This is a genomic window from Pseudovibrio exalbescens (assembly GCF_028737195.1).
GTDB lineage: Bacteria > Pseudomonadota > Alphaproteobacteria > Rhizobiales > Stappiaceae > Pseudovibrio > Pseudovibrio zosterae.
This window is the reverse complement of the sequence record NZ_JAQZAJ010000007.1, coordinates 172,229-228,723: the sequence shown is the minus strand read 5'-3', so window position 1 is coordinate 228,723 and position 56,495 is coordinate 172,229. Positions and strand designations below refer to the sequence as shown.

Annotated in this window: 58 protein-coding genes, 1 tRNA gene and 1 other RNA gene (2 of these 60 running past the window's edge); 27 read left to right on the top strand and 33 right to left on the bottom strand. The window is 55.4% G+C overall.

Translation table 11 applies throughout. The features are described from left to right. The 4 genes from PUV47_RS18405 to PUV47_RS18390 all read right to left on the bottom strand — a co-directional run. On the bottom strand, window positions 1-154 hold the 5' end (the start) of the coding sequence (locus PUV47_RS18405; RefSeq protein WP_274220059.1) for a 5-formyltetrahydrofolate cyclo-ligase. The gene continues 455 nt to the left of window position 1, outside the view; only the first 154 of its 609 coding nucleotides appear in the window; it begins with the start codon at window positions 152-154; the stop codon falls past the left edge of the window. A 64-nt stretch (window positions 155-218) separates the two neighbouring features. Further along, window positions 219-379: non-coding RNA, 6S RNA (ssrS, locus tag PUV47_RS18400), on the bottom strand. Window positions 380-426: 47 nt separating this feature from the next. Further along, window positions 427-861 carry a cell division protein ZapA gene (locus tag PUV47_RS18395; protein ID WP_274220058.1) on the bottom strand — a complete coding sequence of 145 codons (435 nt, stop codon included), beginning with the start codon at window positions 859-861 and terminating at the stop codon, window positions 427-429. Window positions 862-864: 3 nt separating this feature from the next. Next, a complete protein-coding gene (locus tag PUV47_RS18390; RefSeq protein WP_274220057.1) occupies window positions 865-1,161 on the bottom strand; it encodes a DUF4164 domain-containing protein in 297 nt (98 codons plus the stop codon). A gap of 551 nt (window positions 1,162-1,712) precedes the next feature. Between PUV47_RS18390 and tkt the strand changes: the two genes are divergently transcribed. The 9 genes from tkt (at window position 1,713) to PUV47_RS18345 (ending at window position 11,911) form a co-directional block, all read left to right on the top strand. Continuing rightward, window positions 1,713-3,713, top strand: coding sequence for a transketolase (gene tkt / locus PUV47_RS18385; RefSeq protein WP_274220056.1), 2,001 nt, complete (start codon window positions 1,713-1,715; stop codon window positions 3,711-3,713). Window positions 3,714-3,820: 107 nt separating this feature from the next. Next, on the top strand, window positions 3,821-4,828 hold the full coding sequence (gap, locus tag PUV47_RS18380) for a type I glyceraldehyde-3-phosphate dehydrogenase (RefSeq protein WP_274220055.1): 1,008 nt from the start codon (window positions 3,821-3,823) through the stop codon (window positions 4,826-4,828). 191 nt (window positions 4,829-5,019) lie between these two features. Continuing rightward, on the top strand, window positions 5,020-6,213 hold the full coding sequence (locus PUV47_RS18375; protein ID WP_274220054.1) for a phosphoglycerate kinase: 1,194 nt from the start codon (window positions 5,020-5,022) through the stop codon (window positions 6,211-6,213). 162 nt (window positions 6,214-6,375) lie between these two features. Then, window positions 6,376-7,017, top strand: a complete 642-nt coding sequence (locus PUV47_RS18370) for a thiamine phosphate synthase (RefSeq protein ID WP_274220053.1) — start codon at window positions 6,376-6,378, stop codon at window positions 7,015-7,017. Window positions 7,018-7,020: 3 nt separating this feature from the next. Further along, entirely contained in the window at window positions 7,021-8,094 is a 1,074-nt protein-coding gene (locus PUV47_RS18365) for a tetratricopeptide repeat protein (RefSeq protein ID WP_274220052.1), read from the top strand. A 186-nt stretch (window positions 8,095-8,280) separates the two neighbouring features. Further along, window positions 8,281-8,844 (top strand): elongation factor P, encoded by a 564-nt coding sequence (gene efp, locus PUV47_RS18360; protein ID WP_274220051.1) that lies wholly within the window; start codon window positions 8,281-8,283, stop codon window positions 8,842-8,844. A gap of 82 nt (window positions 8,845-8,926) precedes the next feature. Then, entirely contained in the window at window positions 8,927-9,721 is a 795-nt protein-coding gene (locus PUV47_RS18355; protein WP_274220050.1) for an inositol monophosphatase family protein, read from the top strand. A gap of 141 nt (window positions 9,722-9,862) precedes the next feature. Then, window positions 9,863-10,873, top strand: coding sequence for a flagellar motor protein MotA (locus PUV47_RS18350; protein WP_274220049.1), 1,011 nt, complete (start codon window positions 9,863-9,865; stop codon window positions 10,871-10,873). A 3-nt stretch (window positions 10,874-10,876) separates the two neighbouring features. Continuing rightward, window positions 10,877-11,911, top strand: coding sequence for a peptidoglycan -binding protein (locus PUV47_RS18345; protein ID WP_274220048.1), 1,035 nt, complete (start codon window positions 10,877-10,879; stop codon window positions 11,909-11,911). A gap of 82 nt (window positions 11,912-11,993) precedes the next feature. On the opposite strand, the gene PUV47_RS18340 is transcribed toward PUV47_RS18345, so the two are convergent. Both PUV47_RS18340 and PUV47_RS18335 read right to left on the bottom strand, forming a co-directional pair. Then, window positions 11,994-12,728, bottom strand: a complete 735-nt coding sequence (locus tag PUV47_RS18340) for a DUF1013 domain-containing protein (protein WP_274220047.1) — start codon at window positions 12,726-12,728, stop codon at window positions 11,994-11,996. A 182-nt stretch (window positions 12,729-12,910) separates the two neighbouring features. Beyond that, window positions 12,911-13,897: an NAD(P)H-quinone oxidoreductase gene (locus PUV47_RS18335; protein ID WP_274220046.1), complete on the bottom strand. Its 987-nt coding sequence runs from the start codon at window positions 13,895-13,897 to the stop codon at window positions 12,911-12,913. A 156-nt stretch (window positions 13,898-14,053) separates the two neighbouring features. Between PUV47_RS18335 and PUV47_RS18330 the strand changes: the two genes are divergently transcribed. From PUV47_RS18330 to PUV47_RS18320, 3 genes are all read left to right on the top strand, one after another. Next, window positions 14,054-14,248 (top strand): DUF1192 domain-containing protein, encoded by a 195-nt coding sequence (locus PUV47_RS18330; RefSeq protein WP_274220045.1) that lies wholly within the window; start codon window positions 14,054-14,056, stop codon window positions 14,246-14,248. A 428-nt stretch (window positions 14,249-14,676) separates the two neighbouring features. Beyond that, window positions 14,677-15,201, top strand: coding sequence for a DUF1465 family protein (locus tag PUV47_RS18325; RefSeq protein WP_274220044.1), 525 nt, complete (start codon window positions 14,677-14,679; stop codon window positions 15,199-15,201). A 137-nt stretch (window positions 15,202-15,338) separates the two neighbouring features. After that, entirely contained in the window at window positions 15,339-16,415 is a 1,077-nt protein-coding gene (locus tag PUV47_RS18320; RefSeq protein ID WP_274220043.1) for a hypothetical protein, read from the top strand. Window positions 16,416-16,431: 16 nt separating this feature from the next. On the opposite strand, the gene PUV47_RS18315 is transcribed toward PUV47_RS18320, so the two are convergent. Further along, a complete protein-coding gene (locus PUV47_RS18315) occupies window positions 16,432-16,977 on the bottom strand; it encodes a hypothetical protein (protein ID WP_274220042.1) in 546 nt (181 codons plus the stop codon). Window positions 16,978-17,190: 213 nt separating this feature from the next. Continuing rightward, window positions 17,191-17,415, bottom strand: a complete 225-nt coding sequence (rpmE, locus tag PUV47_RS18310; RefSeq protein ID WP_274220041.1) for a 50S ribosomal protein L31 — start codon at window positions 17,413-17,415, stop codon at window positions 17,191-17,193. 244 nt (window positions 17,416-17,659) lie between these two features. Here rpmE and PUV47_RS18305 point away from each other — a divergent pair, with 244 nt between their 5' ends. After that, entirely contained in the window at window positions 17,660-19,462 is a 1,803-nt protein-coding gene (locus PUV47_RS18305) for an ABC transporter transmembrane domain-containing protein (protein WP_274220040.1), read from the top strand. A gap of 56 nt (window positions 19,463-19,518) precedes the next feature. Here the strand turns inward: PUV47_RS18305 and PUV47_RS18300 are convergent, their stop codons facing one another. Both PUV47_RS18300 and PUV47_RS18295 read right to left on the bottom strand, forming a co-directional pair. Further along, complete coding sequence (locus PUV47_RS18300) at window positions 19,519-20,304, bottom strand: SDR family NAD(P)-dependent oxidoreductase (protein WP_274220039.1); 786 nt, start codon at window positions 20,302-20,304, stop codon at window positions 19,519-19,521. Between the two features lie 101 nt (window positions 20,305-20,405). Then, on the bottom strand, window positions 20,406-22,319 hold the full coding sequence (locus tag PUV47_RS18295; protein WP_274220038.1) for a propionyl-CoA synthetase: 1,914 nt from the start codon (window positions 22,317-22,319) through the stop codon (window positions 20,406-20,408). A gap of 206 nt (window positions 22,320-22,525) precedes the next feature. Between PUV47_RS18295 and PUV47_RS18290 the strand changes: the two genes are divergently transcribed. Next, window positions 22,526-23,293: a sulfite exporter TauE/SafE family protein gene (locus PUV47_RS18290; RefSeq protein ID WP_274220037.1), complete on the top strand. Its 768-nt coding sequence runs from the start codon at window positions 22,526-22,528 to the stop codon at window positions 23,291-23,293. On the opposite strand, the gene PUV47_RS18285 is transcribed toward PUV47_RS18290, so the two are convergent. Together PUV47_RS18285 and PUV47_RS18280 are read right to left on the bottom strand one after the other, a co-directional pair. Further along, a complete protein-coding gene (locus PUV47_RS18285) occupies window positions 23,270-23,845 on the bottom strand; it encodes a hypothetical protein (protein WP_274220036.1) in 576 nt (191 codons plus the stop codon). The two genes, PUV47_RS18290 and PUV47_RS18285, sit on opposite strands and share 24 nt — an antisense overlap. Before the next feature lie 482 nt (window positions 23,846-24,327). Continuing rightward, window positions 24,328-24,507 carry a YdcH family protein gene (locus PUV47_RS18280; protein WP_274220035.1) on the bottom strand — a complete coding sequence of 60 codons (180 nt, stop codon included), beginning with the start codon at window positions 24,505-24,507 and terminating at the stop codon, window positions 24,328-24,330. A gap of 338 nt (window positions 24,508-24,845) precedes the next feature. On the opposite strand from PUV47_RS18280, the gene PUV47_RS18275 reads away from it, so the two are divergent. The 3 genes from PUV47_RS18275 to PUV47_RS18265 all read left to right on the top strand — a co-directional run bounded on the left by PUV47_RS18275 (window position 24,846) and on the right by PUV47_RS18265 (window position 26,784). Further along, window positions 24,846-25,058 (top strand): YdcH family protein, encoded by a 213-nt coding sequence (locus PUV47_RS18275; RefSeq protein ID WP_274220034.1) that lies wholly within the window; start codon window positions 24,846-24,848, stop codon window positions 25,056-25,058. A 103-nt stretch (window positions 25,059-25,161) separates the two neighbouring features. Next, entirely contained in the window at window positions 25,162-25,668 is a 507-nt protein-coding gene (gene purE / locus PUV47_RS18270) for a 5-(carboxyamino)imidazole ribonucleotide mutase (protein WP_274220033.1), read from the top strand. A gap of 12 nt (window positions 25,669-25,680) precedes the next feature. Beyond that, window positions 25,681-26,784, top strand: coding sequence for a 5-(carboxyamino)imidazole ribonucleotide synthase (locus PUV47_RS18265; protein ID WP_274220032.1), 1,104 nt, complete (start codon window positions 25,681-25,683; stop codon window positions 26,782-26,784). A 65-nt stretch (window positions 26,785-26,849) separates the two neighbouring features. Here PUV47_RS18265 and PUV47_RS18260 read toward each other — a convergent pair whose 3' ends face one another. The 3 genes from PUV47_RS18260 to PUV47_RS18250 all read right to left on the bottom strand — a co-directional run bounded on the left by PUV47_RS18260 (window position 26,850) and on the right by PUV47_RS18250 (window position 29,462). Further along, window positions 26,850-28,244 (bottom strand): MATE family efflux transporter, encoded by a 1,395-nt coding sequence (locus PUV47_RS18260; RefSeq protein WP_274220031.1) that lies wholly within the window; start codon window positions 28,242-28,244, stop codon window positions 26,850-26,852. Window positions 28,245-28,335: 91 nt separating this feature from the next. Further along, complete coding sequence (locus PUV47_RS18255; RefSeq protein ID WP_274220030.1) at window positions 28,336-29,139, bottom strand: class II glutamine amidotransferase; 804 nt, start codon at window positions 29,137-29,139, stop codon at window positions 28,336-28,338. Window positions 29,140-29,234: 95 nt separating this feature from the next. Next, the gene (locus PUV47_RS18250; protein WP_274220029.1) at window positions 29,235-29,462 is read right to left on the bottom strand and encodes a DUF6356 family protein; all 228 of its coding nucleotides are present in this window, start codon (window positions 29,460-29,462) and stop codon (window positions 29,235-29,237) included. Window positions 29,463-30,271: 809 nt separating this feature from the next. Here PUV47_RS18250 and rpsU point away from each other — a divergent pair. Continuing rightward, complete coding sequence (rpsU, locus tag PUV47_RS18245; RefSeq protein ID WP_028481160.1) at window positions 30,272-30,496, top strand: 30S ribosomal protein S21; 225 nt, start codon at window positions 30,272-30,274, stop codon at window positions 30,494-30,496. Between the two features lie 169 nt (window positions 30,497-30,665). Continuing rightward, window positions 30,666-31,520 (top strand): tetratricopeptide repeat protein, encoded by an 855-nt coding sequence (locus tag PUV47_RS18240; protein WP_274220028.1) that lies wholly within the window; start codon window positions 30,666-30,668, stop codon window positions 31,518-31,520. Between the two features lie 63 nt (window positions 31,521-31,583). On the opposite strand, the gene PUV47_RS18235 is transcribed toward PUV47_RS18240, so the two are convergent. The 7 genes from PUV47_RS18235 to purB form a co-directional block, all read right to left on the bottom strand. Then, window positions 31,584-32,465, bottom strand: coding sequence for an alpha/beta hydrolase (locus PUV47_RS18235; RefSeq protein WP_274220027.1), 882 nt, complete (start codon window positions 32,463-32,465; stop codon window positions 31,584-31,586). Window positions 32,466-32,487: 22 nt separating this feature from the next. Then, window positions 32,488-33,720, bottom strand: a complete 1,233-nt coding sequence (locus PUV47_RS18230; protein ID WP_274220026.1) for a hypothetical protein — start codon at window positions 33,718-33,720, stop codon at window positions 32,488-32,490. Window positions 33,721-33,930: 210 nt separating this feature from the next. Then, a complete protein-coding gene (locus PUV47_RS18225; RefSeq protein ID WP_274220025.1) occupies window positions 33,931-34,215 on the bottom strand; it encodes an aa3-type cytochrome c oxidase subunit IV in 285 nt (94 codons plus the stop codon). Window positions 34,216-34,336: 121 nt separating this feature from the next. Further along, on the bottom strand, window positions 34,337-35,695 hold the full coding sequence (locus PUV47_RS18220) for an ABC1 kinase family protein (protein ID WP_274220024.1): 1,359 nt from the start codon (window positions 35,693-35,695) through the stop codon (window positions 34,337-34,339). Window positions 35,696-35,848: 153 nt separating this feature from the next. Next, window positions 35,849-36,397 carry an RBBP9/YdeN family alpha/beta hydrolase gene (locus PUV47_RS18215; RefSeq protein ID WP_274220023.1) on the bottom strand — a complete coding sequence of 183 codons (549 nt, stop codon included), beginning with the start codon at window positions 36,395-36,397 and terminating at the stop codon, window positions 35,849-35,851. Window positions 36,398-36,531: 134 nt separating this feature from the next. Next, on the bottom strand, window positions 36,532-36,915 hold the full coding sequence (locus PUV47_RS18210; RefSeq protein WP_274220022.1) for a VOC family protein: 384 nt from the start codon (window positions 36,913-36,915) through the stop codon (window positions 36,532-36,534). Between the two features lies 1 nt (window position 36,916). Then, on the bottom strand, window positions 36,917-38,245 hold the full coding sequence (gene purB / locus PUV47_RS18205; RefSeq protein WP_274220021.1) for an adenylosuccinate lyase: 1,329 nt from the start codon (window positions 38,243-38,245) through the stop codon (window positions 36,917-36,919). A 257-nt stretch (window positions 38,246-38,502) separates the two neighbouring features. On the opposite strand from purB, the gene PUV47_RS18200 reads away from it, so the two are divergent. Beyond that, a complete protein-coding gene (locus tag PUV47_RS18200) occupies window positions 38,503-38,763 on the top strand; it encodes a hypothetical protein (protein ID WP_274220020.1) in 261 nt (86 codons plus the stop codon). Window positions 38,764-38,766: 3 nt separating this feature from the next. Here the strand turns inward: PUV47_RS18200 and map are convergent, their stop codons facing one another. The 5 genes from map to PUV47_RS18175 form a co-directional block, all read right to left on the bottom strand. Further along, entirely contained in the window at window positions 38,767-39,546 is a 780-nt protein-coding gene (gene map, locus PUV47_RS18195; protein WP_274220019.1) for a type I methionyl aminopeptidase, read from the bottom strand. A gap of 1 nt (window position 39,547) precedes the next feature. Continuing rightward, window positions 39,548-39,754, bottom strand: a complete 207-nt coding sequence (locus tag PUV47_RS18190) for a ParD-like family protein (RefSeq protein ID WP_274220018.1) — start codon at window positions 39,752-39,754, stop codon at window positions 39,548-39,550. Between the two features lie 73 nt (window positions 39,755-39,827). Then, window positions 39,828-40,451 carry a TetR/AcrR family transcriptional regulator gene (locus PUV47_RS18185; RefSeq protein ID WP_274220017.1) on the bottom strand — a complete coding sequence of 208 codons (624 nt, stop codon included), beginning with the start codon at window positions 40,449-40,451 and terminating at the stop codon, window positions 39,828-39,830. Continuing rightward, on the bottom strand, window positions 40,451-40,999 hold the full coding sequence (locus PUV47_RS18180) for a dihydrofolate reductase family protein (protein WP_274220016.1): 549 nt from the start codon (window positions 40,997-40,999) through the stop codon (window positions 40,451-40,453). The genes PUV47_RS18185 and PUV47_RS18180 overlap by 1 nt, the downstream gene beginning before the upstream one ends. Before the next feature lie 124 nt (window positions 41,000-41,123). Continuing rightward, entirely contained in the window at window positions 41,124-42,947 is a 1,824-nt protein-coding gene (locus PUV47_RS18175) for a M3 family oligoendopeptidase (protein ID WP_274220015.1), read from the bottom strand. Window positions 42,948-43,195: 248 nt separating this feature from the next. Between PUV47_RS18175 and PUV47_RS18170 the strand changes: the two genes are divergently transcribed. The 3 genes from PUV47_RS18170 to PUV47_RS18160 all read left to right on the top strand — a co-directional run bounded on the left by PUV47_RS18170 (window position 43,196) and on the right by PUV47_RS18160 (window position 48,300). Beyond that, on the top strand, window positions 43,196-44,722 hold the full coding sequence (locus PUV47_RS18170) for a sigma-54-dependent transcriptional regulator (protein ID WP_274220014.1): 1,527 nt from the start codon (window positions 43,196-43,198) through the stop codon (window positions 44,720-44,722). A 114-nt stretch (window positions 44,723-44,836) separates the two neighbouring features. Then, window positions 44,837-46,489, top strand: coding sequence for a L,D-transpeptidase family protein (locus tag PUV47_RS18165; RefSeq protein WP_274220013.1), 1,653 nt, complete (start codon window positions 44,837-44,839; stop codon window positions 46,487-46,489). Window positions 46,490-46,779: 290 nt separating this feature from the next. Then, window positions 46,780-48,300 (top strand): DUF882 domain-containing protein, encoded by a 1,521-nt coding sequence (locus PUV47_RS18160; protein WP_274220012.1) that lies wholly within the window; start codon window positions 46,780-46,782, stop codon window positions 48,298-48,300. A 73-nt stretch (window positions 48,301-48,373) separates the two neighbouring features. Here the strand turns inward: PUV47_RS18160 and PUV47_RS18155 are convergent, their stop codons facing one another. Next, a complete protein-coding gene (locus tag PUV47_RS18155; RefSeq protein WP_274220011.1) occupies window positions 48,374-48,631 on the bottom strand; it encodes a DUF2312 domain-containing protein in 258 nt (85 codons plus the stop codon). A 1,129-nt stretch (window positions 48,632-49,760) separates the two neighbouring features. Between PUV47_RS18155 and PUV47_RS18150 the strand changes: the two genes are divergently transcribed. Both PUV47_RS18150 and pyk read left to right on the top strand, forming a co-directional pair. Continuing rightward, complete coding sequence (locus tag PUV47_RS18150) at window positions 49,761-50,246, top strand: DUF1036 domain-containing protein (protein ID WP_413697826.1); 486 nt, start codon at window positions 49,761-49,763, stop codon at window positions 50,244-50,246. Further along, complete coding sequence (pyk, locus tag PUV47_RS18145; RefSeq protein ID WP_274220010.1) at window positions 50,243-51,670, top strand: pyruvate kinase; 1,428 nt, start codon at window positions 50,243-50,245, stop codon at window positions 51,668-51,670. The genes PUV47_RS18150 and pyk overlap by 4 nt, the downstream gene beginning before the upstream one ends. 187 nt (window positions 51,671-51,857) lie before the next feature. Here the strand turns inward: pyk and PUV47_RS18140 are convergent, their stop codons facing one another. The 4 genes from PUV47_RS18140 to cpdR form a co-directional block, all read right to left on the bottom strand. After that, window positions 51,858-52,637: a tetratricopeptide repeat protein gene (locus tag PUV47_RS18140; RefSeq protein ID WP_274220009.1), complete on the bottom strand. Its 780-nt coding sequence runs from the start codon at window positions 52,635-52,637 to the stop codon at window positions 51,858-51,860. 72 nt (window positions 52,638-52,709) lie between these two features. Next, entirely contained in the window at window positions 52,710-52,835 is a 126-nt protein-coding gene (ykgO, locus tag PUV47_RS18135; RefSeq protein ID WP_274220008.1) for a type B 50S ribosomal protein L36, read from the bottom strand. A 194-nt stretch (window positions 52,836-53,029) separates the two neighbouring features. Continuing rightward, a tRNA-Val gene (locus tag PUV47_RS18130) sits at window positions 53,030-53,104 on the bottom strand. Window positions 53,105-53,239: 135 nt separating this feature from the next. Further along, entirely contained in the window at window positions 53,240-53,599 is a 360-nt protein-coding gene (cpdR, locus tag PUV47_RS18125) for a cell cycle two-component system response regulator CpdR (protein ID WP_274220007.1), read from the bottom strand. A gap of 215 nt (window positions 53,600-53,814) precedes the next feature. Between cpdR and PUV47_RS18120 the strand changes: the two genes are divergently transcribed. Further along, entirely contained in the window at window positions 53,815-54,726 is a 912-nt protein-coding gene (locus PUV47_RS18120; protein WP_425313791.1) for an N-formylglutamate amidohydrolase, read from the top strand. A gap of 303 nt (window positions 54,727-55,029) precedes the next feature. Next, entirely contained in the window at window positions 55,030-55,833 is an 804-nt protein-coding gene (hisN, locus tag PUV47_RS18115) for a histidinol-phosphatase (protein ID WP_274220006.1), read from the top strand. On the opposite strand, the gene PUV47_RS18110 is transcribed toward hisN, so the two are convergent. Continuing rightward, a protein-coding gene (locus PUV47_RS18110; protein WP_274220005.1) for an alpha/beta fold hydrolase crosses the window boundary here: on the bottom strand, window positions 55,834-56,495 show its 3' portion. It continues 277 nt past the right edge of the window; only the last 662 of its 939 coding nucleotides appear in the window; its start codon lies beyond the right edge, outside the window — the gene reads right to left on this strand; its stop codon occupies window positions 55,834-55,836.

Below are 56,495 nucleotides of genomic sequence, written 5' to 3'. Positions count from 1 at the left end.
TCGGCAATTTGAACTGGGAAGCAAATAGCGCGATTTGCAGCGAACGTTCAATACGCTCAGCCACAGTCAGCGCACGACGTTGCAAAAGTGCCGTCTTTCGGGCGGCTTCTTTCAGCGTTGCCGTTTGGGTCTTTGGGGACTTTTCGTTGGGCACACCTGATTCCGATCACAGTTGTCATGGACTTAAACTGTGCCGTAAAATCACGGAGTAAAAAAGAGGCGTGCCACCTCGGCCGTCGAAATTGATGCAATCCCGGAGAACCTACAAAGTAGGTGGGCGCCGTGTGCCCAAGCCCACGAGCAAGGACAGGTACAGCTCCCGAAGGAATGCGTAAGGCCCCGGGGATAAGTTAATTTCTGACGCACCGCGCAGCGACGCCGATCCATCATATAGTGAAGGAACTCCCAGAATGCCAGCGCAGCATTTCAGTGGGCGTCACTTTCCTCATTATTCTCAACTGATGAGCCCGGCATATTAGCCAGTTTGTCAGCCAGCTTCTCAATTTGGCCAGCAACCTCGCCCACTTTTCCGGCAAGCTCCCGCTCACGGCCAGAACGCGCTTCGGTCATGCCTTCCAGTTTCTGCTGAAGGGCGGCCTTCTCAATTTCCAAGCGTTCTTCCAGCTCTTGCTTTTCACTCGCCAGCTTTTCAGCACGGCGCACCGCCTCAGAAGCCTGATCCGTCGCCATGATGCCTGCCATCACCGTCAGGCGCAGGTCACCAATTTCACCAAAGCTGCCGCGCAGCATGTTGATGTTGTCATCAAACTTCTTGGCCAGGCCGAGCAAACGCTCTTCTTCACCCTCGTCGCACGCCATGCGGAAGCTGCGGCCATTAATGCTGACAGTAATCTGTGGCACCGGCTAGCCTCCGTGCTTTACGAGTACAGTGCGGATGGTTTCCATGGCGGACACCAAACGGCGCGAAACCTCACGGTTTACTGATTCCAAACGCTCTGCACGCGCTTCCGCCTCATCAAGCGTTGCGGCCAGTTGCAAGCGGTCCTCAGCGAGCCGTTGCAGATCGTCTTCAAGCGCCTCAACGGACTTGTCTTGCGCCAGTCTCCGGCCCGCTGCCGCCTCCAGCTTTCCGATGGCGGCAGTCAGGCGTTCAAATGCCTTGTCCAGATCCTGCCCGTTTTCCATCTCCACCTTCGACATGCATATCTTGTTAACCAAGTCATTCAGTACAGCCCCGAGGGAGGGGCACGCAATGCACAATCTGCGCTTTACGCTCAACTATGCCATGGTTTCTCATGGATGCCCTCGTTTCCCACGCTTTATTCACATTATATGTTAGCAAATGCACCGAAGCATAACGCTTGAAACAATTTTCCGGGCTGACCGCCAAGGACATTATTCTCGCCGAAGGTGAATGCAATCGATCAAAAACGCTCAATCACGAAGCGAATTATACACAAACACGCACTTCTCCGTACTACCAAGCCTCTACAATCTGTGGTCCTATTCCGCCGCATAAATTATGTCAGTGCGACAGAACTTACGCAGGATTAAGAAGCATTACTTACGCGCTCAATGCCGAGTTTAATTGACTCAACGGAGCGAGGTGATATGTCTCCTGCTGTTAAACGAATGGCTAAGGCATCTGATTTGAAGACTGCCCCAGGGGCAAGGGCTGCAGATGTAAGGCTGGAACCACTGTTTCATTGACTGAAGCCCGGCTGCCCGCCGGGTCGAGCAACGGGATAAAGATGACCGATCTCGATAAACACAACCGGATGGCCAACGCAATTCGCTTCCTCTCCATGGACGCGGTTGAAAAGGCGAAGTCCGGTCACCCAGGCCTCCCTATGGGTGCCGCCGACATAGCGACCGTACTCTTCACTAAGTTTCTCAAGTTCGATCCGAATGTCCCGAATTGGGCCGACCGCGACCGCTTCGTGCTGTCCGCAGGTCACGGCTCCATGTTGCTCTATTCCGTTCTGCACCTGCTCGGTTACGAAGACTTCTCCATCGATGAGCTGAAGCGTTTCCGTCAGATGGGTTCACGCACCTGTGGCCACCCAGAATACGGTCACGGCGCTGGCATTGAAACCACCACCGGCCCACTCGGCCAGGGGCTTGGCAATGCCGTTGGCATGGCGATCGCAGAAAAGCTGCAGAGCGCCCGCTTTGGTGACGATCTCGTCAACCACTTCACCTACGTGCTTGCTGGCGACGGCTGCCTCATGGAAGGCATCTCTCAGGAAGCGTTGTCCCTTGCAGGTCACCTGAAGCTGAACAAGCTGGTTGTGATCTGGGACAACAACGACATCACCATTGATGGTTCCGTTTCTCTTGCTGACAGCACCAACCAGATTGCACGCTTCCAGGCCTCCGGCTGGAACACCATCGAAATCGATGGACACGATCCAGAGGCAATCGAAGCGGCACTGACTGCGGCCAAGGAAAGCGACAAGCCAACCATGATCGCGGCCAAGACCACGATCGGTTTTGGTGCACCAACCAAGGCTGGCACCAACAAGGTTCACGGCTCCCCGCTCGGCGAAGCTGAAATCGCAGAAGCCCGCAAGGCTCTCGGTTGGGATGCAGAAGCCTTTGACGTACCAAGCGACGTTCGCGACGCATGGCGTATTGCTGCGCTGCGCTCCGCGCAGGCGCGCAAGGACTGGGAAGAGCGCTTCGAAGCTGCTGATACAGAGCTGCGTCTTGAGTTTGAACGCCGTCTGCGCGGCGATCTGCCAATGACCTTCGAACAGGCCGTTCAGGACTACAAGAAGGAACTGGCGGAAACTCAGCCAACCATGGCGACCCGCAAATCTTCTGAGGCTGTTCTCAAGGTTCTCAACGGTATTATTCCGGAAACCATCGGCGGCTCTGCTGACCTGACTGGCTCCAACAATACCAAGACCGAACAGACCGCTTCTGTCACGCCAGACGACTTCTCTGGTCGTTACATCCACTGGGGCATTCGCGAGCACGGCATGGCAGCAGCTATGAACGGCATGGCGCTCCATGGCGGCCTGATCCCTTATTCCGGTGGCTTCCTGATCTTCTCTGATTATTGCCGCCCATCTCTGCGTCTGGCCTCTTTGATGAATCAGCGCGTCATCCACGTGATGACCCACGATTCCATCGGCCTGGGTGAAGACGGCCCAACCCACCAGCCTGTCGAGCATTTCGCAGCGCTGCGTGCGATTCCGGGCATGCGCTTCTTCCGTCCGGCAGACATCACAGAAACACTTGAATGCTGGCAGCTCGCCCTTGAGCACAAGGATGGCCCAAGCATTCTCGCTCTGACCCGTCAGAACCTGCCTTCCGTTCGTAAGGAATACGAAGCAAAGAACCTGTGTGCCAAGGGCGCATACGTGCTAAAAGATAGCGACGATGCGGCTCAGGTCACACTCTTTGCCACTGGCTCCGAAATCGAGATCGCACTGGAAGCAAGCGACAAGCTGGCAGCAAAGGGCATCACGAGCCGCGTAATTTCCGTTCCAAGCTTCGAGCTGTTTGAAGAACAGTCCGACGCGTACAAGGCCGACATCATTGGCGACAGCCCGATCAAGATTGCCGTTGAAGCCGGCATTCGTCAGGGTTGGGATCGCTTCATCGGCCCAGACGGTGGTTTTGTCGGCATGACAGGATTTGGCGCTTCAGCACCTTACAAAGAACTCTACGAGCACTTTGGGATCACTGCAGATGGTGTAGTGGGCGAAGTCGAAAAGCGGCTGCCCGCTGAATCTGCAGAATAAGACTTGGTAAGCCCTGCTCTCCGGCAGGGCTTCCTACGTACGGCCGGCGGTGTTGCCGGCGAAAATAAAAAACGCGCCTCGGCGCAAGACACCGAATGAGGTTTAAAATGGCAGTAAAGGTAGCCATCAACGGCTTCGGCCGCATTGGACGTAACGTTCTTCGTGCAATCATCGAATCTGGTCGCACTGACATCGAAGTTGTCGCCATTAACGACCTCGGCCCAGTTGAAACCAACGCTCACCTGCTGCGTTTCGACTCTGTGCACGGTAAGTTCCCTGCAGAAGTAACTGTAGACGGTGACACCATCAACGTTGGCCGTGGCCCAATCAAGGTAACCGCGATCCGCAATCCTAAGGAACTGCCTTGGGGCGAAATGGGCATCGACATTGCAATGGAATGCACCGGCATCTTCACTGCAAAGGAAAAGGCTGCTCTGCACCTTGAAGCTGGCGCAAAGCGCGTTCTGGTTTCTGCTCCTGCAGCTGGCGCTGACAAGACCATCGTGTACGGCGTAAACCACGACACCCTGACTTCTGAAGACCTCGTTGTCTCCAACGCGTCTTGCACCACCAACTGTCTGTCTCCAGTAGCTTCAGTTCTGGACAAGGCTGTTGGCATTGAAAAGGGTTTCATGACCACCATTCACTCCTACACTGGTGATCAGCCAACCCTCGACACAATGCACAAGGACCTGTACCGCGCACGTGCAGCGGCTCTGTCCATGATCCCAACCTCCACAGGTGCTGCTAAGGCTGTTGGCCTGGTTCTGCCTGAACTGGCTGGCAAGCTGGACGGTGTTGCAATCCGCGTACCTACGCCAAACGTTTCCGTTGTGGACCTGGTGTTTGAAGCGAAGAAGGACACCACCGTTGAAGAAATCAACGCTGCAATCAAGGCAGCTGCTGAAGGTGAACTGAAGGGCGTTCTCGGCTACACCGATCTGCCTAACGTTTCCACCGACTTCAACCACGACCCACATTCCTCCATCTTCCACATGGACCAGACCAAGGTCATGGAAGGCAAGATGGTTCGTATCCTCACCTGGTACGACAACGAGTGGGGCTTCTCCAACCGCATGGCTGACACAGCTATCGCGATGGCAAAGCTCATCTAATTTGATAAAAGGGCCGCGCGAGCGGCCCTTTTTACCCTGTACGCATGAGCGCGCCTCTGGGCTCCCGATTGTCTGCATCCCTGCGTCTTTCCGCCTGATGCGACGAGCCTTTTCAAGAAGAGCGCGCCATCTGACGATTCTGGACACGTGCAGGCCAATATCGCCGCACACAGATGATCCCGGAGACACCGATGTCTTTCAAAACACTCAGCGATGCTGAACTTTCCGGCAAGCGCGTGCTGACACGCGTCGACCTCAACGTTCCAATGAAGGACGGCAAAGTTACCGATACCACCCGTATCGAGCGCGTTCTGCCAACCATCAAGGAAATCTCCGAAGCTGGCGGCAAGGTAATCCTGCTTGCGCACTTCGGTCGTCCAAAGGGCGAAAAAGTTGCAGACATGAGCCTGGCACCAGTTGCGCCGGCAGTTGCTGAACTGCTCGGCAAGCCAGTCGCATTCGCAGAAGATTGCATCGGCGAAACCGCCAAGGCTGCAATCGAAGCAATGGCTGCAGGCGACGTTCTTCTTCTGGAAAACACCCGCTACTACAAGGGCGAAGAAAAGAACGATCCTGAGTTCGCAAAGGAACTGGCGGCAAACGGCGACATCTACGTGAATGACGCTTTCTCCGCAGCACACCGCGCTCACGGTTCCACCGAAGGCATTGCAAAGCTGCTTCCAGCCTACGCTGGCCGCACCATGCAGGCTGAACTCGAAGCGCTCCAGTCCGCTCTGTCCACTCCAGAGCGTCCTGTTCTGGCGGTTGTTGGCGGCGCGAAGGTTTCCTCCAAGATCGACCTGCTCGAAAACCTCGTGTCCAAGGTGGACATGCTGATCATCGGCGGCGGCATGGCAAACACCTTCCTCGCAGCCAAGGGCGTGAACGTTGGCAAGTCCCTGTGCGAACACGACCTTGCAGACACTGCGAACCGCATCATGGCCGCAGCTGAAAAGGCAAACTGCGAAATCGTTCTGCCTACAGACGCTGTTGTTGCATGGGAATTTGCAGCAAACACAAAGAACGAAACCGTTGCTCTGGACGCCATTCCGGCAGACGCAATGATGCTCGACGTTGGCGCAGCTTCCATCGAAGTTGTGAAGGCGAAGATCGACGCTGCCAAGACCCTCGTATGGAACGGTCCACTCGGCGCATTCGAAATCGCTCCTTTCGACAAGGCAACCGTTGCAGCAGCTCAGTACGCAGCTGAAAAGACCAAGGCTGGCACGCTCAAGACCGTTGCTGGCGGCGGCGACACTGTTGCTGCTCTGAACCACGCCGGTGCAGGCGCAGACTTCTCTTACGTCTCTACCGCTGGTGGTGCATTCCTCGAGTGGCTCGAAGGCAAAGAGCTTCCAGGTGTTGTTGCGCTTGAAAACGCATAAGTCCTAGCGACACCCTGCAAATTGTGCGAGAGAGGGGCCCACCGGCCCCTCTTTTGCCGTTATTGACTTGAAATCTTTCCCAAGACGCTGTTTAGAACATCACAAACTTGAGCGCGCACAGCCGCCGCTCCCCTTGGGCCCACAGAATTCGGAGCTTGTCACGTGCACCCACGTCTTTACCTGATCACGCCACCTCAGTTCGACTGCGATGCGTTTGCGCCAATGCTGGAAGAGGCTTTAGAAGGCGGCGATGTAGCGTGCGTGCTCATTTCCATGCCCGACGCCACCGAAGCCGACCTGCAGCGCACCGCAAAGAAGCTCGTACCGATCATTCAGGCTGCCGACGCCGCAGCGCTGGTTGAGAACAATACACAGATCATGGGCCGTTCCGGCGCTGATGGTCTTCACTTTGTTGGCAGCGATGCCGCGCTGGAAGAAGTCATGCGCGACTTTCAGGAAGAAAAGATCATTGGCCACTCAGGCGTCAAGACACGCCATGAAGCCATGACCATTGCCTCCATGGGCGTGGACTATGTGTTCTTTGGTCTGCTTGATCTGGAACAGACCCCGGAAGCCCATCCAAAGACACTGGACTTCGGCTCATGGTGGGCAGAAGTTTTTGAGACCCCATGCGTTGTTCTGGGTGGCACCTCCTTGGACTCCGTGAAACCATGCGCGGAAACACATGCAGAGTTTGTGGCCCTGCGCGAGGCGATCTGGACCCATCCGGAAGGCCCGAAAGCGGCCGTCCAGCAGGCCAATGCCATTCTTGAGCAAGTGACCCTGCCAGATTCAGAGGAGTAATCGATGCGAGGTTTTCTGCGCCGGACCACTGGACTAGCCATGGCCTGCCTTTTGGCAGCGCCAGCGTTTGCGCAATCCGGCGCTGAGGAAGAGGACAGCGTGCTGCCACCACGCAGTGACGCAGCGCTCAGCCAGCCTCAAATCCTGATCTCGCCATTCATGGTCAAGCCGCCTTTGCAGACCGATGCACTGAGCGGCAACACCGATATCTCCGCAGGCATCCGCCCAGATGCGGACCTTGCTTACGGCGCGTTTCAGCGCGGCTGGTATCTGTCTGCACTCGCCCTTGCCACACGCAGCGCCGAGCAAGGACGCACCGCAGCCAAGACATTGATCGGCGTGCTTTACGAAACCGGACGCGGCGTTCCGCTGGACCTGAAAAAGGCCGCCGAATGGTATGAACTTGCCGCCAACGAGGGCGACCCTCAGGCCGCCCTGCGGCTGGGGATGCTGTACCTTGCGGGTCTGGGCCGTGACAAGGACACCGCCGAGGCTGCCAAGCTTTTCGAAATTGCCGCCAAGGCCAACCTGCCAGAAGCCCAGTACAATCTCGGCCTGCTCTATCAATCCGGCAAGTCGGTCGATGTCGACCATAAGCGCGCCAAGGAACTCTTCGAAGCGGCCGCAGAAAGCGGGGATGCAGATGCGATGTACTCCCTTGGCATCCTGCTGCTTGAAGGGGATGAAGAGCTGCGCGATGACCTGCGCGCCTCCTACTGGATTGGCCGCGCGGCCCGTCGCGGTGTGGTCGAGGCCCAGGTGCAATATGCCATTCAGCTCTTCAAGGGTGAGGGTGTTGCCCCCAACGAACGCGAGGCGGCAGACTGGTTTGAAAAGGCTGCTTTTGCAGGCAACCCGATTGCCATGAACCGACTGGCCAAGCTCTATCTTCATGGCCGCGGGCGCCCGGTAAACACCATTGAAGCTGCAGCGTGGCAGATCCATGCCAGCTCTCGGGGCATCTTCGACAGCGAACTGGATGAAATGGCCAAATCTCTTTCGCTGGAAGAGCAGGAACAAGTCAGCCTGCGAGCCGGTGAGATCGGCCAGCAGCTACGCGAGACGATTGGCAGTTAACAACGCCAGCTCCGGGGCAGAAAAAGATATCCCAAGCGCCATTTAACAGGCCTGCGGCGGTGCTTTTTCCTTGAAACTCGCGACGTTTTATGGTGGACAGGCCCAACACAGGTTTTGCTGCGATGGATACAAGCCAGACAGCGCAAGCCTTCAAGAATTTCGACACTAAATTGATCGGTATATCTGATGAAACTCAACGGTAATGAGATCAAGCCAGGCAACGTTCTGCAGCACCAGGACACGCTTTGGGCGGTAGTTAAGGTTCAGCACGTGAAACCAGGTAAGGGCGGTGCCTTTGCTCAGGTGGAAATGAAGAACCTGCTGGACGGCCGCAAGCTCAATGAGCGTTTCCGTGCAACTGAATCCGTAGAACGCGTCCGCCTCGAGCAGAAGGACTTCCAGTTCCTCTACGAAGAAGGCGAAATGCTGGTCTTCATGGACACCGAGAGCTACGAGCAGCTTGAGCTGCAAAAGGAATTCGTTGGTGAGCGCGCTGCATTCCTGCAAGATGGCATGATGGTGACCGTTGAATTGCACGAAGAAAAGCCAATCGGCATTTCTCTGCCAAACCACGTCACACTTCAGATTGTTGAAGCAGACGCTGTTGTTAAGGGTCAGACGCAGTCTTCCTCTTACAAGCCAGCCGTCCTCGAAAACGGCGTACGCTGCATGGTGCCTCCGTTCATCACCGCTGGTGAAAAGATCGTGGTAGACACTGAAACTGTTGAGTACGTCCGCCGCGCTGACTAAGCGCGCAACCTTCACGCAACACCTGATACAATCAATGCGGAGGGCAGCTCCCTGCCCTCCCCGACAATAATGGTGAAATAAAATGGCGCGTTCAGCCCTCCTAAACGTCATGGTACAGGCTGCCACCAAGGCTGGCCGCTCTCTGGCCCGCGACTTCGGTGAAATCGAAAACCTTCAGGTCTCCCGCAAGGGTCCAGGCGACTTCGTTTCTCAGGCAGACCACAAGGCCGAGCAAATCGTTCGCGACGAACTGCAGAAGGCTCGTCCAAAATTCGGCTTCCTGATGGAAGAATCCGGTGAGATCGAGTCTCAGGATGGTCAGCATCGCTGGATCGTCGATCCACTCGATGGCACAACCAACTTCCTGCACGGCATTCCGATCTTCGGTGTCTCCATCGCACTGGAGCGTCAGGGCCAAATCGTTGCAGGCGTCATCTACAACCCGATCATGGACGAGCTCTACACCGCAGAACGCGGCGCAGGGGCCTTCCTCAACGACCGCCGCATGCGCGTTGCGCAGCGCAAGGACCTGACCGACTGTGTCATCGGAACCGGCATTCCGTTCATCGGCGTGGGCGACCACGGCCGCACCTTGCGCGAAATGCGTCATATCATGGGTGAAGTTGCAGGTATCCGCCGTGCAGGTGCCGCCGCCATCGATATGGCGTGGGTTGCAGCAGGCCGCCTCGACGCGTTCTGGGAAAACGGCCTCAAGCCATGGGACATGGCAGCAGGCATCCTCATGATTCGTGAAGCGGGTGGATTTGTCTCCGACGCTGACGGCCGTGAGAAGATGCTTGATACCGGTTCCGTCATTGCAGGTAACGAATTCACCCACCTGCAGATCAAAGAACTTCTGACCAAGGCACGCACTTAAAGCGCGCCTTGTCCCCGCTCTGCAGTAAATAACACAGCGGTTTCAATAGTTCTTTTCGCGTTAACCATGATTTCCGGTTTCCATGAGACCGGAAATCGCGCTATCTACATGTATCGTTAACCAACTGATACATTCGGGCTTATGGCACGCGACTTTGATCCTTACAGTTTGTCCAGTCCGCAGGTCTACCTGTGGCGCATGATAATCTTTCTGGTGTTGGCGGGCTTTGTAGCCTTCGTGCTCATCAGCCAGATTTCCAATGCCTTCATGGCCAACCCCGCGCTGAACGGCCTGATCGTTGGCGTTGGTGTTCTTGGTATCATCCTCGGATTCCGGCAAGTCATTCGCCTCATCCCTGAAGTTTCTTGGGTGAACGGCTTCCGCATTGGCGACCCGCGCCTTGAAGTGCGCCGCCCGCCCGTGTTGCTGGCTCCCATGGCCACGCTTCTCGGCAACAAGGCCGGCGATATGACCATCTCGCCGGTGACCATGCGCTCTCTGCTCGATTCCATCGGCACGCGCCTTGATGAATCCCGCGAGATCTCCCGCTACCTCACCCGCCTTCTGGTGTTCCTTGGTCTGGTCGGCACCTTCTGGGGCTTGATGGCAACCGTGTCTGCGGTGGCCGTTACGGTTCAGTCGCTGAATGTTGGCGGTAGCGATGCAACAGTTCTGTTCGAGGACCTTATCTCCGGCATCACCAGCCAGATGTCCGGCCTCGGCATTGCGTTCTCATCCTCGCTGCTCGGCCTTGCTGGCTCCCTGATCCTCGGCTTCCTTGATCTGCAGGCAGGACAGGCGCAAAACCGTTTCTACCTTGAGCTGGAAGACTGGCTCTCCACCGTGACCGACCTTGAGCCGGAAGACGGCGCGATCTCCGCGACCGCCTCCAACGCTAATCTGGCGTTCGCGCTCGAAAAGCTGCGCAAGACGCTGGAAGAGAACAAGGGCGGCTCTGCGGGGTCTGACGATCAAGCCAACGCTGCCATGAGCAATCTGGCAGAGGGCATTCAAGGCCTTGTTCAGCATGTCCGCTCCGAGCAAAAGATGATGCGCGAGTGGGCTGAAGCCCAATCCATGCAGCAGCGCCGCGTTGAGCGCCTCCTTAAAGTGCTCACTCAGGAAGTTGAGCGGGAAAAAGCAAGGGAGTAATCCATGGCGATGGCTCGTAATCGCCGTGGCGAACGCGGCACGGAGGACTACTGGCCGGGGTTTGTGGATGCGATGTCCGCACTCCTGCTGGTCTTCATCTTCCTGCTTTCCGTCTTCATGATCGCCCAGTTCTTCCTGTCGCAGCAGCTTTCTGGCCGTGACACGGTGCTGAACCGCCTCAACCAGCAAATTGCCGAGCTCACCGAGCTGCTGGCTCTGGAAAAGGCCAATGTGGGTGATCTGGAAGCAACCATTGCAAATCTGCAATTCGATTTGGACGACGCCAACACCGAACGCGCCCGCCTGCAGGGTATTCTGGACACCCGCTCCGGCGCCATAGAGGACGCCGATGGCCGCATTTCCACACTGCAAGGCCAGTTGGAGGGTGAAAAGCAGGTCAGCGCCCGCGCTTTGGCTCAGGTCGAGCTGCTGAACCAGCAGATCTCCGCCCTGCGCCGCCAGATTGCAGCTCTGGAAGACGCTCTGGAAGCCTCTGAGAACCGGGACCGCGAAAGTCAGACCAAGATCGCAGACCTTGGCAAACGCCTCAATGTGGCCTTGGCCCAGCGCGTGCAGGAGCTTTCCCGCTACCGTTCGGACTTCTTTGGCCGCCTTCGCGAGATCCTCGCCCAGCGCTCCGACATTGAAGTGGTGGGCGACCGTTTCGTGTTCCAGTCGGAAGTCCTGTTCTCGACAGGTCAGGACCAGCTGAACCCGGCAGGCCAATCCCAGCTGACCATTCTGGCCGACGCCATCCTGGAGCTTGAACAGCAAATCCCGGATGAGATCGAATGGGTCCTGCGTGTGGATGGCCACACGGATGCCCGTCCGCTCTCCGGCACGGGCCGCCTGCGCAACAACTGGGAGCTGTCCGCAGCCCGCGCAATCTCCGTGGTGCAATACCTCATCAGCCGCGGCGTGTCTCCAGACCGGTTGGTGGCCGCAGGCTTTGGCGAGTTTCAGCCGTTGGAAGATGGCAACACGGAAGAGGCATATGCCCGCAACCGCCGCATCGAGCTGAAGTTGACACAGCGCTAGACCCCAGCTTCATAAGCAACAAAAAAGCCGCCCTCAACTGAGAGCGGCTTTTTGCATTTATCCTAATAAAGAAGCAAGGCGCTTAGTAGCGCTCGTCCTCATCGTCATCCTCATCGGAATCCGACTTCTTGGCGTTCAGCTTCGCAAACACTGCATCCGCGTCATACTGCTCTTCTTCCGGAGTAGACTTGGGCGCAGGCTTCGCAAAGGCAGCAGCCATTGCATCTTCATTTGTGGTTTCTTCAACCGGGATCAGCGTATCCGGCAGCGGCTCACCTTCTGGCCGTGGCGGTGCGTTCTTCGCAGCCTTCTCCACTTCCATGTCCAGCTCGATCTGAGAACACAGGCCCAGCGTTACCGGGTCCATGGCCACCAGATTTGCAGAGTTCCAGTGCGTACGCTCGCGGATCGCTTCAATGGTTGGCTTGGTGGTGCCAACCAGACGCATGATCTGCGCATCCAGCAATTCCGGATGGTTCTTCACCAGCCACAGGATCGCGTTCGGACGGTCCTGACGGCGAGACACAGGCGTATAGCGTGGGCCTTTGCGCTTCTGCTCAGGCACGCGCACCTTGGACTCCTGAACGTGCAAGCGATAGCTTGGGTTGTTCTGAGCCTTCTCGATTTCGTCACGGGTCAGCTGACCGGTCAGCACCGGATCAAGACCTTTAATGCCCTGCGCAGCTTCACCATCTGCAATTGCCTTCACTTCCAGCGGATGCAGCTTACAGAAGGCAGCAATCTGTTCGAAACTCAGGGCTGTGTTATCAACCAGCCAGACCGCAGTGGCCTTTGGCATTAACGGCGCGTTGGCCATTGTATATAACCCTCCTGTGTGCTCGCCCTCTCATTTCCAGAGAGAATAAGCCGAATGTTCTTGGAGTTTTCGGGAAACTTGACCGCAATATACGCACACAGTTTCCGAAAAGCAAATAGCTTGATGGCAAAGAATTTGCTCAGATCTGGGAAAATCTGCCGCATCTCCTCAGCGGCTTATCATCAAGGTTCAGAGACCTTGAGAACGATCTTTCCAATGTGCCCGGAACTCTCCATCCGTGCATGGGCCTGAGCAGCTTCTTCAAGGTCAAACACCTGGTCCATGACCACGCGCACCTGCCCATTTTCAAAGAGGGGCCAGACCTTCTCCCGCAAGCTTGCCGCAATAGCTCCTTTGAAGTCAATGGAACGGGGCCGCAGGGTTGATCCTGTATGCATCAACCGTTTCACCATGAGACGAGAGAAGTTCACGTTCTTGCTTGGCCCGTTGAGCGTTGCAATCTGGCAAATACGCCCTTCCACGGCCGCAGCAATCCAATTGCGTTCCACATAGTCGCCGCCCACCATATCGAGGATCACATTCACCCCTTCATTGTCGGTGAGCCGAAGCACTTCCTTTTCAAAGGCATGTGTGCGGTAGTTGATCACGTGGTCGGCGCCCAGCGCTTTCACCGCCTCCGCCTTTTCATCGGAACCAACAGTGGCAAACACGGTCGCGCCCATGGCCTTGGCCAGCTGAATGGCCGTGGTACCAATGCCGGATGTTCCGCCATGAACCAGAAAGCTCTCACCAGCGGCAAGGCCAACTCGGTCAAACAGGTTGGACCACACGGTAAACGTGGTCTCTGCCACCCCGGCAGCTTCCATGAAGCTCAACCCGTGAGGGATGGGCAGCACCTGCGCTGCTGGCGTCACGCAGAACTCGGCATACCCGCCGCCGGGCGTCAACGCCAGTACGGCGTCCCCCGCCTCCCACTCTGTAACACCCGCGCCCACGTCGGCTACAACCCCCGAGACCTCAAGGCCCGGCAGGTCGGACGCCCCCTTGGGCGGTGGATAGGCACCTGCACGCTGCAACACATCAGGCCGGTTCACCCCAGCCCCGACCACTCGGATCAAAACCTCACCGGGTCCCGGCACAGGCTGCTCCCGCTCCTCAAGCTTTAGCACTTCGGGGCCGCCGGGCTCGGTAATTGCTACAGCACGCATCTGCATGGTCCTCCTCTTTGAGTTGTGCGCACTTGGCGCACTTCCACACTTGGTTTTAGTGCGCCAAGCTGCCTCTCACAATAGGCTGCTCGTTTTGCTAAGCTTGCGACTCAGGGCATGCAGACCGCAGCCCCCGGTATTTTGGAGTAAAACGCCATGGGTCTGTTCGACGACGATGAACCACAAAAGAAAAGCCTCCGTGAAATCGTAGTAGGTGAGTCTTTGGAGAACTTGTCAGTAACCGAGCTGAAAGAACGCATCTCCAATTTGCACGCCGAGATCGCCCGGACTGAAAAAGAGTTAGAATCCAAGGCCTCAGCGTCGCAAGCCGCGCAAAGCCTTTTCAAGTAAATTCAATCAATGATTGAAATTTAAATTAAAACAAACCCTGTGGACTCAAGGTAAGATACAAGTAGATATGCATTCATTAACCATGCATTAACCTATGTATTCTATCAATATACCTGTCCAGCGAGCTGGATCGGAGCGGACCTTCCGCTCTGTTTGACGCCTCCCTGTTAAACCACTTCAGAGCCGCGCCATCCGCGGCTCTTTTTTTTGCAATTCCGGTTTTTCGTAGTAAGGCTAGTTGCACCCACCTTCCACAAACGGAATCTTGGCACGGAGTTTGCGGCTCTTGTTTTGAGCCAACGCTCCTTGCACCAGACCGGCACGCCATTAAACTCTTGGTAACCAGTTTGGGATCCTGAAGCTAAAACGCGTGTTTCAGTTTGGGACGCAAAGGGGTAAAAGTCACAGCAAGTATCGCGAGACGAGTAATGAGTGAGTTACCAAAAGTAGACCGCCAAGAGACCCTATCCTTTGCGACCAGATTGGTGAGCTCCGGAAACTTCGACAGTCTATTCCGTGAAGGCATGACCCTGGTGGAAGAGACCGCAACCTACCTCGATGGTTTGGGGCGCGAAGAATCGCGCGACTTGGATCGCTCAATCGCCCTCGCATACTCCACTGAATCCATGCGCCTGACCACGCGCCTCATGCAACTTGCCTCATGGCTGTTGCTGCAGCGGGCGGTAAATGAAGGTGAGATGAGCCCGGATCAGGCTCACAGTGAAAAAAACAAGGTTCGTCTTGAGCGCAATTCCGGCAAGCTGGAAGTTCCCTCGTGGAACAAGCTGCCAGACAACCTGAAAAACCTCATCAGCCGTTCCGTGCGCCTTCAAGACCGCATCATCCACATGGACAACATGCTGGTCAAAGAGCGGATGTCTGAGCCGCTTACCGCCAATGACAACCCAATCGCCGCCCAGCTTTCCCAGCTAAACGCTGTTTTCGGGAAGTAAAACCCACGCCCCCAGATACCCAAGGTCCCGCAAAAATGCCGGAGGCCATGCACTTTGGTTTTCGCTAGGCTAGCGAAGACCTTAAAGCGCGCAGGCCTCAATGCCAGCGATCACCGCGCCGGGCAAAGGACACGGGTATGACACCAGCTTCTGACAGCGAAGCACGCATCGTCTTGCAAAAGGACCAGAAACCTCTGGTCTTGACCTCCTTGGCAGATCTGCTTGAGTGCCTGAACAAGCCCATTGAGATCTTTGGCGCTTTGCTTAACAAGGACCCCATTGCCCCGCTCGGTTTCACCGATGATGGCTTCCCCCGCCCACTCAGCTCCGGGCTATGGTATCGGGCCCAGCCCAGATATACCCAAACCGCAGAACCATCTGCTCTCCTGCCCGACCCGGATCAGATCACCCACCACGATGAGAGCAACCTCACAGCAGACTTTGCCCGAGAACGTGGCATGAGCGTCAGCAAGCTGGAGACCTTGGTCGCCATGCATCAAAACGGTTTGCCCTCGCGCCTGTTGCAATGGCATGAAAGTCCTCTGGCCGCGCTCTGCGAGGCGCTGGAAGCTCATCACAAGGCTCGAAGCAACGACGATATGGCGCTCTATGTGTTGAACGCCTATCGCCTCAACCAGCACAACAGCATCACACTCACCTATCAGGAAATGCCGGGCTCTTCAGATCTCGATTGTCAGGTACGCCTCAATCAAGCAAGCACAGTCTATCTTGAAGACGCGCTCCAGCTCTCATTTCAGGCGCAGGATCTCATAACCGACCAGCGGACGCTGTCCGCTATCGACGCGGTGAACGAAGAACTGACCAGCCAGAACACAGGCCTGCTCAGGAAACTGCACGCTCCGATTGCCTGCCGCTCACAGACCGCGTGCTGGACCCTTCATGGCGGCAAGCTGCACCATTTTGCGTTCACCCCAGACCCAGAAGCGCGCAATCGCAATCTGGGCCGGGCGCGCGGCAACCGCCTGAAAGGATCATGGACCTTTTTGGACAAGCCCCAGACCATCGCACAGAGCAGCGAAGGCTTGCTCTCCGCCCGCTCCATTGAATGCCTGAAGAAGATCAGAATCCCTCGGGAAGCTTTGCCGCGCATCCAACAGGAAATGCTGCGCCTCGGACTGCCCAGCCTGCTTGGAAAACCCCGCAGCCGTTGGCACGCCGCCCACGGCACACCCCAAACCCATCCGCTGGATTAAGGCAGGTCACGCCACCTTAGCGCTTCGGGTAAGCGGTAAGGGTGAACCACTTACTCTCGTCTGCGTTCCATTTCACAACAAAGGTCATGTTGGTCGGCGTGAACTTGGAGGCTTCATCCACACGCGTGCAGTACGTCCGAGGCGCTGTCGCAAAAGGGTTCGTGACGGTGCGGATACCGTCAGCAACACAATCATACCCGGCAAATGGTGCTGTATCCGCCGTAAAGTCGGCCGCCCCTAAAGTGATCACAACATTGTTGGTCGAGACGGTCTCATCACAATCGCCGGCACCGCTGGCTAGAAACACCGCCTTTACAGCGTCATACTGATCTTCGCCTTCAAAAAAAGTGCTGGCCATAGTGGGCTTATCGGCCGGTGCATCACTATAAACCCCAAAACCAGCCACATGCTTGCCAATATGGGAACCTTCATCTTCATTCGTATCCAGATTGGCAGAGAGCTGAACACTCTCCAACGTAATGCACTGAGCCGCATGAGCGGGTACCGCCAGAACACATGGTGCCGCCAGCGCAAACAGGCAGCTTGAGAAGGTAAAGCGCATGGGTGTCTCCTGTTGATCGTTTCCACATCCAAGAGACGGAGGCGACACTCACCCGTGAGCATGGCGATGGCTTCAGGCTTAACAACTGCTTGATCACGAAGGAAACCGGCTAACGACCCCTGTCAGGCTTCCCCTGGACTTCCAGCCGCGTCAGCGCATAAAAAAACCCCGGCGCGAACGCCGGGGTTTTTGAACCATCTCGGGTCGGAGCGATTAGCTGCCCAGGAAACCGGAGAATTTGTTCTTGAAGCGGGAAACACGACCACCGCGGTCCATCAGCTGGCGGTCACCACCGGTCCATGCTGGATGGGAAGAAGGGTCGATGTCGAGCTGAAGAACGTCACCTTCGGAACCGTATGTGGAACGGGTGATGAACTCAGAACCATCAGTCATCTTGACAGTGATGGCGTGGTAGTCTGGATGGATATCCTGTTTCATGGCCAATCCTTTCAGCGTCGGCCGTGCCTCCATCTCAGGTCAGGCTGGCTCTGTCCGCATTAACTGAAAAAAAGCCGCAGTCCGTCTTATGACGCGGCCTAGAAAACGTGTCGCGGTCTATACCCCATCGCGACTAGGGAAACAAGAGGGCAAAGGCGTCTTATAGCAATAGAATCTGCTTGCCATTTGCCTCCATCAGCCCAATCTGTGCGTACTTATTGAAAAATAACGAGTTGGGGTTGTTTTGACAGACGCTCACCTGCCGGAATTGGAAGCCGGAAAACAGCGTAAATCATTGAAACCTTTGGCTGCGCTCTTCCCGTATTTGCTGGCGCACAAATCCAAGGTTATTGCCGCAACAGCTGCGCTCATCACAGCCGCAGCCGTCACACTCATCTTGCCAATAGCGCTGCGCTACATGATCGACTACGGATTTTCCAAGGATAATCCGGAGCTGATCGGTGACTATTTCCTTGGGATTCTGGTCATTATCGCAGTCCTCGCCACGGCAAGTTCATTGCGGTACTACCTCGTGATGTGGATTGGCGAACGCGTTGTCACGGATTTGCGGGCCAATGTGTTTTCCCACCTCACGAATCTCAGCGCCTCATTTTATGACAGCGCCAAGTCGGGGGAATTGATCTCACGGCTGACGGCAGACACCGCGCTCATCAAATCCGCCTTTGGGGCGAGTGCCTCCATTGCCTTGCGCCACATGCTGATGTTTTCCGGCGCCACCATAATGATGGTGATTTCCTCACCGCGCCTGTCTGTCATCGTGATTCTGGCCATCCCGCTCATCATTTTACCGCTGATCGCTTTTGGCCGATCGGTCCGCTCCCGCACCCGTCATGCGCAGAACACACTGGCAGACGCCGTTGCCTACGCCACGGAGGCCCTTGGCGCGGTGCGCACCCTGCAAGCCTTCACCAATGAAGACCGCACCGCCACGCGCTTTGCAAAGGATACCGAGCGCGCTTTTGGTGCCTCGCTTCACGCCACCAAGGCACGGTCCATCCTGATTGGCAGCATCATCCTCATTATCGCGTCCTCCATTGTCGGCGTTCTGTGGATCGGTGCCATGGATGTGGTCTCCGGACGCATGACCGGCGGCGAGCTTACACAGTTCCTGATCTATGCCATCATCGCAGCAGGTTCCTTGAGTGAACTCTCACAGGTTTGGGGAGAACTGTCACAGGCAGCAGGCGCCGCGGAACGACTCTCGGAACTGCTGGAGATTGAGCAGGAGATCAAGGCCCCCGCAAAGCCGGAGCAACTCGACAAGCCAGCGCGCGGTCATGTGGTCTTCGACAACATCAGCTTCTCCTACCCCACCGCAACGGAGGCAGGCGTCCTGAAGGAGGTCTCCTTCGAAATCCGTCATGGTGAAACCGTCGCTATCGTTGGCCCGAGCGGCGCAGGCAAGTCCACCATCTTCCAACTGCTGATGCGGTTCTATGACCCCCAGAGCGGCGAGATCAGGGTCGACAATCACGACCTGCGCCAGCTCGATCCGCAAGACCTGCGCAGTCAGATCGCGCTCGTGCCTCAGGACACGGCGATCTTTGCAATGACCGTTTCAGAAAACATCAGTTTTGGTCGTTCCAACGCAACATCAACGCAAATCCGCGATGCTGCGCACATGGCCTTGGCCGATGATTTCATTCTCACCATGAAGGAAGGCTACGACACCCTCATTGGCGAACGCGGCATCACCTTGTCCGGCGGTCAGCGCCAACGCATCGCCATTGCCCGCGCAATCCTCAAGGATGCGCCAATCTTGCTGCTCGATGAAGCCACCAGCGCACTGGATGCAGAGAGCGAAAAGATCGTACAGATGGCACTCGACAAACTCATGGAAGGCCGCACAACCCTCGTTATCGCCCACCGACTGGCGACAGTGCTGAAGGCTGACCGAATTCTGGTGATGGAAGCAGGCCGGATTGTCGAAGAAGGAACGCACGACACACTGGTAGCCAAAGGCGGGCTCTATGCAAAACTGGCTCGCATGCAATTTGAGACCGGCGCACAGGCGTTGTCCGAGTAGCGACATAACCCATTGTAAAAAAAGAAAAAGGCCGGATCTACCGGCCTTTTCTTGTATCAATCATCCACTTCGACCGTGTAGTTCAGTGGCAACCTGCCACCATCGGCAAAGATGGTTTGACCGGTAATGTAGCTCGCGTCATCCGACGCCAGAAACGCGGCAATCCCGGCGATTTCTTCCGGCTCACCAATACGGGCCATGGGCGTACGCGACATGACACGACGGCGCTTAGCCTCATCCTCATTCACCGCAGCCATCATCTCAGTGTTGATGGAGCCCGGCCCAATGCCGTTCACGCGGATACCAAAGGGCGCCAGCGTCAGCGAACTGGCCTTAGTCAATTGATTTAGCGCACCTTTTGATACGCAATATGCAACCTGCTCAGCAATCGCGACAACGCTGTTGATGGAGGACATATTGATGATGCAGCCCGGTTTACCGCCGTTCTCAACCCGCTCTACCATATGCTGCCCCACAATCTGTGAGCACAGGAACGCGCCCTTGATGTTCACATCAAGCACATTGTCGAAGGCATCTTCCTTTAGCTCAAGAAAACTGCCGGTCGCGACGATACCTGCATTGTTCACAAGAATGTCGATTTCACCATATGCATCAAGGGTCTCAGCAACCAGATTGCGTACATCCAGACGCTCGGCAACATTGCAGCTGACAAATGTTGCTTCCCCGATTTCGCGCAGCTGTTCTTCTGCAGCCAGACCAGCCTTTTCGTCATGATCCGCCAGAACCACACGAACACCGTCTGTCACATAGCGTTTTGCGACAGCAAAACCGATACCACGTGCAGCACCGGTAACCACCGCAGTTTTTCCTGCAAGAGACACTATGATACCCCCAGCTTGCTCTTAAATTCGCCGGGGACTCTAGTCATTTGGCCCCGGCGTGTCGATGAAACGCCCCGTGGTATCTGGGTATATCTCGCTAACTACGATGATTTTACAAAGCCTTTTTCATTGAGAGCGCTGGCGATTTCTTCAAGGATCATCGGATCATCAATGGTCGCAGGCATTTTGTATTCCTGGCCGTCAGCGATACTCCTCATGGTGCCCCGCAAGATCTTTCCGGAACGGGTTTTGGGCAGTCGGTCGATCACCAGAACTTTCTTGAAAGCGGCGACAGGGCCAATCTGCTCTCGCACAAGCGCAATAAGCTCCTTCTCAATGGTTTCAGGGGTGCGGTCCACCCCATCCTTGAGCACCACAAAGCCACAGGGAAGCTGGCCTTTCAGCTCATCCGCAACACCAATGACCGCGCACTCCGCAACGTCCTGGTGCCCCGCCAACGCCTCTTCCATCGCACCTGTAGAAAGGCGGTGCCCGGCCACATTGATGATGTCATCGGTACGGGACATGATGAACAGGTAGCCATCTTCATCCAGAAGACCTGCATCCGACGTCTTGTAATAGCCTTTAAACTCAGAGAGATAGCTATCAACAAAGCGCTCTTCCGCATCCCATAGCGTCGGCAGACAGCCCGGTGGGAGCGGCAACTTCACCACGATATTGCCCAGCATGCCAGCCTCCTGCGGCTGCCCGCCCTCGTCCACCACATCGATGTGGTAACCGGGCATGGGCACCGTCGAGGAGCCACGCTTTACAGGCAGCGGACCTAACCCCAGCGGGTTCCCTGCAATGCACCATCCCGTCTCGGTTTGCCACCAGTGGTCAATCACCGGAACGCGGAGAATGTCCTCCGCCCAAATTATCGTATCCGGATCCGCGCGCTCTCCGGCAAGAAAGAGGGACCGCAAACCTGTGACATCATAACGTTGCAGGTGCTGCGCGCTCGGATCTTCCTTCTTGATGGCGCGAAACGCAGTAGGTGCGGTAAACAGCGAACTGACTTGATACTCAGAGATCACCCGCCAAAAGGCGCCCGCATCCGGCGTACCCACAGGCTTTCCTTCATAAAGAACAGTCGTGGCCCCGTGCAGCAAAGGGCCGTACACGATGTAAGAGTGCCCAACCACCCAGCCAACATCTGACGCTGCCCAGAAAACCTCTCCCGGTTCAACACCATAGAGATTTTCCATTGTCCATTTCAGCGCAACCATATGACCGCCATTGTCGCGCACAACGCCCTTGGGTTGCCCAGTGGTTCCAGAGGTGTAAAGCACATACAACGGATCCGTTGCAGCTACCGGCTCGCATGGCACCTGCCGCCCTGCGGACAGCGCCTGCTGCATCAGCATTCCCAAATCGTTGTCCCGGCCGATCTTCAAGGCCGCGGTTGCCTGTTCGCGCTGCTGGATGAGGCAGGCCTCAGGCTTGTGCGTGGCCTGATCAATGGCGTCGTCAAGCAAGGGCTTGTAGGGAACAACGCGCCCCGGCTCGATACCGCAGGAAGCTGAAACGACAAGCTTGGGCTTGGCGTCATTTATGCGTGTAGCAAGCTCATGAGCGGCAAACCCACCAAACACAACAGAGTGCACGGCGCCGAGACGAGCGCAAGCCAACATGGCCATCACCGCCTCTGGAATCATGGGCATGTAGATGAGGACGCGATCCCCCTTCTCCACCCCATGATCCTTCATGACAGCTGCCATGGCAATCACGTGATCAAGCAGCTTCTTGTAGCTGTATTTCTTCTTGGTATTGGTGACTGGACTGTCATAAATCAGGGCGGGCTGCCCCGGACGCCCGCGTGACACATGACGGTCAAGGCAATTGTAACAAGTGTTGCACTCGGCACCGACGAACCACCGGCCGTAGGCCCCAGCAGTCTCGTCAAAGGCCTTGTCCCATGGCTTCATCCAATCAATCGACCCAGCAGCTTTTTCCCAAAAGCCGACCGGATCGCTTTGCCAAGCCCCGTAAACCTCTGCATACCTGCTCGCCATTCCCAGTCCTCCCAAATCTATGGCTTGCTGATGGAATGCTGCGCACACCAACGAACCTGCCGTTAGAGTGACACAGGATGACCTAAAGGCAAGCTAGCTACTCTCGTAAATTCGGATTACTGTTCTTCAGCGATGCAGCACCCCTCCTTGCATTCCTTAGTGTACAATGTCACTAGTTGTGCCCCGCCCCTCTCCAGCGAATGACCATGCTCCCGATCAGCGATCCCCTTTTTTACCTCTATGCCATCCCTGCCGTTCTCATCGTCGGTCTGTCAAAGGGCGGCTTTGGTGGTGGCATTGCGCTCATCGGCGTACCACTCATGAGCCTTGCGGTCTCACCCATTCAGGCAGCCGGAATAATGTTGCCGATTCTGCTGGTCATGGATGCTGTTGGGCTCTTGTCCTACCGGCACAGCTTCAACAAGCCTGTGCTTTTTCTCATGATCCCTGCTGGATGCGTTGGCATCACGATCGGCTGGGCGACTGCTGCCTATGTGACCGCTGACCATGTGCGCCTTATCGTGGGTGTTGTATCGCTCGCATTTGTGCTCAACCACTGGCTAGGCTCAGCCTCACTTGATGGAAAGTCAAAAGAGAACAAGCTGCTCGGTGGCTTTTGGGGAATGGTGGCAGGCTTCACCAGCTTCGTGAGCCACTCCGGAGGCCCGCCCTACCAAATGTACACGCTCAAGCTGGGCATGCAGCCTGTGCTCTACGCCGGTACTTCAGTTGTGTTCTTTGCAGCCATCAACGCCGTGAAGGTGATCCCCTACTTCTTCCTCGGCCAGTTTGACACAACAAACCTTGCCACCTCAGCGGCTTTGATGCCTCTGGCTCCCCTCGCCACCTATGCGGGCGTGCGCATCGTACGGGTTATCGATCAAACGCTGTTTTATCGCATAACCTATATCGGCGTGTTCTTTGTTGCCCTTAAGCTCATATGGGATGGCTTAGTCGGCCTTGGTTACTTTTGAATCTGGCTGCTTCTGGTACTTGTCATCGCTTACGATGATGATCAGCGTATGGATGAAGTCCCGAAGGGGCATATCATACTGGGCAGCCAGCTGTTTCACTGTCGTATCCGGATCTTGCACCTCAATACCGGAATGGCGCAGATCATAAAGCAGGTCCACCGTCCTGCGGTCCAGCCGTTCAGCGACGACCGCAAGTGGCTCTTCGGAAACCTGAGAAACACGCACCTCCAAAAAGCGCTCGTAAGTGCGCCCGTCAAAGGCGTAGTAGACCAGCGGAAAACCGAGTATGGACAGCGCGATTGCCCATGTGATCAAGCTACTGCGGAGCTTGGGCCACAACGTCCGTCGGTTCAGATATGCATGCACAACGCCTGGGATTATGACCAGCAGCAACAGCCATTGGCGACGAAACTCATATTCTTCACCATGGGAGAACCAGTAGGCACCAAATAGCAGCACCACCATTATGCAGAACAGGCAACCGGCCAACACCAGTGTGTCTCTGTAGTGGTGAAGCTTTGTAAACATGGATGGCTCGGCTGGAAATATCATACCGGACTCCGGTCCGACGACTCAGTAAACATGACATGCACCCGCATGTGCCCCATTAGTAACCATTCTTCGGCCTCGTAGAACTTGCGCAAATTGTCGCGAGGTCAAATGCGCACACTGTGGGTATTTCTAATGGGTCGCCATCAAATGGCTGCTTTTGAGGGAGCACAAACGCAATCACTGCGAAATATCAGAGTTACTGACCTATTTTTTTACTCGATTATGCAAGAAAAGAAAAAAACCGCGCATTTAGCTCAAAGATAAAATGCCGTGATATACAATCACAATTGAAATTTCACGTGTATTTCCGAGTAGTCTGCACGACTTGGAGGCCACGACCTAAATCGTTTTAAGCTGCGAACGATCTTTTCACAAACTCAAGGCAAGAACGTCAAACAACACAGAGCAAAAAAGGCAACCCACAATAAAAAAGCGCCAGAGCTGAGCTTTGGCGCTTTGAAAAATTAGGATGCTACGAGAAGCTAATGCAATTCCTTTTCGGTTCTAAGCTTCGAAATCTCATCCTTGATCTGGAGCTTGCGTCTCTTAAGCTCGGACAACTCAAGGGAATCTGTAGAGGGATGGTGAGCAGCGCTTTCAATTTCGCGCTCAAGGGTGGCATGACGGCGTTCGAGTTCGGACAGATGAGAGTGGATGGACATTGGTGCAAATCCTCCTGCCGTTGATGTCATTACCCTGTCATCTTGGCACTAAAATTTCAGCTTGTCGAACCATGAGTGGCTGTAATTTTAGGGTGATATACAACGCAGAATAACGCGGCCTCTACTTTAAATGATCTGCATCAAATTACTTCACCGTTTAAGGACCATTGAATGAAGAACGGGATAGGGTGTTAACCAGAGAAGCACCTGATAACGCGGCGTGATATTTCTGAAGCAGAAAATCTTTTCCACCATTGCCCACAAAACGCGGTATACTTGCGCAAATCAGAGGTCGCAGAAGGCTGCGACGCCATGACACACGAAAGCTGCACTGAGAAATGTCATCCGTTGAGCCCTTCCAAAACGAAGTACGGCAAAAACTTGTCGAGTTGCGTCTTGAACACCGCGATCTGGACAGTTCGATTCAGGCTCTCATAGAGACTGGCCGGGCCGACATGCTTCAGCTGCAGCGCATGAAAAAGAAGAAGCTTCAACTCAAAGATCACATCAAACAGCTTGAGGCTCAGCTACGCCCGGATATCATCGCGTAGCGCCGAAATTCAGCCCAATAGCATTTGGGCTTCAACCGCTTGCGCGAAGGCACTTCATGCCTATAATCCGCGCATCTTTTCACCGCCAGCGAAGGAACGATTGATGGCAGAGGCCAGCCGCCCACCCGTTGCTATTATCATGGGAAGCCAGTCTGACTGGGCTACAATGAAGAACGCCGCCGACACGCTTGATGCCCTCGGCGTTAAACACGAGGCCAAGATCGTTTCTGCCCACAGAACACCAGAGCGGCTCTACGAGTTTTCAAGGAACGCCCGCGAGGACGGTTTCAAAGTCATTATCGCAGGCGCAGGGGGAGCAGCACACCTGCCCGGCATGGCCGCTGCCATGACCCCACTGCCGGTGTTTGGCGTTCCTGTCCAATCCAAAGCCTTGAGTGGTCAGGACAGCCTGCTTTCCATCGTGCAAATGCCCGCGGGAGTGCCAGTGGGAACATTGGCCATTGGCCGTGCAGGTGCCGTAAACGCCGCGCTGATGGCCGCCGCAGTTCTCGCACTGAATGATCGCGAGCTGGCCGACAGGCTGGATACATGGCGCGCCAACCAGCGCGACTCTGTTGCAGAAGCGCCCGTAGACGAGACAGACCAGTAAGGATTTCAGATCATGAGCACCTCTGAAAAGGTTCTGAAGCCTGGCGATACCATTGGCATCTTGGGTGGAGGCCAATTGGGACGAATGATCGCGCAGGCCGCAACACGGCTCGGCCTCAAGTCCCACATCTACTGTCCAGATGCGGACAGTCCAGCGTTTGATTGCGCCGCAGAAAAGACAATTGCGGCCTACGACGACCTGGAAGCATTGGAAAAGTTCGCTGCTAGCGTATCAGTCGTCACCTACGAGTTCGAGAATGTGCCCGGCGAAACAGCTGACTTTCTGGAAGCGCGGTGCACCGTACGCCCCGGTCCACTGGCGCTCACCGTTTCTCAGGACCGGCTTGCGGAAAAAACGTTCCTGCGAGAGAAAGCAGGCGTTGCGGTTGCGGGCTTTTATGCCGTGGACACTGATACGGATCTGAAGACAGCCCTGTCATTTTTTGATGGACAAGGTGTGCTGAAGACAAGGCGCTTTGGATATGACGGTAAGGGGCAGGCCATGATCCGCTCCGAAGAGGATGAGGCCAACGCCCTTGAAGTGATTGGCAACCAGCCCGCAATTCTGGAAGCCCTGATCCCGTTTGACAAGGAAGTCTCCGTAATCGTGGCTCGCGGCGTGGATGGCGACATCCGCTGCTATGATCCTGCTGAAAACATTCACACAAACCACATTCTCAAGACCTCGACCGTGCCAGCGGACATTCCACGGGAAGTCGCGACCGCCGCACTGGAGATGGCCGCACAGATTGCAGCCGGTCTTGAATATGTGGGTGTCATGGGCGTTGAGATGTTTGCCGTCGCCAATGAGGAAGAAGGCTACGATCTCTTGGTGAACGAGATCGCCCCCCGCGTACACAACTCAGGTCACTGGACCGAAGACGCGTGCCCGGTTTCTCAGTTCGAGCAGCACGTCCGCGCAATTGCAGGCTGGCCGCTTGGCAACCCGGGCCGCACCAGTGATGTGGTCATGGAAAACCTGATTGGACATGACGCAGATGCTTGGCAGAGCATCCTGAGCGAGCCGAACGCCCGCCTTACCCTTTATGGCAAGGCAGAGACCCGAGACGGCCGAAAAATGGGGCATGTCAATCGACTGACAGCGCTCACACCCTGATCAATGTAAAAAAGGCGGTTTCAAAAGCCGCCTTTTTCTTGGATCTTTGAAAGCCAGCGCGCCGCTTAAAACCGGACCAGCTTCCATTCCTTGCGCTTGTGAAAACGGACTGTCAGGACCACCGCGCAGAACATGAGCCCAGCCGCCAGTCCGGCCCAAATACCTTCCGGCCCATACCCCATCGGGAATGCCAGCACATACGCCATGGTGAAACCGATCGCCCAATACCCAATGATGGCAATTATCATCGGTGTTGTGGTGTCAGACATGCCGCGCAGTACACCTGCGGCCACGCCCTGCACACCATCGGCAAGCTGAAACAGTGCAGCAATTGCAAGAAGAGGAATCCCTAGACGCAGCACATCAGCTGCATACGGATTGCTTTCATCGAGATACAAGCCGATCAGCGCTTCTGGGAACAGCCAGAACAGCATGGAACCGATCACGGCGAAAAATCCCGCGAGACAAATGGCAACCCAACCTGAACGACGCAGCCCATCTTCATCATTGCGGCCAAGCGCCTGACCAACACGTGCCGTTGCAGCGTTGGAAAAGCCCACCGGAATCATGAAGGCAATGCCTGCCAACTGAACTGCGATGCCATGAGCCGCCAGCTCAAGCGTGCCAATCCATCCCATCATGAAGGCAGAAGCCCCGAACAAGCCCGTCTCAGCAAGCAGCATGAGAGAAATCGGCCAGCCCAAACGCAGTATCTCAAAGAACGCGCCCCAGTCCGCGCGCCAAATGCGCACGAAAACATCATAGGTTCTGACCTTCGGCTCCCAGAGAATGTACACGACAAGGAAAACGGCAGAGGCGATTGCAGTACCAATGGACGCTATAGCAGCCCCCAGAATGCCCATTTCCGGAAAGCCCCAATGACCAAAGATCAGGCCGTAGTCCAAAACGGCGTTCACCACCGCGCTGACGAGCGTCGCCCACAACACTATTTGTGCCTTCTGAATACAAGTCAGGAAGCACCGTAGCGCGACAACGATGAGCGATGGGTACATCGACCACTGCACAACGCGCAAATATTCACCAGCGATTTTCGAAACCTCTGGGTCCTGCTGGAGGTAAAGCAAAATGCTCTCCCCATGCCAAAGCAGCACCATGCCCAAAGAGGTGTAGCTCACCGCAATCCAGATACCCATGCGCGCTGCGCGGCGCACACCGCGGACATCGCCCTGCCCTTCAGCACGGGAGGCAAGCGGCATTACTGCCTGAATGATGCCAAGGCCTGCAAGCCACGTCATGAAGAACAGCTGCAGTGCTAGAACAGATGCCGCAAGCTCTGTTGCACCCAACCAGCCGATCATCAAGGTATCGGTCGCATTGATTGCCATCTGAGCAAGCTGCGCACCAATCAATGGCACACCCAGAATCAGCATTGCCTTCGTTTCAGCGAGCCACGAAGAAAAGCCATGCCGCTTGCCGCTGGCATACTCTACCGGCGTCATATCTTGCTCCTAGAAATGTGAGCCGCAAAACCGCCGGCCGAACGGACCAACAGCGCAGAAGCTTTGCGGAAATGAAGATGGCTTGCCTCGCTTAAGCGAGGGTCAAAACCTCGGGGGCCGCAGGGGCAATGTCCAGAGGCATGAAGCTGGGAGCTGCTATGCCACCAAAAGCGAGGAAATGTCCAGAGGGAACTGCATGCCACTCTGTCGCTGTCTCATCAAGCGGCTCAGAAACCACAGTCAGATTGTTGGAGCACAGACGATAATAGAGGCTCGGGACGATGGAATCGCTCGAATAACGGATCGCGTAAAGCCGCTCCCCGTCGGAAATAGCTGCAGTCACACGCAAGGCGCAGGTCACACCCGCCTCGGTCATAAGCGCTCGAACCTTCTTCAAGACCTGCTGAACGGCGCCGTAAGGATCAACCTCAAAACCATGGCTCAGAATGGCCAGGAACAGCGCCTCGCTGTCTGTGGTACCCTGCCGGAACTGGTAGTAGTGATCGTTGATCAGGTTCTCAACACGCCGCCGCACCTTGTCATAGCCGCCGATTTGGCCGTTGTGCATGAACATGTACTTACCAACAGCAAACGGATGACAGTTGGCGCGTGACGTCGCTGTACCTGTAGAGGCCCGAACGTGGGCAAAGAACAGACCTGATCTGATCTGGTGTACCAAGCGCATGAGGTTGTCGTCTCCCCATGCCGGCTGGGTATCCCGGTAAAGCCCCGGCACCTCGCGCTCACCATACCAGCCGATACCAAACCCATCGCCATTGGTATCTACTTTGGCTTCGGTGCATCGGCGCGCCTGAGCAATGAGTGAATGGTCTGGACGCGAGATCAGGTCATCCAAAAAGATGCTCTCTCCGCGATAGGCCAACCATCTACACATTATAAGTTCTCCGAAAATGCAGCGCGCGCTTTGTTGCCGTCCCACAGTTTTAGGATAACAGCATCGCTACAGCTACATCTACTTGCGTACCGGAGTCAGTTATCGCCAGTTCCCGTTCGATTGTGGAAACGGGCGGCCAATCTGAGGATGGTGCGACTTGCAGTGCGTTCAAAGGCAAACGGCAAAACCGCATGCACCAAAGCAGCCAGCCCCACGGCTATCAGCAGCACTCCGGTTCGACCGGCGAAAGCAGCATGCTCAAAGTAGCTTTCCCCGACAGATGCGGGGTGGTCTCTAAAACTCTTTATAAGATATGCGATCACAACAGCCCCTCCTGAAACGTCAATTCAAGCCTACTAAACTCAGCACGGACACACGCCCCCTTAGTTCTGAGTGCATAGGAGTGGCAGGCAACAACTGGCAACCGCTTCAAACGGTAGAGCGCAGCTGCAATCGTCAATTTGGGCAAACCGCTAGCGACAAACCAATCTGTTTCCTTGCATCCACCCTCAACAATGAGGGTGAGCGCCCTATTCGATCCTCGTGTCAGGCCGTAAGCTGAGTCGCGCGCAGACAGAAATCCCCAGCGCTCCATTGAGTCTTTTTTGGATTAACCTCAGTTTCTACGAAGGCTTACGGATGCCAATCCCCTGACGGAGGCCGTCAATTCCACAAAACAGGCTACATACTTCATGAAGCTGTCTCACAAATCCCCGAGATTAAGGGGAGATCGGAGCTGGGGAGCCTCGCTGGATTTGCACATAAGTATTTGCACTATATCTAAGTAATATTGATGTCGAATACTATTAAAGCCAAATATTATTCCATCTCTAATCATTTCCATCTTGGGCAGAGGTGAAATAAATAGCCCACCCAAGGAGCTCCTTACCTAAAATTGACGCACCCAGCTAAGTGGGGCTTCAATTAAATCGCACTGAATCCACCTGTTCACGGTGGACAGACACAATCCATTCTGCTAGGAACGCGCAACATCAGGCGACGCATTAGCGGTGCACGTTCGCACTTTGCCGAACCACTGCTGGGCGCATCGTTCTTCATCAGTGTCTCGATAATCAAGCGCGGGAGATGTCTTTTTCAAGACCTCCAGCGTATGCAGCATAAGGATATACGCGTGCAGGTTCTCGTTCGCGATAACAACGTCGATCAGGCGCTCAAGGCGCTCAAAAAGAAGATGCAGCGCGAAGGCATCTTCCGTGAAATGAAGCTCCGTGGCCACTATGAAAAGCCATCGGAAAAGAAAGCCCGCGAGAAGGCCGAAGCAGTTCGCCGCGCTCGCAAGCTGGCCCGTAAGCGCGCACAGCGTGAAGGTCTGCTGGTAGGCAAGGGTCGTCGCTAAGACTGGCCCGATCCTGATTTCATAAAGAATCGGGGTCCGCAGATATGACAGTTTCTCAAAACGGACCCACCGGAAAAACCGGTTGGTCCGTTTGCTGTTTGCCTATAGCCTTTCCACTCGGGATTTGAGAGACTGAGATCTCTTGGTGGTTCACACAGAGGGTGGCCGGATGCGGCTTATATCTATTCTTCGCCAACACAAACCAATTGGCAACGTGTTGGGTACTGGGCTTTTGCTTGCTGGCCTTGCAGCTTGCCAAACAGGCGGCCTCGTCTATGACAACGTGGCAACCAATCCGGCGGCTGGTTCTGCGGCAAACATTTCTTCCCTGACAGAAGTAATCGAAGCCAATCCTCAGAATGCGGAAAGTTACAACACCCGCGGCATTGCTTATGCGCAAGCGGGTCGACTGGACGATGCCATTGCCGATTTCAATCAGGCAATCTCCCTGAACCCACGATACTACCAAGCCTATTCCAACCGCGCTCTGGCAGAGCGGCGCAAGGGCAACAACCAACAGGCAATTTCAGACTACACTTCTGCGCTGAACATCCAGCCAGACTACGTGCAGGCTTTGAATGGCCGAGGCAATACCTTCCGGGCCATTGGCCAGAACACGCAGGCACTGCGTGACTACAACGAAGTCATTCGCCTGGACAGCGGCAACGCACGCGCCTACCACAATCGCGGGCTGATTTACCAAAGCCAGGGCCAGCACCAGGTAGCGCTTAACGACTTCTCTACAGCGATCGGCATCAACTCACGCGCCTACTCTCCCCTCATTGCGCGCGGCGTTACTTACATGGCGCTGAATGACCCGAAGGCCGCATTGAAGGATTTCTCAGCTGCCACCGCACTCAACAATCGCTCTGATGCCGCTTGGGCCAACAAGGGCCGCGCAGAAGAAGCGCTTGGCGAAATGGTTGAAGCGCGCAAATCCTATATGCGCGCCATACAGCTGTCTCGCAGCAACCAGCTTGCGCGTGATGGGCTGAACCGCGTTGGCGGCAACGTTCCTTCCTAAAGAATCACGATTGTAAAGTCGCGGCGCTGTTCCATGCGCCGTGCAAGGCGCGCCAAATGCCAGCTATCCGGGCGGGTTAGCCAGCATCCAGTTCAGGGTCCTGCGCCAATCCAGCATGCGTATCGGCGTGCCATGTGAACCGGACTGAAACAGCGCAAACCGAACTGGGTACGCGCCGGGCAACTTCTTCACTTTGAGAAACAAGGCATGTTGGCGGGTCCAGTCATAAACCCGATCCTCGGAGCCGTGACCGAAGAAAATCGGCACCCGGCGCTTAACCGCTGCACTGGTGAGCAGCGTTTCATCGGTCGCGCCGCCCAAAAACAACAACCCGTCCACCAAGCTGGCGGTGTCCGGACTTTGCGCCAGCCGATAACATAACAGGCTGCCCATCGAACCACAGGCCACAAACACAGAGGCGTTGGGAGCCTCTGCCTTGTAGGTGGCAATAAGACCTGCAATCTCGTTCAAGCCCTGCTGTTCAAAGCCATTGAAATCCGGAGAGATGTACACCCCATCATTGCGGATCATGAGGTTTTTGATGCGGTTGAAGTTTCCCCCAAACGTGTTGTCGTTGGCACCTTGATGGCGATTCCCGCCTTTCCCGTGAAGGTACAGCGTAATCACACGCGTTTCTGCACTGGGTTTGCCAACACGAATGTGCGCAAGCCGCTGCCCATTGACGGTGACGCTGGTATCGCGCTCCGACCAACTCGGCTTGTGTGAGACATAGTCGCTCTTAACACGCCGCTCTGGCACCTGGTCTCGCCCCCGCAAGTCCCGCTCAATTTGGTAATCCACCACCACCAGCGACCCATCTGCGGATTGATCAAGGATGCCCGGATAGGCAAACAATGGATCCTTGTAGGGGCCGAGGGAAAATGCCAGAGCGCTGGTCGCAAGGGTGGTAAGGACGCCTGCAAGCGCCAGACGAGCGAGCCCCATGGCACGACCTTTTTTTGATAAACTAGTGAAATTCAAGTGACCCTGCCAGCGGTGCGCGTTCCCGAATAAAGGCGTTGCGATCCCACAGCGCTTCATGAAGCGACGCCTGCGCCAGACCATAAACGCGATACTCGATTTCGCCAACCGGCTGCATTCTCTCGAGTTTGCCTTGCAGTTCAATCAAGGCAATGCGCTGTGCCAAATCCCAGCCAATGCGATCACCAGCAATGAAGACCGCCACCTTGCCCGCTGCCGTTCGGCCATATGGCACGCCGTCAAGCAACTTGAACTCGATGAGCGGCTCTTGTTCTTGGTGGTAGTTGACCGCCATCAATGCGGCCATCACCATATAGTACGCGCTGCTTGTGTGCTCAGCCTGTGCGACGAGCTGCACCTGCTCGTCCAGCGACGGGACTGGGCCGAGCTGCTGCAGGGCCGCAACGAAAACAAGCTTTTCAGCAGGCGTCAGAACGCGTTGCCCAAGAAACGCGCGCGTGGCTTCAGGTGAGACCCCAAGGTCGCTCAGCGCTTCACGCATGCGCTCATTCAAAATGGTTGGATTCTCCACCAACATCTCCTGAATGCTGGCGGACGTCATGACACCGGTTACAGCCGTTCCCACGCCGCCTGGGATAAAGATCGTTGCAAGCCTGACAACCCGGTTGGACGAAGCGAACGACCACGCGGCCTTATCCAGCCCCGCCGAAAGCGGCGCAAACGTTGTGTATGGATCGACACCCAGCTTCACGGCGATTTCTCGGCGTGCACGGTCGCGCCCCACGACAGCTGCCGCTATCTTGGTGGAGGTAGCCTCGTCCTCGCGCTGAGGTCCAGCAGCAACCGGTGTTTCACCGGAGACCGTCTTCACTGTTCCATCAACAAGCTGCCCCAAATTCTCAGCGCTGTTGCTCAAAGTATCAACCGGGCTGCGCACCAGATCACCAAGAAAGGACAGTGGCCGCTTCACGGCTTCAACAGCACCATCTCCGGCAAGCGCGCCCCAATCGGTGCGCTCCAGTCGGCGCAAAGCGTCAAGCTCCTTGAGCCGTTTTCGCAACAAGGCTGTTCCACGTACAGGAAAGGTGCCGAAGTCCGTTTTGAGCTGAAAGGAGAACAGCGTGCCGGACCGCTCAATAGGAGCAAGGATTTCATAGCCCGGGCCGGAAATATCAATGCCCTCGTCCTGCAAGACCTGCTTGAAGGAGGGCTCGACGGTACCCTGCACCTTTGAGAGCGCATATGCTTGGGGGACCACGGACGCACCACCGGTTAACATGGCGACCAAAGCCATTAATCCTAGAAACCGAAACACGGCGCGTTCATCCTTTCCAAGCTTTGCAGCGACAGCCTTTGTCGGCGCTCATTGAGCATACCAAGGCTCTTGTCCAGAGTTGGGCTCCCAAACACAAAAACCACAGCAAAATGCTGTGGCTCTTGAAAACACGTGAGAAATTCGTGTGTCGCGTTAGCTGGCTGTAAACAGCAAGGCCACCATCGACAAAACAAATACTGCGCCGGGCATTGTCATCGGACTGTTTTTTGACACCACCCCGGCAACTGCCGCTGCAAAACTTGCAATGATGAGCAGCGTTCCCAATACGGAGCCTGCAGTGCCACCGAAAGCAATGACCGCAAGACACACTACCCAAGTCAGAACAATCGCCGAACCGATCTTTGCAAACTTGATGAAACCTTCGTAGGTATTCTCATGTTCGTTGTAGTCCATTGCCTTAGAGCTCCCGTCAGCCATAAGACCTCCCCATACACGTAATATTACTAATAATTCTATTAGCACCAAATCGAGAAATAATGCAACGCGCCTTTCGATTGACGCAGTAGAGACGGGATAACCTTAGGTCGCTTTGGTGATGTTACAGCCCGGCGGCTTTCAGAACGTCACTTTGCTTTTCGGCAAGCACAGCTTCATCGAACGCCTCAATCTGCTCGTTGAACAGCCGGAAGTAGTTCAGCTCTGCCTGGAGATGGAGGAACACACTGCCCAGGCCGATTGCCGCACGGTCCATGAATACGAAATAGCGGGGCACCCGCACGGGTCCCAACTCTTTCAAGGCCTGATGCACCCGAAACGCTTCTTTGCGGCCATAGGCACCGGGCGAAATGCCCTCAGCAATCGGACGCACCCGATCCGTGAGAAGCGGCCCATAAATGAACCGAGCCCAGATGTTCAATATCTCGATAAGCTCTTTCGTCAGCCCCTTAAATCCCCAGCGCTCATAGGCGGAAATCACCCGCGCCTGATCGTCCTCCAGCAGGCCGAGGTAAAGGTCCACGACGCCCTGAACGAACCCCGGCGGAAAGATGCGGATGCAGCCGAAGTCGAGCAAGTTGATGCCGACAGGACGGCCATCTTGTTCAAAGACGGTGTAGTTGCCCAGGTGTGGGTCCCCATGAATGACACCGTAGTGACTGAAAGGCGCCCACCAAGCCTTGAACATGATACGCGCGATCTCGTTGCGCTCTTCCAGCGCATGCTCCTTGTAGCTCAGGAGCGGATGACCGGAGAGCCATGACATGGTCAAAAGCCGCCGTGTGGAGAGTTCCGGCAATACTGACGGAATGTTGATCTCAGGATCTTGCTCGAAAATGTGCCGATAAACAGCAGCATGCCGGGCCTCACGAGTGTAATCCAGCTCTTCCCTGAGACGGTCGGAAATCTCTACGCCGATATCGGCGGTGTCAATGGCCGGACGCATGCGCCGATGCAGGGCGAGCAACATGTCGAACTGGGAAAGGTCAGCCTCAACGGCACTGTCCATATCCGGGTACTGCAGCTTGCAAGCCAGCGGATTCCCTGCATGGTCACTGGCACGGTGGACCTGACCCAATGAAGCGGCCGCAGCAGGTTGATGATCAAAGGACCCAAACTTTTCCTGCCAGCCCGCACCCAGCTCAGCCCGCATGCGGCGTTTTACAAAGCCCCACCCCATCGGCGGCGCGTTGCTTTGGAGGTTGGCAAGCTCGGCGGCATACTCGGGCGGAACGGCATCAGGGATGGTCGCAAGTAGTTGGGCCACCTTCATCATGGGGCCTTTGAGATTACCGAGAACCTCTCGAATTTCGGCAGCATTCGCGGACTTGTCGATCTCGGCACCAAACAGCCGAGCACCCGCCATTTTGGCAGCGAGCCCACTCATGTTGGCACCGACGCGAGCGTACCGTCCAACGCGGGCGCTGAAGCGGTTACCTTCCCGATCCCGTTCTACTGCCATTTGCACTCCAGATTCTCTGCTGCTCAATCTCCAAGCGGAGACGCAGTATGCCTTGCTAAACCTTAAAACTCATCAGCTTAGATAGGCTTTACTACGTAACAGGCAACCACGATGAGCGGCTGGTGTGCGTATTTGAAAGCAATAATGAGGTGTTTAAAGCGCCTTCATGAAATGCGCGAAGGAAATCAAGCCTTCCGGCCACGGCCCCTGGCCACTTTCCTCATTGAGGTGACCGGTCTCTCCCGCATCTTGCAGGATGATGCCCCATAGCTTCGCCAACTGCTCCGACCGCTCCCAAGTACAATAGGGATCGTTGCGGCTTGCCGTGAGATGAGCATGGAAAGGTAAGGCAGCGGTAGGCAGCGGGCCGAAATTGCGCAAACATTCTGGCACGCGCGAACTGTCGTCGACATCCGGGCAAGCAACCAGGTAGGCACCTTTAACCCAAGGCGCGATCTTGGGTGCAGCATGAACAACAGTTGCAACCCCCAGAGAATGAGCTACCAGAACCACAGGTTTGGTCGCTTTTTCCACGTCTGCAACAAGCTGATCAACCCAAGCCTCGACCTGTGGCAGCTCCCAGTCCTGCTGTTCTACACGGCGCGCAGTAGACAGCTTGGCCTGCCACCGGCTCTGCCAATGATCGGGACCAGAGTTTTGCCAGCCGGGAACGATCAGAACCTCTGCTTCAGATATCTTCATGATGCTGCCTCGCGTCGCGTGCGTGTTCTCAACGGTTGCGCCCTAGATATTGCGAAGTGCGCGCAGGTGCAAGCGGCAGGCACCGCGAAAGATGCAGCGCCATCAACAGTATTCAACAACTGAACAGTGAGTACTTACATCGGCGTTGGTGTCCCGCCGGTACGCGAGGGACCGAGCAAGGTCAACGTGTTACCACTCGGGTCCTTGAAATGGGCTAGAACGCCGCCCCATTCCTGCTCCTCCGGCTCGGTTTCAAAATGCACGCCGAGGGATTTCAGCCGATCATATTCATCGTAGATATCATCTACCTGCAAAGACGCGCCCACGAAGCGTCCGACATAAGACCGTCCTTCCGCATCCTGAGCGGTCTCTACGATGAGTTCTGCGTTGTCGAGCGCGGCACCAAAGGCGCCGAGCTCAGGCAATTCCCAGTGGAGGCTAAGCCCCATGGTCTCGATGTAGAAGGTTTTCGCGGCAGTCAAATCATCGACGAAAATTCTGAGACCATAGAGCTTCATCTTAATCCTCCTTGAACACCCGCTTGAAAATGGCGTCCACGTTCTTGGTGTGATAACCCAGATCAAAGCGCTCGCGGATCGCTTCCTCAGACAGGTAGTTGCGCACGTCTTCGTCTGCGAGCAGTTCGCTCAGGAAGTCTACCTTAGCCTCACCTGAGGTTTGATAGCTATCCCATACCTTCATGGCGTTGCGCTGCACCAGACGGTAGCTGTCCTCACGGGACGCGCCTGCCTGCGTAAGAGCAAGAAGAATGCGCTGGGAGTGCACGAGACCGCCAAGACGGTCCATATTGCCCATCATGCGCTCAGGGTAGACAACGAGATTTTCCATGACGTTGGTCAGACGAGCCAAAGCGAAGTCCAGAGTGACCGTCGCATCAGGGCCAATCATGCGCTCAACGGAAGAGTGAGAAATGTCCCGCTCGTGCCACAGCGCCACATTCTCCATGGCTGGCAAGGCATAGGAACGCACCATGCGGGCAAGACCGGTCAGGTTTTCAGTCAGAACCGGGTTGCGCTTGTGCGGCATGGCAGAAGAGCCCTTCTGCCCCTTGGAGAAAAACTCCTCCGCTTCCAGAACTTCGGTACGCTGCAGGTGGCGCACCTCAGTAGCAAGACGCTCAATGGAGGAAGCGACAACACCTAGAACCGCGAAGAACATGGCGTGGCGGTCACGTGGGATCACCTGCGTGGAGACAGGTTCAACACCCAGGCCCAGTTTCTCGGCCACATGCTCTTCAATGCGCGGATCAATGTTTGCGAAGGTGCCAACAGCGCCAGAGATCGCGCAGGTCGCGATTTCTTCGCGGGCAATCTCAAGGCGCTTTTTGCAGCGGTCAAATTCCGCGTAGGCCTGAGCCATCTTAAGACCGAAGGTAACCGGCTCAGCGTGAATGCCGTGAGAACGACCGATGGTAACAGTCTCTTTGTGCTCGTAGGCGCGGCGCTTGAGAGCAGCCAGCAGCTTGTCCATGTCAGCCAGCAGAAGATCTGCTGCGCGAACCAGCTGAACATTAAAGCAGGTGTCCAGCACATCTGAAGAGGTCATGCCCTGGTGAACGAAACGAGCGTCCGGGCCGACGATTTCGGCAAGGTGTGTCAGGAAAGCGATGACATCATGCTTTGTCTCACGCTCGATCTCGTCAATGCGTGCAATGTCGAAGGTCGCAGGACCACCCTTTTCCCAAATGACCTTGGCTGACTCTTTTGGGATTACTCCCAGCTCCGCCAAAGCATCACAAGCATGCGCTTCAATTTCGAACCAAATACGGAACTTAGTTTCCGGAGACCAGATGGCGACCATCTCAGGTCGCGAATAGCGCGGGATCATGCGTGTCCTCGTTTCTCAGGGTAATTCTCAGGCAGGGTTTATCAGGAGTGGCTCTGCGGCTCAATGGCCGCAACGGGTGTGCACTCCGTAAAACTGCAATAGTTACAAGTGTCCAGAGTGAATCCGCGGGAAGCAAAATAAGGCCTTTTTATGGTTCATTAACGACCACAGCCGTTTTCGCGCATGTCGATCAAAGGAATCGGTAGAGTTTGACTCCGAAACAGAACTCGAAATTCGCTTTGAAACAAGGTTTGCACATGGCGCACAATCGCATCGATCAGCCTAGAATTCGCTTCGAAGATTTGCCTCTGTCGTTCCGCATCTTCGTCTATGGTCAGATTCTGCCGATCCTTGCCTTGGGCCTCTACATACTGCTGGTGGACGCGCCCGCCTCTGCCGAGTCGCTGCTTTATGTTTTCTTGCCTTATGTGTTCACACCAATGGCGGCGCTTCAGTTGGCGCTGTTCTGGAAAGGCGCGAAGGACCTGCGCCTGAAGTTGAGCAACACTTCCTACTGACCCTCAGGTGGTGCGCAAGAAAGGCACCGTTTCATCCTTGCGCAGTGTCAGAACCTCAACACCCGAACCGGTAACCGCAACAGTGTGCTCAAACTGCGCGGAGAGTTTGCCGTCCTTGGTCACAACCACCCATCCGTCATCTTGGGTGACAACGCGGCGACTTCCTTGATTGAGCATTGGTTCAATGGTGAACACCATGCCCTCACGAAGCTTCAGTCCTGTGCCTGGTCGGCCGAAATTCAGAACGCTGGGCTCTTCATGCATCTGCTGGCCAATCCCGTGACCACAATACTCCCTCACAACGGAGAAACCATTGCGTTTGGCATGGCGCTCAATTGCAGAACCTATATCCCCCAAATGAGCGCCAGGGCGTACTTGCTTGATGCCATGCCACATGGCCGCCTCCGCGACTCTGACCAGCCTCTTGGCAGCCGGGGGCGCATTACCCACGACATAGGTCTTGCTTGAATCTGTGATGTAACCATTCTTCTCAAGCGTGATGTCCAGATTGATGATATCGCCATCTTGGATAATAGCCTCGGCGCAGGGAATGCCATGGCAGACCACATCATTGATTGAGCAGTTCAGCACGTACTTATAGTCATACTGACCCTTGCTAGCCGGGCGCGCCGCAAGATCTGAGGTGATGAACGCCTCAACCAGATCATTGACCTGCATGGTGGACATACCCGCCAGCTCAAGCTCATCAAGCATCTCGAAAACCGACGCCAGCAAGCCGCCGGAAATCCGCATCAAGGCAAGTTCTTCAGGTGTCTTGACCATATCAGGCTATGGCAACCTCAGCGTGACTGATCTGGGCCGCCTCAAGCTGCATCTGCACAATTTGCTGATAGGACATTGTCGGATTTGCTTCAGCTAGCATCCCGATCTTCATCCAGAACTCCGCCTGCGCGTTGATAGAACGACACATCACAGCACTGGCGCGACGTACGTCCTCGTGCAAGTCTTCATCGATTTTCACCAACCCCATTGGATCCTCCAAATATGAATATATATTTCGTATATGATTCATATATTAATCGCAACTGCGACAAGGAGGTTCGCTAGCTGCACTCCTGGGGTGCTTCAGTGTTTGCAGCTTCGGGAAGCTCAATGAAGCGCGCCAACAAGAAGTCCAACATCCGCAGATAGTCGTCTATTGTCGGGACAGGTCGAGCCAGCTGATCCGCATTTTCCGACTTCATGGCTGCGGCGGCCGAGAGCGCAAACCCGTTCGTGTAGTCCACGAGAAGATTGAGTAATGTGGGAACATCGCTCTCACGCACTCCGATCACCCGAAGTCCCGCGCGTATATCCTCTGTAAGGTTATGCATCACCTGAGTGTAGTAGCGAGTATCGGCAAACACGGCGAGAAGCAGGTTCGGATGGGCCAACACATTGCTGCAGTAGAGCTCCATGCGCGCTTTGAAAGACGGTAGGTCCACGATCGGGGTTTCCAGTTCCATCGCCTTCTCGTAGACGAAATCGACAAGGCTTGTCATGAGGCCAAGGCTGGACCCGACGTGGTGCTTGACTGCCATGGCGGTTACGTCCAGCTCCCGTGCAAGTGCACGAAACGTCACCCCAGCCTCGCCCTTTTCATCAAGAAGCTCGAGGGCTTTCTCAACGATGATTTGCTTGTTTAACCGTGCGCTGGCTTTCGCAGGACGCCCAACGGAACGAACCATTACTTGGCGTCCTTCTTGATGCGGTAGTGGGACTTTACGATGCCAGAGGCGTAGTCCTCGGTACTCAGCAATTCAAGGCTCACGTCCCTGCCTATGTTGCCGAAGAGCTTGCGCCCCTCTCCAATCAGCACTGGAACAGTGAACAGCCGAATGTCCTCAACGAGACCGACCCTCATGAAACTTTCGATAACCGCCCCACCATCAATGTAGGCGGTCAGCCAGTCAGCCCGCGCCAGATAGTCCATCAGGTCGGCAGGTTCTTTGTCCGTGATCCAAACGCGATCGCGCAAATGCTCGGGGACGTCCGCATCCGTCAGGGACTTGCTCATAACGAACACGGGCATGTAGTAGGGCCATTCGCCTTCAAAACTCAAAACGGTCTTGAAGGTGTTGCTGCCCATGATGAGCCCATCCATGCGCTTGATAAAGTCGTCAAACCCATGGTCCTCGCCTTCCTTGTTGTAGCGCAGCAGCCAGTCCATCTCGTTGTTAGGACGTGCGATGTAGCCATCCAAAGATTGGGCTATGTAAACGTGACCTGTCGTCATTCGGGGCTCCCTTGATAATTTATACAACGTATAAATTATCAAGGGCCAAGTTGCAACAAAAAGGCTCCGCACTTTTGCATATGCGGAGCCTTGGCTAACAATAAAGAAATTTACGAGCGTTTGATCAGCTCGCCTGATCCATCTCTTCCAGTTCATCGATGAGGCGCTCAATGACACTGAGACCCTTCTGCCAGAAGGTCGGGTCTGTGGCATCAAGCCCGAAAGGTGCCAGCAGTTCACTGTGGTGCTTTGTGCCACCCGCCTTGAGAAGATTGAAATACTTCTCTTGGAAGCCTTCCTCAGCCTCCTCGTAGACTGCATAAAGCGAGTTCACGAGGCAGTCGCCAAAGGCATAGGCATAAACATAAAACGGCGAGTGGATGAAATGCGGGATGTAGGTCCAGTAGTGCTCGTAGCCGCCTTCAAGATCAATGGCGGGCCCAAGACTTTCAACCTGAACTTCCATCCAGATCTCACCAAGGCGCTCGGAGGTCAGCTCGCCTTGACGGCGTTCTTCATGAACCTTTCGCTCAAAAGAATAGAACGCGATCTGACGCACCACGGTGTTGATCATGTCCTCCACTTTAGAAGCGATCATGATGCGTTTCTTCTCAGCACTTTCTGCACCATCAAGCAGATCACGGAAGGTTAGCATCTCGCCAAAGACGCTGGCGGTTTCCGCCAGTGTCAATGGCGTAGGCGCCATTAGCGCTCCGTTAGGACCAGCAAGCACCTGATGCACACCATGTCCCAGTTCGTGAGCCAGCGTCATGACATCACGCACCTTGCCCTGATAGTTCAACAACACATAGGGGTGCGCGCTTGGCACCGTTGGATGGGCAAAGGCACCCGGCGCTTTACCTGGCACAGAAGGCGCATCAATCCAGTTATTGTCGAAGAATTGCTTGGCAATCGCGGATAGCTCGGGCGAAAACTTGGAGTATGCCGTCAATACGGTATGCTGTGCTTCGTCCCATGTGATCAGTCGGTTGTCAGCTTTGGGCAGAGGCGCGTTGCGATCCCAGAAATTCATCTTGTCAACGCCCAGCCACTTCGCTTTCATGGCGTAATAGCGATGGGAGAGCCGCGGATAGGCCTCCCGCACAGCCTTCACCAACGCATCAACAACATCGCGCTCTACCCGGTTAGCAAGGTGGCGACTGTCAGCTACATCCTCAAACTTGTGCCAGCGGTCATAGGTTTCCTTGTCTTTGGCCAAGGTGTTCGTGATCAGCGTGAAGGTACTGAGGTTCTTGGCAAAGGTCTTGGAAAGTGCCTGCGCTGCGGCTTTACGCTTTTCAGGATCGGCATCCTGAAGAAGGTTCAGGGTTGGCTCAATGGAAAGCTCCTGCCCGTCAACTTCATACCGGGAGGAAGAAATCGTCTCATCAAACAACCGGTTCCACGCCGCCGCGCCAGATACATGCTTTTCATGGAACAACTGCTCGATCTTGTCGTCCAGCTGGTGCGGACGCTCCTTCCGGATGTCGTCCAACCACGGTTTGTAGTAGGAAAGTGTGTGGTCCTGAGCGGCGGCATCCAATACGGCGTCATCGATGCGGTTTAACTCCAGCCCAAAGAACAGCAGATGCACACTGGCGGCCGTTAGTTTTTCCTGCACATCGCCATAAAACTTTTGGCGCTTGGGATCCGTGGTGTTCTCCGTGTAGCAAAGCCCCGCGAACGAAGCGATGCGCCCCATGAGGTCTTCAAGTGCCTCGTACTCCTTGACGACTGCTGCCAGTTCCGCACCGGACCGCTTGGTAATCTCAGCGAGTTTACCCTTGTAGGCCGCTTCGAAGGCCTCGCTTTCCGCCTGACACCGAGCCAGGTCTTTCTGAACGCTCTCATCCTCCATGCTGGGATAGAGGGCTGTCAGATCCCAACGAGGAAGGTTTCCAAGGTCGGTTGCAGCACCCCCTTCAGCAGAGGAAGCGTTTGAAACCATTTGGAATTTCGAGGCGGTCAGGTAAGGCATTAGATGTCCGTTTTAGGTTCTTGATTAACCATGAAGTGCCGAGCTTATGAGATCGCGGCAAGAGTTTCTTAAATATGACCTCATTTCCTGAGGTTGCAACGCCATCTTTTGAGGCATCCCCTAGCTATCGAGTGCAATTTATTTACTAAACTCGCCGCAAGATGACCCGCAATGGCACAGCAAAAGTGCAAAACTACTGAGTACACAGGTGGGTGAGTATGAGTGGCCGAATTCTGATTGTCGATGATGATCCAGTCCAACGCAGACTTTTGGAAGAAGCTGTAAAGCGGTTCGGCTACAAGTCCCAAACGGCTTCCGATGGCGCTAAGGCACTTGCCTTGCTCAAAGGGGCCAAGGCGACCGAGTTTGATCTTGTCATTCTGGACCTGGTCATGCCGGAGGTGGACGGCATCACTGTGCTCACCGAGCTGCGTGAAGCCAAAAGCAAGATACCCGTCATTGTGCAAACGGCCCATGGCGGCATCGACACGGTTATCAAAGCCATGCGTGCAGGGGCGCAGGACTTCGTCGTGAAGCCTGTAAGCCCAGAGCGACTGGAAGTCTCCATTCGCAACATGCTGAAGGTCTCTGCACTAGAGGATGAGCTCACCCGTATTCATAGCCAGACCACTGGCACACTGACCTTCAACAACATTGTTACCCGCTCCGAAACCATGGACCGCGTTCTGCGGCTAGGGGAGAAAGCGGCATCCTCCACCATCCCTATCCTTATTGAAGGGGAATCCGGTGTTGGTAAGGAATTGATCGCACGCGCCATCCAAGGCACCAGCGACCGCAAGTCAAAACCATTCATCACCGTGAACTGCGGTGCCATCCCCGATCACTTGGTTGAGTCTATTCTCTTCGGCCACGAAAAAGGGGCATTTACAGGCGCGGTTGATCGCCACATCGGCAAATTTCAGGAAGCAAGTGGCGGCACGCTGTTCCTCGATGAAGTCGGTGAGCTTCCCCTCGATGTTCAGGTCAAGCTGCTTCGCGCCCTGCAGGAAGGCGAAGTCGATCCCGTTGGCTCTCGCAAACCGATCAAGGTGGATTTCCGCCTGATCTCTGCCACCAACCGACGCCTGCTGGATCAGGTGAAGGAAGGCAAGTTCCGTGAAGACTTGTATTATCGTCTCAACGTCTTCCCTATCTGGATCCCGCCGCTACGTGACCGTTTGGAAGATATTCCAAGCCTTGTTCGCTACTTTGTCGCCCGCTTTGCTGCGGAAGAAAGCAAGCCGCATGTCACCGGCATTGAACCAAGGGCGGTTCAGATGCTGCAAAGCTATGACTGGCCCGGCAACATCCGCCAGCTGGAAAACGCCGTTTATCGTGCAGTGGTTCTGTGCGATGGCTCTTTGCTGACCTGCGAAGACTTCCCGCAAATCGTGCAGGTCACCGCACCGCCAAAACCGGAAACAGACAGACAGACACTCATCGGCGGCCACGAGATGGGCCGTAGCGGTACCGTGAGCCAGGAAGATCTGCAGGATCAAGAGTTCATCCGCACCGAAGCCCGCAGCGCATTTGACAGCTCAACCGCGCCGTTCGGTTTCATGCGCTCAATTGATGACCATGGTCATGTACGTACGCTTGAAGATGCCGAGCTTGAGCTCATCCGCCTTGCCATCAGCCACTACGGCGGCCGCATGACGGAAGTGGCCAAGAGATTGGGCATTGGGCGCTCAACTCTCTACCGAAAACTCAAGGAATACGGCCTTGATGACAAGAGTGCGGCTTGAAAACTACCCTAACGATAGATTAAAAAAGGGTTTCAACTGGTAATTTCCAGAAAAGTTTGGCCTGTCAATGTGGGGCAACATTGACAGGTGAGTTGCTGAAAAGCGGGACAGTAAATGCAGCGTACAGCAGTAGTTCGGGCGTTGGTGCTGGGCACCACCATTGCGTTGAGCAGCGCAACCACACAGGCGGTTGCAGCAATCGCTGATCATGTCTGGCCTCAGGACAGCACGCATGTGGTCATCATGCAAAGCCCCGTTCAAAAGGCGATCAGACATGCATTCCACGAGAATACTGCCCATCTGAATTTCCGCCAGAAAAGGGATCGTGCCGCTGCCGAACTGTTCTACGAACGCCGGGGCTTTCAGGCCGCCTGGATCCGCAACGGAGAGCTGACGCAAGACGCCAGAGAAATCATCGCGTTCTTGCACCGGGCAGATGAGGATGGTCTCGACCCGGCCAACTATCCCACCCCGCTCGAAACTTTCAATCAAGACCGACTCGCCACCGCTGAGCAAATTGCCCGTGCAGACTTCACTCTGACACAATCAGTGTTGACCTATGCAGAAGATGCTCAGTCAGGCCGCGTTGTTCCAGGCAACATCTCGAAATCCATCAGCGTAGAGCCCTCTCGCCCTGATCCCGTGATGGCATTGGAGAATATCCATCGCACCACTTTGACAGCCCAGGTGATGGCAGCGTTCAACCCACCCCATGCGGGCTATCAAGCGCTAAAGCAGCAACTCAAGCTCCTGCGTGCGCAACAGCATGAAGAACGCGAGGTGGTCGTTGTGCCGGAAGGCAAGCTGCTCAAGCTCGGTTCAACTGGGAAACGTGTGTCGCTTTTGCGCCAACGGTTGGAGGTGTCGGCCCTTTTACCTGAAGACGAGGAACGCTTTACCTCAGAGCTGAAAGAAGCCGTCAAAACCTTTCAGCGCGAGAACGGCCTGAATGATGATGGCGTTGTAGGCCCGCGTACATTGCTGGCAATAAATGCAACGGTTTCAGGCAACCCAATTCATGATGTCATTGCCAACATGGAACGCTGGCGCTGGCTGCCCCGCGATTTGGGCGAAACCCATCTCATGGTCAACATCCCGGAGTTCATGGTTCGTCTGCAACGGGACCAACACACCCTGCATGAAACCCGTGTGGTGGTCGGCAAGAAAAAGCATATGACGCCGATCTTCTCGGACGTCATGAACCACGTGATTGTAAATCCCTATTGGAATGTGCCGTATTCCATCGCGTCCAAGGAGATCTTGCCGGAACTGCGCCGCAACCCGCAGGCCTACCTTATGAGAGGCAACTACGAGATTCTGTCCCGCGGCAAGGTGGTGGACCCAAGCCGTGTTAACTGGGATGGCGTGACCTTCAAGCAACTGCGTATCCGGCAACGCCCAGGCACCGGTAATGCTCTGGGAGACATCAAGTTCATGTTCCCCAACCGACATAACGTTTACTTGCACGATACGCCGTCGAAATCCTTGTTCCGCCGCTCCGCCCGCGCCTTCTCCCATGGCTGCGTACGGGTTCAGAACCCGTTTGAGTTCGCAGACGCGCTGATGGCACAACAACCTTCGCTGACAGGTCACAAGATCAGAAGCATGTTGGGCGGGAAACAGAAGCAGGTAAACCTGGAAAAGACCATCCCAATCCACATCACCTACTTTACGGCATTTGTGGATGAGAACGGCAACCTACAGAGGCGGCCGGATGTTTATGGTCACAACGACAAGACAATTGAGGCACTTGGGCTTTCTCAATAAACTTTATCCACAGAAGCCCACAGACACGACTCAACGTTTACGCTAGGGTATATGTAATAAATATCCACGGCCCGCTGCAATTAGGCCGTTTTTTCTTGGAATGTTGCGCACCGGACACTACTCAAATCTGAAGGCAAACAGGGTAAATGCTCATTAACCTGTCTGCCTTTAAATGAACAGTTGGGGCTAATTGTTCATTTATTCAAACGCAAGAAAGCGAGTTTGATTTGCGTAACCGATCTGCATTCGGGTCTAGGGGTTTTATTGCGAAACTGGGGTGCCAAGCTTTTTTGACGGCCCTGGCGTTTTGCGCGCTCGTTGCAGCCACTGCATCCGATGCCAGCGCGGAAACTCGCAGTCTGAAGCTCTACAATACCCACACCAAAGAACGCGCGGAAATCACCTTCAAAAGAAACGGGCGCTACGTGCAGTCCGGTTTGAAGCAGCTGAACCACTTTCTGCGTGACTGGCGCCGCAACGAACCGACCAACATGGATCCCGAGCTGTTCGATCTGGTTTGGGAGGTCTATCGCAAGGCGCGCACCAATGAGTACATTCACGTTGTCTCCGCCTATCGCTCGTTGAAGACAAACAACATGCTCCGCAGCCGCTCCCGTGGCGTGGCCAAAAACAGCCAGCACACCAAGGGGCATGCCATGGATTTCTTCATCCCTGGCGTCAGCCCGGCGAAGTTGCGCGCCCTCGGGCTGCGCCAGCATGTAGGTGGCGTCGGATACTACCCGCGCTCCAACACCCCATTCGTTCACATGGATACCGGCTCCGTCCGTCACTGGCCGCGCATGTCGCGCCGCGAACTGGCCAAGGTATTCCCGGATGGCAAGACCATTCACGTCCCAAGCGACGGCAAGCCCATGAAGGGGTATCAGGTCGCTCTGGCAGAAATCAAACGCCGTGACAGCGGTGGCAGCCGCACCGCCGTTGCAAGCTCGCGCTCTTCAAGCAGCGAACGCAGCAGTGGGGGTGGCAACTTCTTCGCTCGCCTGTTTACAGATAACGACGAAGACGAGGGCGCTACACCAAGCACTCGGAGCAACAATCCCACACGCGCCGTGGCGAGTGCTCGGCCTGATCCTGTAACTGCTGTTCCCGCGCCCAAGACTGTTGTTGCAGCAGCACCTGCTGTGGCCGAGGCACCGGCACCCGCTAAGCCAGAGCCGACAGCTGAAGAGTTCGCCCTCGCCTCTGCCCTGCCTCACGCCAAGCCGGAGACAGAAATTCCCGCTGAAGCGACGACAGGACTCGCTGAAGCTGCACCGATCACCATTCAGCCGCGCGGCAAGCCAATTCAAGCCATTCAGGTGGCAAGCGCCGAGCCTCAGGTGGCCGTCCCCCTTCCGCGCACACCGCGTGATGCTGTAGATGCGATTGCGGCCCTTGCTGGGGACACCCCAGCCTCCAAGCCGAACAACATCCAGCTTGCGGCCTATGCGCCAACTAATGACGCAGCTCCTAACGGCGCGCTGCCAAAGTCCTCTCTCAATGCGCTATTGCCACCCGCCTCGACAGCGCCGCAAACAACGGCATCCGTTTCCGGCCACATGAAGGACCCTCTGGCAAAGTTCATTGATCGCCCAGCCCCTTCAAAGGCTGTTATGCTCGGACAGGATGAAACAGCCCGCAATTGGCAGCTGGCTTATCTCTATCATCCCAATCAGATGCATCTGGATGGCCTGATCGCACCAGTAAACTCAATCGTCGCCAACGACTTTGCAAAGCGCCCTGCAGCGCAGGTCAATGCGCAGTTCGCAGGCCAGGCGGTGAAGTTCCTCAAGAGAGCCTCTGCGAACTGAGTTGCCGTAAAATTAGTCAAAAAAAACGGCCCCGCGGGGCCGTTTTTTGTATCTTCGTCCTTCGAGCGCGACCTTAGTCAGCCGGCCCCGCCATACCCAGAGCGTGGAGGTAGAGATCCATGATGGCTTCTTCTTCTTCGCGCTCGTGTGGCTTACGCTTCCGCAGGGAAACAATTTTGCGCATGACCTTCACATCAAAGCCATTGCCCTTTGCTTCCGCATAAACGTCCTTGATGTCGTCTGCGATAACCTTCTTTTCTTCCTCAAGTCGCTCGACGCGCTCGATAAAGGCACGCAGCTGGTCTGCAGCAACACCGCCAGTGTCAACCATGCAAGAATCCCCAATGTTGGTCGCTGAAAAATAGTGTGCCCCGTAGCTGCCAGAACTAAGCCATAGGGTCAACAACGCTCTGACCTTCATACCCGAGGTACACAGGTTGTCCCAACTTCATTGCGCCAACGGCTTCAGGCACAAAACAAAGGCATCGGTCCCGCCTAACTCTTTCCTTATAGCTGTGTGGCAAAAGACTCGCCCTACGGCCTCTTGTCCATAACAGCGCCCCCCAAGCCCTCTGGCATTGCAAAGGCGTAGCAGCCAACCGTCACGACAGCATTGCGGAGACCGACGGTTTCGGCTGGCAACCCCAGCCTTCAAAACGCCTCTAACAGCCTCAGCGGAAGTGAGTCGCACAACTAAACCTTTTTTGGCGTTTTCAGCCGAAGAACAGGCCGTTTTCACGCCAAAACGAAATTTCCCGTGACAAATTCGCGCGTTAAGTATTCAAACGCACACAATGGTTCGCTGCCATATTTCGAAAGATGCTGCTGCCACATTTCACCGCCAACGCAAGCAACGTTGACGTAAACTGCCCCGAAACCAACATTGTTTTCCCCCACTCAAAAATTGCAGGTGACTGGTCGGCGCATTAACTGGAAAATCATTGACATCTCACTGCCGCCACATGTCAAAAAAAGAGCGCGAATACACATTAAACACTGTTTAAACTAATTGCTTTGGAGATGAACTTCTTTGACGGCTCGCCACTAGAGCACTGTAAAACCTCACAGTCATCATATATGACAGCGGCTTTTTAGACCAATACCCCAATTTGGTCTGGTTTTTTTATCTTGATCAAGGACCCTCTCCCACAGCATAAATAAGCAGTCGAGACCTCGTTTTCCTGCGGTTCGGTGCAAATGCCACCGCCGCGAATTTAACGAAATTTCGACTGTAAATTGTATGTCCTTGCTTAAAAAATAGTCGCTTGAACCGGGCGAATGAAAAGACATTTTCATGCCTCTTTTGTGTGGCCAAAACGCTCTTATGGTTCTTGCGAAGATCTAGCTGCTCAAGGACCTGTGTCTACCGTCTTGTTTATGGGGCGTGACCCTGCGTGGTCACATTGACAAGGCGCTCAACAATAAGCATTAAACTGCCGATTGTAGCTGTAAAGATTGTTATGAGACTGTCTAAAACCAAACGTTTATCCGGCCTTGCACTGAGCATGTTTGTCGGAGCATTCGAACTCAAGGCTGTCCTACTGGGGGCGATCCTCTTCGTTTTCGCGCCGCCAGCATTTGCTGATCTTCGGTTATGTAACAAGACCGACGACACCGTAAGCATAGCAATCGGGTACCGTGACAGCTCGGAGTGGGTGACTGAAGGCTGGTGGAACCTCTCCAAAAACAGCTGCGAGACCCTCGTTCCGGGTGATCTACAGTCACGATACTATTACATTTACGCTGCAGAAAACGATAAGATCGGCGAATGGGGCGGACAGGCATTCATGTGTGTACGCCAAAAAGAATTCACCATTCGTGGGATCGAAGACTGCGTAGCTCGTGGCTACGAACGCGCAGGCTTCTTTGAAATAGACACAGGCGAACAGAGCAGCTGGACGGTCCAGCTGACTGAACCGACAGAGCAAGGAACAGGTGGACGATGAAGCGCAATAGACGGGTGAAAATCCTCGCAACTCTCGGCCCGTCCTCTTCAGACAAAGAGACGATCAAAAAGCTTTGGCAGGCTGGCGCGGACGTGTTCCGCATCAACATGAGCCACTCCAGTCATGAGATCCTCAACAATCTGGTTGGGCGGATCCGTGAAGTGGAACAGGAAGTCGGTCGCCCAATCGGCATCCTTGCAGACCTTCAAGGTCCAAAACTCCGCGTCGGCACCTTTGAAGGTGATCAGAAGGTAATGCTGGAAAACGGCGCTTCCTTCGTTCTCGACGACGATCCAACTCCAGGCGATGTAACCCGCGTTCATCTGCCTCACCCGGAAATTCTCGGAAGCCTTGAAGTTGGCCACCGCCTGCTGCTCGACGACGGCAAGATCCGCTTGCGCGTCACGAAGGCAGCATCTGACCGCTGTGAAACCACAGTTGAAGTTGGCGGCAAGCTCTCCAACCGCAAGGGCGTCAGCGTTCCTGACACTGAAATCCCTGTTGGTGCGCTCACCGAAAAGGACCGTAAGGACCTTGTTGCAGCACTCGATACCGATGTTGACTGGGTTGCACTGTCCTTCGTACAGCGTCCAGAAGATCTGGCGGAAGTACACAGCGTTGCAAAGGGCAAGGTTGGTGTTCTGGCGAAAATCGAGAAGCCACAGGCTATCGAGCGCCTCGATGAAATCATCGAGCTGTCTGACGCAATCATGATCGCCCGTGGTGACCTTGGTGTAGAAATGCCTCTGGAACAGGTTCCTGGCCTGCAGAAGCGCATGATCCGCGCATGTCGCCGCGCTGGCAAGCCAGTTGTTGTGGCAACCCAGATGCTGGAAAGCATGATCACTGCACCAGTTCCAACGCGCGCAGAAGTGTCCGACGTTGCAACTGCTGTGTTCGAAGGCGCTGACGCCGTGATGCTCTCTGCAGAATCTGCAGCCGGAGACTTCCCGGTTGAAGCGGTTTCCACCATGAACCGCATCGCAGAAGAAGTTGAGCAGGACAGCCTGTACCGTGGGATCATCCACGCACAGCGCACCGAGCCAGAAGCAACCGGCGCTGACGCAATCACAGCTGCAGCAAGCCAAGTGGCTGAAACGCTCGATCTCGCTGCAATCGTTTGCTACACGGCTTCCGGCGGAACCGCACTGCGCGCTTCTCGTGAGCGTCCAGAAAAGCCAATCATTGCCTTCTCTCCGGACAAGCGTATTGTACGTCGCCTGACCATCGGTTGGGGCCTGCACTGCGTGGCCAACGAAGATGCAAGCAACGAAGAAACCATGATCGACCGTGCATGTCAGCTCGCTCGCCAGGAAGGCGTAGCAGTTGAAGGTCAGCGTATTATCGTTTCCGCAGGTGTTCCATTCGGCACCCCAGGTTCCACCAATATGCTGCGCATCGCTTTTGTAGGCGACGAGAAATAATATTTTTGATCTGAATTTTAATCGGTTTAGATCGACGAAAGGCCCGCAGTTCTGCTGTGGGCCTTTTGGTTTTCACTCACGAGTCTTGCGTTGAGATTGCAGTCTTCATTGAACGCGACACCAAACAACAAATGCCGCAGAACACAACAGGACGCCAGAGGCGCCCCTGGAGAGCACCTTAAGATCGTCAGATCTCGTCGGCTTCCATTTCCAGTTTCAGCTCCCTGACAGCCTCCTGAGCGCTTTCCAGCATAGGATTGATGGAAAGAACATGCTCATAGACTTCCAGCGCCTTCTTGTCTTGCTCCATCCTGCGCAAGATCATCCCCAGACCGGTCAAAGCGGGGAAGTGGCGAGGCTCCAGCCGGAGCACCTGTTCGATGTCAGACAGCGACTGGCCGAAGTCTTCACGCAGGTAATGCACGGTCGCCCTTCGGTTCCAGCCCTCTGCATAGGCAGGGCGCAGTCGAACAACAGCATCCAGCAGATCAAGCGCTAACCCATACTGCTCCAACCGCATCGCCTGGGAGGCACGGTGCATGAGAAGGTCCACCGTATGGCTACCGGAAAGCAGCATCAGCTGCTGAATGCGCGCTGACAACACACGCGCCTCATCCACATCGGTCGCTTGTCCAAGCTCCACAAACAACTTGTCCAGCGCACCGCCATGGGCACGTGAGGCTTCATCCTCCGACCCGGACTGACTGCCGCCATATGCATCGCCGTCCGGCAACTCATCGGCCTCGGGAAAACTCTCCAAATCGTCCATGGAGGGCGGATCCAAGTTTGGGTCGGTCAGCTGAACGGGAACAAAAAAATGTTTTGAAGCGAAGGAGGCAGGTTGAGACTGCGCCAGAGAATCGGTGAAGGACTGCTGGAAGGCACATTCACCAGCTGTGGCCACGGTCAGACTTGAAACTGAGATCAGGGCTGCAAGGCAGCAACCTGAATACGCAAAAAGCCGCATTCCAGAAGACTACACTTCCGAAATGCGGCAATCAACTCTTAGAATTGGCACCGGGCATATAGCCCGAAACCCTTAACCCTGACGTGCTTTAAAGCGAGGGTTCTTCTTGTTGATGATGTAAACGCGACCGCGACGGCGAACCATACGGTTATCACGATGACGGCCTGCGAGTGCCTTAAGAGAATTCTTAATCTTCATTGTCCTGTCCCCGGTCGGGATATTGCCTTTTCGGGATCCTGACCTAGCACGATCCGCCAACGAAAAAAGACGTAAGAACGCCTTCGGTGAAACCCCTTACAGTCATCCGCGCCAAATCTCAATCTCTTGAGCTGCGCAGGTATGAACTTTTAGGGCAAGTCCGCTAGAATTGAGAAATCAACTCTGGCGAAGAATGGTGGGCGTGACAAGGATCGAACTTGTGACCCCTACGATGTCAACGTAGTGCTCTCCCGCTGAGCTACACGCCCTAAACTCTTCAAGACCTCCTGGAGGCCTGCCCAACAGCGTCACCGCTGCGGTGGAAAGGCGTATAAGAGGAATCTCGGGACCACGCAAGGTCTAATTTCAATTTCTGGCTTCATTTCCACACGGGTGGGGAAAATTCAGGCCGCCAGCATACGCTCCACTTCCTGAACCAAATCACGGAGATGGAAGGGTTTTGACAGCACCTTTGCATCCTTAGGCGCCTTTGAATCAGGGTTGAGCGCGACAGCGGCAAATCCGGTGATGAACATGACCTTCAGGTCCGGATCCAGCTGTGTTGCCTTGCGCGCCAGCTCAATGCCGTCCATCTCGGGCATCACGATGTCCGTCACCAACAACGCGAACGGTTCTTCCCGAATCCGCTCATATGCACTCATGCCGTTATCGAAGGACACAACGTCGTGGCCCGCCTTTTCCAACGCTTTGGCCAAAAATCGGCGCATATCATTATCATCTTCTGCAAGCAGGATTCGTGACATGGGTGTCAACCGTTTCGCTCCAAGACCTTTTTAGGCCTACCAATCACTGGATTGGCGGCACATACTTCCAATTCCTATAACATTTTACTGGACTCAAGAAATACTGAGTTCAGAGAACGACTGGAACTTCTCGTGTGGACACTACATAGTCTGTGCTGAGAAAATCAATAGAGTAAGGAGCTCAAGGCTTGGGAGAGATTTTCGAAGACCACCATATGCGCCTCGTTCAGGGCTACGCTGATACGGGCAACGCCCACGCCTTCGTACCTCCTTTCACTATTGAGAACGCAATGGAACCCAAGGTTCCTTTTGTGTTCAATTCGCCCCACTCGGGGCGCAACTACCGCGTTGACTTTGTTAATTCTTCTCGCCTTGACCAGCGTGAAATTCGCAGTTCGGAAGATGCCTTTGTGGATCATCTCTACAAGGACGCCGTCAGCCTTGGCGCGCCATTCATCGCTGCTAATTTTCCGCGGGTTTACCTTGATGTGAATCGGGAGCCTTACGAGCTCGATCCCAAGATGTTCGAGGGCAAGCTTCCAAGCTACGTCAACACGCGCTCACTGCGCGTAGCTGGCGGCTTGGGCACCATCGCGCGCATTGTCAACGACAACAAGGAAATCTATCGGCACCGCATTCCCATGGAAGAGGGCATGGAGCGTATTGAGACGCTCTATCGCCCCTATCACATGGCTGTACGCAGCACCCTTGCTCGCGTGCGCCAGCTCTATGGTGCCGCCATACTCATTGACTGTCACTCCATGCCTTCCACAACTCATGCCAACGGCAACATGGTCAAGACCGACTTCATTCTCGGAGATCGGTTTGGGTCCAGTTGTGATCCAGCGATCACGGAGCGCGCCACGGAAATCCTGGAAACCATGGGCTTTTCCGTCAGCCGCAACCTACCCTATGCAGGCGGCTTCATTACTGAACATTATGGCCGTCCGGACCGCAACGTTCATGCACTGCAAATCGAGATCAACCGAGGCCTGTACATGGACGAAAAAACGCTCACCCCAAAACCGCATTTTTCCGCGGTTCGTCGCAGTCTTGGCTTGTTCGTTCGAGAACTGACCCGGCTCGACGCCGGGGAACTCGGTGCCCATCCACTGGCTGCGGAGTAGACAAAAAAAGGCCGCCAACAACGGCGGCCTTAAGTCTAGGGAGGAAACGCCCAAGGAGGGCGGTGCGCAACCAAGCTGATTGCACTGCACAATATCAACATTGCATCGCAGCAAAGTCAATTAGAACCTAAGGAGAACCCCTAATTCCGCGGGGTTCCTCGCCGCCGCTGAGACGCACGCTATGCACCCGGCCACTACCGTGAAACCTTTGGCACATCAATGGCTTTTCCACAAAACGTGATTGTTAAGGCCGGGCAACCCCGCTAGGCTGCGCTTCACGTTCACCAGCCCAAAGTGCGCCTTATGACCCAACAAAACACAAAAGACCTGACAGAGTTTCTGCACCAGCTTGCCGACGCTGCCGACAAGGAAACACTGAAGCACTTTCGCTCCGCATATGAAGTCGACAACAAGCTTGAGGGCGGATTTGATCCGGTAACAATCGCCGACAAGGCCGCAGAAGAAGCCATCCGCGCCCTGATTGCAGCGCATTATCCGGATCACGGGATCATTGGCGAAGAGCATGGCCGCGTTCAGGACACAGCGGAAAACGTCTGGGTGCTGGATCCCGTTGATGGCACGCGCGCCTTCATCACCGGAATTCCGCTTTGGGGCTCCCTCGTAGGCCTGCGCACCAATGGCGAGCCGGCGCTTGGCATGCTAAGCCAACCTTACAACGCAGAGCGCTACTGGGGCACGGGAGAGGCTTCTTGGTACCGAGGCCCATTGGGCAGTCGAAAGCTGAGCACACGCGCTTGCGAAGACATCAGCAGCGCCATCATGATGACAACCACACCCGCCCTCTTCACCACAACAGAGCGCCCCTACTTTGATGCCATTGAGGAAGAAGCACGCCTCATCCGATACGGCACAGACTGTTATGGCTACGCCATGGTTGCTGCGGGCCAATGTGACGCGGTCATTGAGAGTGGGCTTCAGATCTACGACATCCTGCCCCTGATCCCGATCATTGAGGGTGCTGGCGGCGTTGTCACCAACTGGACAGGCGGAAAGGCGAGTGAAGGAGGCCGGGTGCTGGCCTCTGGCGATCCACGCCTCCACGACAAGCTTCTGAAACGCCTTAGCGACGTCCCGCCGGAAGCATGATCACGCGCTTCCCGGAATAAACGCATCGAACGCGGCCCAGAACTGCTCACGGTAGGGGTCGCGTTCCATCAAAATCTCATGGTTCGCGCCGCGGATTTCAATGTGGCCCATCACGGGAGCCGTCCTGCACAATGCGTCTGTTGCGCTCGATGAAACAACCTTGTCTGCACCTGCCGTAAGCACCAGAGAAGGTAACGCAAAGTCCAATCCAAAATTCGGTTTTTGGAACTTTTTCAGTGCTCTGCTGACGGTCCAAAACCAGCCAAGTGTTGGCGAGCCCAACTGTAGATCCGGAAACTCGGCCAAATACTTCTGCCCGCGCTCAAAGCGGGTGCGGTCCGCAGTAAGCACATTGCCTTCATAGGCGTCAGGCTGCCAGTTCTTGCCGCCGGGAACATAGTATCCCCCCATGCCGACCGCGACCAACCCGACCGCAAGCGCCCGGGCCATGGAAAGCAGCGCGGGGTTCATGGGCAGCTCGACGAATGGAGACGACAGCACCGCTCGATCGATCTTCGTGCGCAGACGTTGGTTTGCGGTCATGACAATGGCTGCGCCGGTTGAATGCGCCAGCAAATAGTGCGGTCCTGGCAGGTCAGACAGCGCCAGGTTGTCGAGCACCGCATGCAGATCGTCCACATAGCGCTGCAAGCTGCTGACGT

Bases quoted from the DNA above. Each gene is read 5' to 3' on its own strand.
- PUV47_RS18390 (WP_274220057.1), bottom strand. From the start codon at position 1,161: ATGTCGAAGGTGGAGATGGAAAACGGGCAGGATCTGGACAAGGCATTT.
- tkt (WP_274220056.1), top strand. From the start codon at position 1,713: ATGACCGATCTCGATAAACACAACCGGATGGCCAACGCAATTCGCTTC.
- gap (WP_274220055.1), top strand. From the start codon at position 3,821: ATGGCAGTAAAGGTAGCCATCAACGGCTTCGGCCGCATTGGACGTAAC.
- PUV47_RS18375 (WP_274220054.1), top strand. From the start codon at position 5,020: ATGTCTTTCAAAACACTCAGCGATGCTGAACTTTCCGGCAAGCGCGTG.
- PUV47_RS18365 (WP_274220052.1), top strand. From the start codon at position 7,021: ATGCGAGGTTTTCTGCGCCGGACCACTGGACTAGCCATGGCCTGCCTT.
- efp (WP_274220051.1), top strand. From the start codon at position 8,281: ATGAAACTCAACGGTAATGAGATCAAGCCAGGCAACGTTCTGCAGCAC.
- PUV47_RS18355 (WP_274220050.1), top strand. From the start codon at position 8,927: ATGGCGCGTTCAGCCCTCCTAAACGTCATGGTACAGGCTGCCACCAAG.
- PUV47_RS18350 (WP_274220049.1), top strand. From the start codon at position 9,863: ATGGCACGCGACTTTGATCCTTACAGTTTGTCCAGTCCGCAGGTCTAC.
- PUV47_RS18345 (WP_274220048.1), top strand. From the start codon at position 10,877: ATGGCGATGGCTCGTAATCGCCGTGGCGAACGCGGCACGGAGGACTAC.
- PUV47_RS18340 (WP_274220047.1), bottom strand. From the start codon at position 12,728: ATGGCCAACGCGCCGTTAATGCCAAAGGCCACTGCGGTCTGGCTGGTT.
- PUV47_RS18335 (WP_274220046.1), bottom strand. From the start codon at position 13,897: ATGCGTGCTGTAGCAATTACCGAGCCCGGCGGCCCCGAAGTGCTAAAG.
- PUV47_RS18330 (WP_274220045.1), top strand. From the start codon at position 14,054: ATGGGTCTGTTCGACGACGATGAACCACAAAAGAAAAGCCTCCGTGAA.
- PUV47_RS18325 (WP_274220044.1), top strand. From the start codon at position 14,677: ATGAGTGAGTTACCAAAAGTAGACCGCCAAGAGACCCTATCCTTTGCG.
- PUV47_RS18320 (WP_274220043.1), top strand. From the start codon at position 15,339: ATGACACCAGCTTCTGACAGCGAAGCACGCATCGTCTTGCAAAAGGAC.
- PUV47_RS18315 (WP_274220042.1), bottom strand. From the start codon at position 16,977: ATGCGCTTTACCTTCTCAAGCTGCCTGTTTGCGCTGGCGGCACCATGT.
- rpmE (WP_274220041.1), bottom strand. From the start codon at position 17,415: ATGAAACAGGATATCCATCCAGACTACCACGCCATCACTGTCAAGATG.
- PUV47_RS18295 (WP_274220038.1), bottom strand. From the start codon at position 22,319: ATGGCGAGCAGGTATGCAGAGGTTTACGGGGCTTGGCAAAGCGATCCG.
- PUV47_RS18290 (WP_274220037.1), top strand. From the start codon at position 22,526: ATGCTCCCGATCAGCGATCCCCTTTTTTACCTCTATGCCATCCCTGCC.
- PUV47_RS18285 (WP_274220036.1), bottom strand. From the start codon at position 23,845: ATGATATTTCCAGCCGAGCCATCCATGTTTACAAAGCTTCACCACTAC.
- PUV47_RS18280 (WP_274220035.1), bottom strand. From the start codon at position 24,507: ATGTCCATCCACTCTCATCTGTCCGAACTCGAACGCCGTCATGCCACC.
- PUV47_RS18275 (WP_274220034.1), top strand. From the start codon at position 24,846: ATGTCATCCGTTGAGCCCTTCCAAAACGAAGTACGGCAAAAACTTGTC.
- purE (WP_274220033.1), top strand. From the start codon at position 25,162: ATGGCAGAGGCCAGCCGCCCACCCGTTGCTATTATCATGGGAAGCCAG.
- PUV47_RS18265 (WP_274220032.1), top strand. From the start codon at position 25,681: ATGAGCACCTCTGAAAAGGTTCTGAAGCCTGGCGATACCATTGGCATC.
- PUV47_RS18260 (WP_274220031.1), bottom strand. From the start codon at position 28,244: ATGACGCCGGTAGAGTATGCCAGCGGCAAGCGGCATGGCTTTTCTTCG.
- PUV47_RS18255 (WP_274220030.1), bottom strand. From the start codon at position 29,139: ATGTGTAGATGGTTGGCCTATCGCGGAGAGAGCATCTTTTTGGATGAC.
- PUV47_RS18240 (WP_274220028.1), top strand. From the start codon at position 30,666: ATGCGGCTTATATCTATTCTTCGCCAACACAAACCAATTGGCAACGTG.
- PUV47_RS18235 (WP_274220027.1), bottom strand. From the start codon at position 32,465: ATGGGGCTCGCTCGTCTGGCGCTTGCAGGCGTCCTTACCACCCTTGCG.
- PUV47_RS18225 (WP_274220025.1), bottom strand. From the start codon at position 34,215: ATGGCTGACGGGAGCTCTAAGGCAATGGACTACAACGAACATGAGAAT.
- PUV47_RS18220 (WP_274220024.1), bottom strand. From the start codon at position 35,695: ATGGCAGTAGAACGGGATCGGGAAGGTAACCGCTTCAGCGCCCGCGTT.
- PUV47_RS18215 (WP_274220023.1), bottom strand. From the start codon at position 36,397: ATGAAGATATCTGAAGCAGAGGTTCTGATCGTTCCCGGCTGGCAAAAC.
- PUV47_RS18210 (WP_274220022.1), bottom strand. From the start codon at position 36,915: ATGAAGCTCTATGGTCTCAGAATTTTCGTCGATGATTTGACTGCCGCG.
- purB (WP_274220021.1), bottom strand. From the start codon at position 38,245: ATGATCCCGCGCTATTCGCGACCTGAGATGGTCGCCATCTGGTCTCCG.
- PUV47_RS18200 (WP_274220020.1), top strand. From the start codon at position 38,503: ATGGCGCACAATCGCATCGATCAGCCTAGAATTCGCTTCGAAGATTTG.
- map (WP_274220019.1), bottom strand. From the start codon at position 39,546: ATGGTCAAGACACCTGAAGAACTTGCCTTGATGCGGATTTCCGGCGGC.
- PUV47_RS18190 (WP_274220018.1), bottom strand. From the start codon at position 39,754: ATGGGGTTGGTGAAAATCGATGAAGACTTGCACGAGGACGTACGTCGC.
- PUV47_RS18185 (WP_274220017.1), bottom strand. From the start codon at position 40,451: ATGGTTCGTTCCGTTGGGCGTCCTGCGAAAGCCAGCGCACGGTTAAAC.
- PUV47_RS18180 (WP_274220016.1), bottom strand. From the start codon at position 40,999: ATGACGACAGGTCACGTTTACATAGCCCAATCTTTGGATGGCTACATC.
- PUV47_RS18175 (WP_274220015.1), bottom strand. From the start codon at position 42,947: ATGGTTTCAAACGCTTCCTCTGCTGAAGGGGGTGCTGCAACCGACCTT.
- PUV47_RS18170 (WP_274220014.1), top strand. From the start codon at position 43,196: ATGAGTGGCCGAATTCTGATTGTCGATGATGATCCAGTCCAACGCAGA.
- PUV47_RS18165 (WP_274220013.1), top strand. From the start codon at position 44,837: ATGCAGCGTACAGCAGTAGTTCGGGCGTTGGTGCTGGGCACCACCATT.
- PUV47_RS18155 (WP_274220011.1), bottom strand. From the start codon at position 48,631: ATGGTTGACACTGGCGGTGTTGCTGCAGACCAGCTGCGTGCCTTTATC.
- PUV47_RS18150 (WP_413697826.1), top strand. From the start codon at position 49,761: ATGAGACTGTCTAAAACCAAACGTTTATCCGGCCTTGCACTGAGCATG.
- pyk (WP_274220010.1), top strand. From the start codon at position 50,243: ATGAAGCGCAATAGACGGGTGAAAATCCTCGCAACTCTCGGCCCGTCC.
- PUV47_RS18140 (WP_274220009.1), bottom strand. From the start codon at position 52,637: ATGCGGCTTTTTGCGTATTCAGGTTGCTGCCTTGCAGCCCTGATCTCA.
- ykgO (WP_274220008.1), bottom strand. From the start codon at position 52,835: ATGAAGATTAAGAATTCTCTTAAGGCACTCGCAGGCCGTCATCGTGAT.
- cpdR (WP_274220007.1), bottom strand. From the start codon at position 53,599: ATGTCACGAATCCTGCTTGCAGAAGATGATAATGATATGCGCCGATTT.
- PUV47_RS18120 (WP_425313791.1), top strand. From the start codon at position 53,815: ATGCGCCTCGTTCAGGGCTACGCTGATACGGGCAACGCCCACGCCTTC.
- hisN (WP_274220006.1), top strand. From the start codon at position 55,030: ATGACCCAACAAAACACAAAAGACCTGACAGAGTTTCTGCACCAGCTT.